The 56,240-nt window shown below is 42.3% G+C and carries 64 protein-coding genes and 2 pseudogenes (2 of these 66 only partly in view); 24 read left to right on the top strand and 42 right to left on the bottom strand.

Annotated features, from left to right (window positions below; genetic code table 11):
- Both aroA and L4C37_RS06235 read right to left on the bottom strand, forming a co-directional pair.
- Positions 1-192, bottom strand: the start of a protein-coding gene (aroA, locus tag L4C37_RS06240) for a 3-phosphoshikimate 1-carboxyvinyltransferase (RefSeq protein WP_429768138.1). 1,089 nt of this gene lie to the left of the window's left edge; 192 of the gene's 1,281 nt are visible here — the first part of the coding sequence; it begins with the start codon at positions 190-192; the stop codon falls past the left edge of the window.
- A gap of 163 nt (positions 193-355) precedes the next feature.
- Positions 356-811: an outer membrane lipoprotein gene (locus L4C37_RS06235; RefSeq protein WP_429768137.1), complete on the bottom strand. Its 456-nt coding sequence runs from the start codon at positions 809-811 to the stop codon at positions 356-358.
- A gap of 56 nt (positions 812-867) precedes the next feature.
- Between L4C37_RS06235 and aat the strand changes: the two genes are divergently transcribed.
- The 3 genes from aat (at position 868) to infA (ending at position 2,576) form a co-directional block, all read left to right on the top strand.
- Positions 868-1,581, top strand: coding sequence for a leucyl/phenylalanyl-tRNA--protein transferase (gene aat / locus L4C37_RS06230; RefSeq protein ID WP_137372468.1), 714 nt, complete (start codon positions 868-870; stop codon positions 1,579-1,581).
- Positions 1,578-2,276, top strand: a complete 699-nt coding sequence (locus L4C37_RS06225) for an arginyltransferase (protein WP_137372467.1) — start codon at positions 1,578-1,580, stop codon at positions 2,274-2,276. The genes aat and L4C37_RS06225 overlap by 4 nt, the downstream gene beginning before the upstream one ends.
- 81 nt (positions 2,277-2,357) lie before the next feature.
- Positions 2,358-2,576: a translation initiation factor IF-1 gene (gene infA, locus L4C37_RS06220; protein WP_001040192.1), complete on the top strand. Its 219-nt coding sequence runs from the start codon at positions 2,358-2,360 to the stop codon at positions 2,574-2,576.
- 231 nt (positions 2,577-2,807) lie between these two features.
- On the opposite strand, the gene clpA is transcribed toward infA, so the two are convergent.
- Positions 2,808-5,078, bottom strand: coding sequence for an ATP-dependent Clp protease ATP-binding subunit ClpA (gene clpA, locus L4C37_RS06215; RefSeq protein ID WP_137372466.1), 2,271 nt, complete (start codon positions 5,076-5,078; stop codon positions 2,808-2,810).
- Positions 5,079-5,120: 42 nt separating this feature from the next.
- Positions 5,121-5,441 carry an ATP-dependent Clp protease adapter ClpS gene (gene clpS / locus L4C37_RS06210; protein ID WP_137372465.1) on the bottom strand — a complete coding sequence of 107 codons (321 nt, stop codon included), beginning with the start codon at positions 5,439-5,441 and terminating at the stop codon, positions 5,121-5,123.
- A 511-nt stretch (positions 5,442-5,952) separates the two neighbouring features.
- Here clpS and cspD point away from each other — a divergent pair.
- Positions 5,953-6,174: a cold shock domain-containing protein CspD gene (gene cspD, locus L4C37_RS06205; RefSeq protein ID WP_167493998.1), complete on the top strand. Its 222-nt coding sequence runs from the start codon at positions 5,953-5,955 to the stop codon at positions 6,172-6,174.
- Between the two features lie 128 nt (positions 6,175-6,302).
- Here the strand turns inward: cspD and L4C37_RS06200 are convergent, their stop codons facing one another.
- Positions 6,303-8,528 carry an NADP-dependent isocitrate dehydrogenase gene (locus tag L4C37_RS06200; RefSeq protein ID WP_429768136.1) on the bottom strand — a complete coding sequence of 742 codons (2,226 nt, stop codon included), beginning with the start codon at positions 8,526-8,528 and terminating at the stop codon, positions 6,303-6,305.
- 339 nt (positions 8,529-8,867) lie between these two features.
- Between L4C37_RS06200 and L4C37_RS06195 the strand changes: the two genes are divergently transcribed.
- The gene (locus L4C37_RS06195) at positions 8,868-9,554 is read left to right on the top strand and encodes a pseudouridine synthase (RefSeq protein ID WP_429768135.1); all 687 of its coding nucleotides are present in this window, start codon (positions 8,868-8,870) and stop codon (positions 9,552-9,554) included.
- A 3-nt stretch (positions 9,555-9,557) separates the two neighbouring features.
- Here L4C37_RS06195 and L4C37_RS06190 read toward each other — a convergent pair whose 3' ends face one another.
- The gene (locus L4C37_RS06190) at positions 9,558-10,220 is read right to left on the bottom strand and encodes a DUF2057 family protein (RefSeq protein WP_429768134.1); all 663 of its coding nucleotides are present in this window, start codon (positions 10,218-10,220) and stop codon (positions 9,558-9,560) included.
- 72 nt (positions 10,221-10,292) lie between these two features.
- Positions 10,293-11,312 (bottom strand): porin, encoded by a 1,020-nt coding sequence (locus L4C37_RS06185; protein ID WP_429768133.1) that lies wholly within the window; start codon positions 11,310-11,312, stop codon positions 10,293-10,295.
- Between the two features lie 506 nt (positions 11,313-11,818).
- Here L4C37_RS06185 and dinG point away from each other — a divergent pair.
- The 5 genes from dinG to L4C37_RS06160 all read left to right on the top strand — a co-directional run bounded on the left by dinG (position 11,819) and on the right by L4C37_RS06160 (position 16,630).
- A complete protein-coding gene (gene dinG, locus L4C37_RS06180) occupies positions 11,819-13,894 on the top strand; it encodes an ATP-dependent DNA helicase DinG (RefSeq protein ID WP_429768132.1) in 2,076 nt (691 codons plus the stop codon).
- Between the two features lie 65 nt (positions 13,895-13,959).
- Entirely contained in the window at positions 13,960-14,739 is a 780-nt protein-coding gene (locus L4C37_RS06175) for a TSUP family transporter (RefSeq protein WP_273296690.1), read from the top strand.
- A gap of 12 nt (positions 14,740-14,751) precedes the next feature.
- Complete coding sequence (locus tag L4C37_RS06170; RefSeq protein WP_429768131.1) at positions 14,752-15,300, top strand: primosomal replication protein; 549 nt, start codon at positions 14,752-14,754, stop codon at positions 15,298-15,300.
- Positions 15,290-15,460: a pleiotropic regulatory protein RsmS gene (gene rsmS / locus L4C37_RS06165; RefSeq protein ID WP_137372456.1), complete on the top strand. Its 171-nt coding sequence runs from the start codon at positions 15,290-15,292 to the stop codon at positions 15,458-15,460. The genes L4C37_RS06170 and rsmS overlap by 11 nt, the downstream gene beginning before the upstream one ends.
- A gap of 36 nt (positions 15,461-15,496) precedes the next feature.
- A complete protein-coding gene (locus tag L4C37_RS06160; protein WP_273296692.1) occupies positions 15,497-16,630 on the top strand; it encodes a ribosomal protein uL16 3-hydroxylase in 1,134 nt (377 codons plus the stop codon).
- A 179-nt stretch (positions 16,631-16,809) separates the two neighbouring features.
- On the opposite strand, the gene L4C37_RS06155 is transcribed toward L4C37_RS06160, so the two are convergent.
- The 25 genes from L4C37_RS06155 to L4C37_RS06035 form a co-directional block, all read right to left on the bottom strand.
- Positions 16,810-18,927 carry a methyl-accepting chemotaxis protein gene (locus tag L4C37_RS06155; protein WP_429768130.1) on the bottom strand — a complete coding sequence of 706 codons (2,118 nt, stop codon included), beginning with the start codon at positions 18,925-18,927 and terminating at the stop codon, positions 16,810-16,812.
- A 955-nt stretch (positions 18,928-19,882) separates the two neighbouring features.
- Positions 19,883-20,080, bottom strand: coding sequence for a hypothetical protein (locus L4C37_RS06150; protein WP_171733821.1), 198 nt, complete (start codon positions 20,078-20,080; stop codon positions 19,883-19,885).
- A 1-nt stretch (position 20,081) separates the two neighbouring features.
- Positions 20,082-20,777 (bottom strand): hypothetical protein, encoded by a 696-nt coding sequence (locus L4C37_RS06145; protein WP_171733822.1) that lies wholly within the window; start codon positions 20,775-20,777, stop codon positions 20,082-20,084.
- Complete coding sequence (locus L4C37_RS06140; protein WP_171733823.1) at positions 20,768-21,457, bottom strand: hypothetical protein; 690 nt, start codon at positions 21,455-21,457, stop codon at positions 20,768-20,770. The genes L4C37_RS06145 and L4C37_RS06140 overlap by 10 nt, the downstream gene beginning before the upstream one ends.
- 13 nt (positions 21,458-21,470) lie before the next feature.
- Entirely contained in the window at positions 21,471-22,001 is a 531-nt protein-coding gene (locus L4C37_RS06135; RefSeq protein WP_171733824.1) for a baseplate complex protein, read from the bottom strand.
- Between the two features lie 15 nt (positions 22,002-22,016).
- Positions 22,017-24,404, bottom strand: a complete 2,388-nt coding sequence (locus L4C37_RS06130; RefSeq protein ID WP_429768129.1) for an SGNH/GDSL hydrolase family protein — start codon at positions 24,402-24,404, stop codon at positions 22,017-22,019.
- 12 nt (positions 24,405-24,416) lie between these two features.
- A complete protein-coding gene (locus L4C37_RS06125; RefSeq protein ID WP_171733826.1) occupies positions 24,417-25,016 on the bottom strand; it encodes a phage tail protein in 600 nt (199 codons plus the stop codon).
- Positions 25,003-26,190 (bottom strand): baseplate J/gp47 family protein, encoded by a 1,188-nt coding sequence (locus L4C37_RS06120; protein WP_429768128.1) that lies wholly within the window; start codon positions 26,188-26,190, stop codon positions 25,003-25,005. Before L4C37_RS06120 ends, L4C37_RS06125 begins: the two co-directional genes overlap by 14 nt.
- On the bottom strand, positions 26,183-26,530 hold the full coding sequence (locus tag L4C37_RS06115) for a DUF2590 family protein (protein WP_171733828.1): 348 nt from the start codon (positions 26,528-26,530) through the stop codon (positions 26,183-26,185). The genes L4C37_RS06120 and L4C37_RS06115 overlap by 8 nt, the downstream gene beginning before the upstream one ends.
- Positions 26,530-28,419 (bottom strand): phage tail tape measure protein, encoded by a 1,890-nt coding sequence (locus tag L4C37_RS06110; protein ID WP_429768127.1) that lies wholly within the window; start codon positions 28,417-28,419, stop codon positions 26,530-26,532. The genes L4C37_RS06115 and L4C37_RS06110 overlap by 1 nt, the downstream gene beginning before the upstream one ends.
- Before the next feature lie 40 nt (positions 28,420-28,459).
- Positions 28,460-28,603, bottom strand: a complete 144-nt coding sequence (locus L4C37_RS06105; RefSeq protein ID WP_429768126.1) for a DUF6890 family protein — start codon at positions 28,601-28,603, stop codon at positions 28,460-28,462.
- Between the two features lie 41 nt (positions 28,604-28,644).
- Positions 28,645-28,908 carry a putative phage tail assembly chaperone gene (locus L4C37_RS06100; RefSeq protein ID WP_429768125.1) on the bottom strand — a complete coding sequence of 88 codons (264 nt, stop codon included), beginning with the start codon at positions 28,906-28,908 and terminating at the stop codon, positions 28,645-28,647.
- Positions 28,905-29,141, bottom strand: coding sequence for a hypothetical protein (locus tag L4C37_RS06095; RefSeq protein WP_062859693.1), 237 nt, complete (start codon positions 29,139-29,141; stop codon positions 28,905-28,907). Before L4C37_RS06095 ends, L4C37_RS06100 begins: the two co-directional genes overlap by 4 nt.
- Before the next feature lie 2 nt (positions 29,142-29,143).
- Positions 29,144-29,374 (bottom strand): hypothetical protein, encoded by a 231-nt coding sequence (locus tag L4C37_RS06090; RefSeq protein WP_429768124.1) that lies wholly within the window; start codon positions 29,372-29,374, stop codon positions 29,144-29,146.
- 4 nt (positions 29,375-29,378) lie between these two features.
- On the bottom strand, positions 29,379-29,801 hold the full coding sequence (locus L4C37_RS06085; protein ID WP_429768123.1) for a DUF5675 family protein: 423 nt from the start codon (positions 29,799-29,801) through the stop codon (positions 29,379-29,381).
- Complete coding sequence (locus tag L4C37_RS06080; RefSeq protein WP_429768149.1) at positions 29,798-30,016, bottom strand: TraR/DksA C4-type zinc finger protein; 219 nt, start codon at positions 30,014-30,016, stop codon at positions 29,798-29,800. The genes L4C37_RS06085 and L4C37_RS06080 overlap by 4 nt, the downstream gene beginning before the upstream one ends.
- A 27-nt stretch (positions 30,017-30,043) precedes the next feature.
- Positions 30,044-30,499, bottom strand: coding sequence for a phage protein (locus tag L4C37_RS06075; RefSeq protein ID WP_429768122.1), 456 nt, complete (start codon positions 30,497-30,499; stop codon positions 30,044-30,046).
- 3 nt (positions 30,500-30,502) lie between these two features.
- Positions 30,503-31,639 carry a DUF2586 domain-containing protein gene (locus L4C37_RS06070; protein WP_429768121.1) on the bottom strand — a complete coding sequence of 379 codons (1,137 nt, stop codon included), beginning with the start codon at positions 31,637-31,639 and terminating at the stop codon, positions 30,503-30,505.
- Positions 31,640-31,654: 15 nt separating this feature from the next.
- Entirely contained in the window at positions 31,655-32,311 is a 657-nt protein-coding gene (locus tag L4C37_RS06065) for a virion morphogenesis protein (RefSeq protein WP_429768120.1), read from the bottom strand.
- Positions 32,295-32,789: a phage tail protein gene (locus L4C37_RS06060; protein ID WP_102418081.1), complete on the bottom strand. Its 495-nt coding sequence runs from the start codon at positions 32,787-32,789 to the stop codon at positions 32,295-32,297. The genes L4C37_RS06065 and L4C37_RS06060 overlap by 17 nt, the downstream gene beginning before the upstream one ends.
- Positions 32,786-33,205 carry a head completion/stabilization protein gene (locus L4C37_RS06055; RefSeq protein WP_371706805.1) on the bottom strand — a complete coding sequence of 140 codons (420 nt, stop codon included), beginning with the start codon at positions 33,203-33,205 and terminating at the stop codon, positions 32,786-32,788. Before L4C37_RS06055 ends, L4C37_RS06060 begins: the two co-directional genes overlap by 4 nt.
- On the bottom strand, positions 33,205-33,579 hold the full coding sequence (locus tag L4C37_RS06050; RefSeq protein ID WP_429768119.1) for a hypothetical protein: 375 nt from the start codon (positions 33,577-33,579) through the stop codon (positions 33,205-33,207). Before L4C37_RS06050 ends, L4C37_RS06055 begins: the two co-directional genes overlap by 1 nt.
- A 124-nt stretch (positions 33,580-33,703) precedes the next feature.
- Positions 33,704-34,420 (bottom strand): phage terminase small subunit, encoded by a 717-nt coding sequence (gpM, locus tag L4C37_RS06045; protein WP_429768118.1) that lies wholly within the window; start codon positions 34,418-34,420, stop codon positions 33,704-33,706.
- A gap of 30 nt (positions 34,421-34,450) precedes the next feature.
- Positions 34,451-35,443, bottom strand: coding sequence for a phage major capsid protein, P2 family (locus tag L4C37_RS06040; RefSeq protein WP_429768117.1), 993 nt, complete (start codon positions 35,441-35,443; stop codon positions 34,451-34,453).
- A complete protein-coding gene (locus tag L4C37_RS06035) occupies positions 35,443-36,306 on the bottom strand; it encodes a GPO family capsid scaffolding protein (RefSeq protein ID WP_171733839.1) in 864 nt (287 codons plus the stop codon). Before L4C37_RS06035 ends, L4C37_RS06040 begins: the two co-directional genes overlap by 1 nt.
- A 176-nt stretch (positions 36,307-36,482) precedes the next feature.
- On the opposite strand from L4C37_RS06035, the gene L4C37_RS06030 reads away from it, so the two are divergent.
- From L4C37_RS06030 to L4C37_RS06005, 6 genes and pseudogenes are all read left to right on the top strand, one after another.
- Positions 36,483-38,273: a terminase large subunit domain-containing protein gene (locus L4C37_RS06030; RefSeq protein ID WP_429768116.1), complete on the top strand. Its 1,791-nt coding sequence runs from the start codon at positions 36,483-36,485 to the stop codon at positions 38,271-38,273.
- On the top strand, positions 38,270-39,301 hold the full coding sequence (locus L4C37_RS06025; RefSeq protein WP_429768115.1) for a phage portal protein: 1,032 nt from the start codon (positions 38,270-38,272) through the stop codon (positions 39,299-39,301). Before L4C37_RS06030 ends, L4C37_RS06025 begins: the two co-directional genes overlap by 4 nt.
- 77 nt (positions 39,302-39,378) lie before the next feature.
- Positions 39,379-39,942 (top strand): hypothetical protein, encoded by a 564-nt coding sequence (locus L4C37_RS06020; RefSeq protein WP_171733842.1) that lies wholly within the window; start codon positions 39,379-39,381, stop codon positions 39,940-39,942.
- Positions 39,943-39,964: 22 nt separating this feature from the next.
- Complete coding sequence (locus L4C37_RS06015; protein ID WP_429768114.1) at positions 39,965-40,909, top strand: hypothetical protein; 945 nt, start codon at positions 39,965-39,967, stop codon at positions 40,907-40,909.
- Between the two features lie 214 nt (positions 40,910-41,123).
- Positions 41,124-41,240: pseudogene (locus L4C37_RS06010) on the top strand (ogr/Delta-like zinc finger family protein); the annotation flags it as partial.
- A gap of 54 nt (positions 41,241-41,294) precedes the next feature.
- Positions 41,295-41,576, top strand: a complete 282-nt coding sequence (locus L4C37_RS06005) for an Ogr/Delta-like zinc finger protein (RefSeq protein WP_253820719.1) — start codon at positions 41,295-41,297, stop codon at positions 41,574-41,576.
- Here the strand turns inward: L4C37_RS06005 and L4C37_RS06000 are convergent.
- The 9 genes and pseudogenes from L4C37_RS06000 to L4C37_RS05960 form a co-directional block, all read right to left on the bottom strand.
- Entirely contained in the window at positions 41,571-41,789 is a 219-nt protein-coding gene (locus tag L4C37_RS06000) for a hypothetical protein (protein WP_253820711.1), read from the bottom strand. The genes L4C37_RS06005 and L4C37_RS06000 overlap by 6 nt on opposite strands.
- 164 nt (positions 41,790-41,953) lie before the next feature.
- Entirely contained in the window at positions 41,954-42,124 is a 171-nt protein-coding gene (locus L4C37_RS05995; protein WP_171733845.1) for a hypothetical protein, read from the bottom strand.
- Positions 42,125-42,566: 442 nt separating this feature from the next.
- Complete coding sequence (locus tag L4C37_RS05990; RefSeq protein ID WP_429768113.1) at positions 42,567-45,188, bottom strand: replication endonuclease; 2,622 nt, start codon at positions 45,186-45,188, stop codon at positions 42,567-42,569.
- A complete protein-coding gene (locus L4C37_RS05985) occupies positions 45,185-45,415 on the bottom strand; it encodes a hypothetical protein (protein ID WP_429768112.1) in 231 nt (76 codons plus the stop codon). Before L4C37_RS05985 ends, L4C37_RS05990 begins: the two co-directional genes overlap by 4 nt.
- The gene (locus L4C37_RS05980) at positions 45,415-45,816 is read right to left on the bottom strand and encodes a hypothetical protein (RefSeq protein ID WP_171733850.1); all 402 of its coding nucleotides are present in this window, start codon (positions 45,814-45,816) and stop codon (positions 45,415-45,417) included. Before L4C37_RS05980 ends, L4C37_RS05985 begins: the two co-directional genes overlap by 1 nt.
- Positions 45,813-46,109 (bottom strand): annotated as a pseudogene (locus tag L4C37_RS05975) (hypothetical protein); the annotation flags it as partial. The pseudogene L4C37_RS05975 and the gene L4C37_RS05980, both read right to left, overlap by 4 nt.
- Before the next feature lie 130 nt (positions 46,110-46,239).
- On the bottom strand, positions 46,240-46,530 hold the full coding sequence (locus L4C37_RS05970) for a hypothetical protein (RefSeq protein WP_429768111.1): 291 nt from the start codon (positions 46,528-46,530) through the stop codon (positions 46,240-46,242).
- 11 nt (positions 46,531-46,541) lie between these two features.
- Positions 46,542-47,081, bottom strand: coding sequence for a phage regulatory CII family protein (locus L4C37_RS05965; protein ID WP_429768110.1), 540 nt, complete (start codon positions 47,079-47,081; stop codon positions 46,542-46,544).
- 110 nt (positions 47,082-47,191) lie between these two features.
- Positions 47,192-47,404, bottom strand: a complete 213-nt coding sequence (locus tag L4C37_RS05960; protein WP_429768109.1) for a hypothetical protein — start codon at positions 47,402-47,404, stop codon at positions 47,192-47,194.
- Positions 47,405-47,572: 168 nt separating this feature from the next.
- On the opposite strand from L4C37_RS05960, the gene L4C37_RS05955 reads away from it, so the two are divergent.
- The 8 genes from L4C37_RS05955 to xthA all read left to right on the top strand — a co-directional run bounded on the left by L4C37_RS05955 (position 47,573) and on the right by xthA (position 55,454).
- The gene (locus tag L4C37_RS05955) at positions 47,573-48,232 is read left to right on the top strand and encodes a phage repressor protein CI (protein ID WP_429768108.1); all 660 of its coding nucleotides are present in this window, start codon (positions 47,573-47,575) and stop codon (positions 48,230-48,232) included.
- A complete protein-coding gene (locus L4C37_RS05950; protein WP_429768107.1) occupies positions 48,232-48,678 on the top strand; it encodes a hypothetical protein in 447 nt (148 codons plus the stop codon). The genes L4C37_RS05955 and L4C37_RS05950 overlap by 1 nt, the downstream gene beginning before the upstream one ends.
- Positions 48,672-48,863, top strand: coding sequence for a hypothetical protein (locus tag L4C37_RS05945; protein ID WP_429768106.1), 192 nt, complete (start codon positions 48,672-48,674; stop codon positions 48,861-48,863). The genes L4C37_RS05950 and L4C37_RS05945 overlap by 7 nt, the downstream gene beginning before the upstream one ends.
- Positions 48,856-49,770 (top strand): DUF6414 family protein, encoded by a 915-nt coding sequence (locus L4C37_RS05940; protein ID WP_429768105.1) that lies wholly within the window; start codon positions 48,856-48,858, stop codon positions 49,768-49,770. The genes L4C37_RS05945 and L4C37_RS05940 overlap by 8 nt, the downstream gene beginning before the upstream one ends.
- A 529-nt stretch (positions 49,771-50,299) precedes the next feature.
- Positions 50,300-51,643: an SNIPE associated domain-containing protein gene (locus L4C37_RS05935; protein ID WP_429768148.1), complete on the top strand. Its 1,344-nt coding sequence runs from the start codon at positions 50,300-50,302 to the stop codon at positions 51,641-51,643.
- Between the two features lie 105 nt (positions 51,644-51,748).
- Positions 51,749-53,497 carry a hypothetical protein gene (locus L4C37_RS05930; protein WP_429768104.1) on the top strand — a complete coding sequence of 583 codons (1,749 nt, stop codon included), beginning with the start codon at positions 51,749-51,751 and terminating at the stop codon, positions 53,495-53,497.
- Between the two features lie 4 nt (positions 53,498-53,501).
- Positions 53,502-54,521 (top strand): phage integrase, encoded by a 1,020-nt coding sequence (locus tag L4C37_RS05925; protein WP_429768103.1) that lies wholly within the window; start codon positions 53,502-53,504, stop codon positions 54,519-54,521.
- Positions 54,522-54,647: 126 nt separating this feature from the next.
- Positions 54,648-55,454, top strand: a complete 807-nt coding sequence (gene xthA, locus L4C37_RS05920) for an exodeoxyribonuclease III (RefSeq protein ID WP_137372453.1) — start codon at positions 54,648-54,650, stop codon at positions 55,452-55,454.
- A gap of 92 nt (positions 55,455-55,546) precedes the next feature.
- Here xthA and L4C37_RS05915 read toward each other — a convergent pair whose 3' ends face one another.
- Positions 55,547-56,240: the 3' end of an ImpA family metalloprotease gene (locus L4C37_RS05915; protein WP_429768102.1), read on the bottom strand. Its footprint extends 2,027 nt past the window's final position; only the last 694 of its 2,721 coding nucleotides appear in the window; the start codon falls outside the window, past its right edge — the gene reads right to left on this strand; it ends in the stop codon at positions 55,547-55,549.

Genomic DNA, 56,240 nt, shown 5'->3' with positions numbered 1-56,240 from the left:
GTAGTTAACACCTAACTGAGTGAGTGCATTCAGCATATGACGAATATCATCACTATCAAGTAAGTTAGTTAGTCTTGTTTTACCTGAAGATAATGCAGCTAGCAGCAATGCACGATTCGAAACACTTTTTGAACCAGGTAAATTTACTTCACCGTTCACTTTCTGAATTGGTTGTAACGTTAGGCTTTCCATTAAATTTATTAGTCCTTGTATCACTTGAACATGCGACTAGGCGCTGGGTTATCAAGCAATGAATAATTCTTCGTACTAGCAGACTATCGAAATTCAAGACCGAACTCCAGAGCTAATCTCACCTTTAAAGGTGAATATTTAGTCAACCAATCCTACTTTAAATTTAGTACACCAAATCAACCCTGACTCCATCTGTAAAATACAAAATTCTAACTTCATCTTCTCGCTCAAATAACATTGTTCGGTCAACATCTTGAATAATATTGATTAGCTTCCCTTTGTCAGTCTCAACCAAGAGCTCTACCAATTTATATTCAACTTTATATTGTGTGTTACCACGATTATGAGCCACACCTGCGCCAGCAATAGCACCAACCGCAGTAGCAACTTCTTTCCCTGTGCCTCCACCAAATTGGTTACCAATTAGCCCCCCCACAGCTGCACCAAGTAGTGTTTCCCAACCGCTACTTTTCGATTGTATGACCTCTTCCTGAGTTATATATCGAACTGAATCAACCTTGCCGTAAACGACTTCTTTTACTTGCTTGGCTTGGTTACGGCTATAACCAGCATTTGCCAACATGGGTAAAACAAGTAAAATCCACAAAAAATTCTTCATTGTTATTCTCCTAAACGCCATTTGAAGATTCGGTAATAATTCTTAACGCGACTATTATGACTATATATTTAACTGAGCTTGATACCAACAATCTAGAATTTCCATCACCTTTTGACGCATTAGACGACCCAAATGGTCTGTTAGCTTTTGGTGGTGACCTATCCCCCCAAAGAATTTTAAAAGCGTACAGCCAAGGCATATTTCCTTGGTATGGTCCTGGAGAACCCATTTTGTGGTGGAGCCCCGCACCACGGGCTCTCTTTTATCCTAAGACCTTCAAACCAGCTAAAAGTCTTAAAAAGTTTCAAAAAAAACACAAATATAAAGTCAGCATAAATCAAGCCACAGACAAAGTGATACATCTTTGCTCGGCATTACGCCCAGCAGAAGAAACATGGCTGAACAAAGATATGCAAAGATCTTACATCGAGCTCGCTCAGCAAAAACAGTGTCACTCCGTTGAGGTATGGCAAAACGACCAGCTTATTGGCGGGCTCTATGGACTAATTCAAGGTCATGTTTTTTGTGGTGAGTCGATGTTTAGCACTCAAACTAACGCCTCAAAAGTTGCATTGTGGTATTTTTGCCAACATTTTTCTGAGTTTGGTGGGCAAATTATTGATTGCCAGGTCATGAACCCTCATTTGGAGTCTTTAGGTGCAATTGAAGTGGACCGTGAAGAATTTCTCGATTCCTTACTACAATTACAAAGAAATAAATTAAAAGACGGCTGTTTTACTCCTCAATGGTTAGAGGTTTCACCTGCATGAGTTCAGATTTACAACAAATAAAAATAGGGTTAACAGACAATCACGCGTGCAGTTACTTACCTGATCATGAAGAAAGAGTCGCAGTAGCGCTTGATGAACATATGCATACTCCTGAGAACTATGAAGTACTCTTAGCTAATGGGTTTCGTCGAAGTGGGTCTACTATGTATAAACCCCATTGTGATAAGTGTAATTCTTGTAACGCGATTCGCCTGGCGATTCCTAACTTTTCGTTTTCCAAAAGCCAGAGGCGACTTCTCAACAAGGCAAAATCGTTTCGCTGGGTTTTAAAAGATACGATGGATGAACAATGGTTTGACTTATATAGCCGTTATATAACGATTCGTCACCGTACTGGTAGTATGTACCCGCCGAAGCAAAATGAATTTTTGCAGTTTTCTAAAAATCACTGGCTCACGACTCAGTTCTTGCATATTTATGACGAGAACAAGCTTATTGCTATCGCTGTTACCGATATTATGAGTAACTGCACCAGTGCTTTTTATACTTTTTTCGACCCCGACATTGAGCTCTCTTTAGGCACTTTAGGGGTGCTTTATCAAATCCAACACGCCCAACAACACCAAAAACAATGGTTATATTTGGGGTATCAGATAGATGAATGCCCAGCGATGAACTACAAAGTACGATTTCAAGGGCATCAAAGGCTAGTAAATCAGTTGTGGCAAGGGTAGAATACGCGACAACTTTACATATTTTGATTTTAGCGGCTAATCGAGTCCGTTAAAAACAGCCAAGTTTCGAAAGAGGATTAGATGGCTAAAGAAGACGTAATCGAGATGCAAGGCACAGTCCTTGATACTCTACCAAACACAATGTTCCGTGTTGAGCTTGAAAATGGACACGTAGTGACAGCTCACATCTCTGGCAAAATGCGTAAGAACTACATCCGTATTCTTACGGGTGACAAAGTAACTGTTGAGATGACTCCATACGACCTTTCTAAAGGTCGCATCGTCTTCCGTGCTCGTTAATTTTTAATTAGCGAATACAATAAAAAACGGAGCTTAGTTGCTCCGTTTTTTATTGCAGTTAATGTAATACAGCCACAACTACGATTATGACTGCAAGGCAAAGAACAATTGCACGTATTACACTTATCTCTTCCCTTACATGCTCCTTGTATACTAGAACATAAAAAAACGCCCATATGCTCAAAGCACACGGACGTCTTCATATCAAAAGTAACCTTACATTAAGTGTAATTAATGCATGACTTCTTCTTTTGCACCTAAGTAATCAAAATGCAATTTATCTTTCTTCAGTGATACTTTTACGGTACCACCATCAATCAAGCTTCCAAACAACAGTTCATTAGCGAGTGGCTTCTTCAGCTTATCTTGGATAACACGTCCCATTGGACGCGCCCCCATGGTTTTATCGTAGCCCTTATCAGCTAACCAATGACGAGCATCCTCAGCAACCTCTAAAGATACACCACGAGCATCTAATTGAACCTGAAGCTCTACAATGAATTTATCTACGACTTGGTGAATTACCGTTTGGTCTAAATTATTGAACCAGATGATGTTATCAAGGCGATTTCTAAACTCAGGGGTAAAGAGCTTTTTAATTTCACCCATCGCATCTGGAGCATGATCTTGTTGAATAAGACCGATAGATTTCTTCTCAGTTTCTGCTACACCCGCATTGGTCGTCATCACTAGAATCACATTACGGAAATCAGCTTTACGCCCATTGTTATCAGTCAAAGTACCGTTATCCATCACTTGCAATAGCAAGTTAAAGATATCTGGGTGAGCTTTCTCAATTTCATCAAGAAGTACTACAGAGTGAGGGTGTTTAATAACTGCATCAGTCAATAAACCACCTTGGTCATAACCTACATAACCAGGAGGAGCACCGATTAAACGACTTACCGAATGTCTTTCACCATATTCAGACATATCAAAACGCAGTAGCTCTATACCAAGTAGTTTTGAAAGCTGAACAGTGACTTCTGTCTTACCAACACCAGTAGGACCAGCAAATAAGAAAGAGCCAACAGGTTTATTTTCTGCACCTAAACCAGCACGAGTGAGTTTAATGGCTTCGCTTAAGACATCAATCGCAGGATCTTGCCCGAACACCAACATCTTCATCTTGTTATCAAGCTTTTGAAGGATGTCTTTATCAGATGAAGACACAGATTTCTCTGGAATTCGAGCCATTTTTGCAACCATGGCTTCAATATCTGCCACTCCAACTGTTTTCTTTCTACGGCTGGCAGGTGCTAAGCGGCTACGTGCCCCAGCTTCATCTATAACATCGATGGCTTTATCTGGAAGGTGACGTTCATTGATGTATTTAGCCGAAAGCTCTACAGCTGCACGAAGTGCTTTATTTGTATAACGAACTTCATGATGCGCTTCATATTTAGGCTTCAATCCAATCAGAATTTTAGTTGTGTCATCCAACGATGGCTCAACAATGTCAATTTTTTGGAATCGGCGAGAAAGTGCACGTTCTTTTTCAAAGATAGAATTGTATTCTTGGTAAGTTGTCGAACCAATACAACGCAGCTTGCCGCTACTTAGTAATGGCTTAATAAGATTAGCCGCATCTACTTGACCACCAGAAGCCGCTCCCGCACCAATAATAGTGTGGATTTCATCAATGAATAGAATCGCTTCTTCTTCTTTCTCAAGTTGCTTGAGAATCGCTTTAAAACGTTTCTCAAAGTCACCACGGTATTTAGTACCAGCTAATAAAGAACCAATATCTAACGAATAGATAACGCTATCTTTGATTACATCTGGAACTTGCCCTTCAACAATACGCCAAGCTAAACCTTCAGCAATCGCAGTTTTACCTACACCAGCTTCCCCAACGAGTAGCGGGTTGTTTTTACGGCGGCGACAAAGTACTTGAATAGTACGCTCAAGCTCTTTATCACGACCGATTAACGGGTCAATATTACCTTGCTTAGCCACTTCGTTCAGGTTCGTAGCAAAACTTTCAAGACGGTCTTCTGAACTGACCTCTTCGGTACTTTCTGAGCCAAAAGAATCTGATGACGAAAGATCTTCACTATCGTTTCCTGATTTGGTAATACCATGTGAAATGAAATTAACAATGTCTAAACGGCTAATATCATTCTTTTTAAGTAGATATGCAGCGTGAGATTCTTGTTCACTAAAGATAGCAACAAGTACATTTGCCCCAGTAACCTCACTTCGACCGGAAGATTGCACATGAAAAACAGCACGTTGTAGAACACGTTGAAAGCTCAATGTCGGCTGAGTTTCACGTGTCTCATCATTTTCTGGGATAAGGGGAGTTGTTTGGTCGATAAAAATATCGAGTTCATGACGCAAAGCGTCTAAATCAGCCTGGCAGGCTTGAAGAGTTTCCTTCGCTGCATCATTTTCTAATAATGCGAGTAGGAGGTGTTCGACAGTCATAAACTCATGACGCTTGTCACGCGCACGAGCAAATGCGCCATTTAAGCTCGATTCTAGTTCTTTATTTAGCATAAGTACCTCCTAAGGGAACAACTTTGTTGTCCAAGCAATTCTTTACGCTTGCTCCATTGTACATAGTAGCGGATGTTCATTTTCCTTTGAGTACATCGTTACCTGCGCTACCTTTGTTTCTGCAATTTCTGCACTATATGTGCCACAAATTGCTTTACCTTCATAATGAACCTTAAGCATTACATCCGTTGCTTTCTCGATGTCTAGAGAGAAAAAGCGCTCAAGTATCTCAATTACGAAATCCATCGGCGTGTAGTCATCGTTATTCAGTACAACATTGTACAGAGCCGGCGGCTTAACTTTAGTTGTTTCTTTCTCCAGTAAATCTGAGCCTGGAGATGCCCATTCAAAATTTTTACTCATGTCAGTTTTGCTAAGGTTCTGTCTCGGGAAATTACGAAGAGTGTTCAAACTAATTTATCACATCCCTGCAATGCGGTGTACTAAGAAAGGTGCTCAAAAATGCATTCCCTACTAATGAGCCTAATCCACCATTTGCATCGCTGCAAATAAAACCTGTCTATTAACAAGATTAACATATGTGATTGATTAAAAAGACACCATCAGTATTCACTAAAGACATCATTCAACACCTCAGTTCCCTTTAAGTTGATGAAAAGTTGTCTTTCTCAAGGTTGATTTGTTAGCAAATTTGTTAATTTTTATACCATTTAACTATTGACTGTGCTCGCTCATTAGCTACATTGGTGCTAAGTGGTTTTTTATTCACCACATTGCTCACTTAAAATAAAATATGTATATCGACAGGAAAGTCGCTAACTGAGAAGCAATTGGCAAAGAAATTCATATCACTAACCAAGAGTTAGTAGAGTAAACACAACATCAGTAACAAAATGCATGAGGGATGTATAGCATGGCTACAGGTACAGTAAAATGGTTTAATAACGCCAAAGGGTTTGGTTTCATTTGCCCTGAAGGTGAAGACGGTGACATCTTCGCACATTACTCAACAATTCAAATGGACGGTTACCGTACTTTGAAAGCAGGTCAACAAGTTGACTATGAGATTGAGAAAGGTCCAAAAGGCTCTCATGCAAGCTCTGTGGTGCCCGTTGAAGCAAGCGCCGCCAAATAGAAATACAGTTAAATAGAAGAACTAAGCACTTTCATCTATTTGCTATCAAAACGCTTATAAATAAAAACCCGCCAACTGGCGGGTTTTTTATATTCAATCGTTAGCGTAAGAATGACGCTTGATTAAAATTACGCATTGATAAGCGCATTCAGAGTCGTACTTGGGCGCATAAGAGCAGACGTCAAATTATCATCTAACGAGTAGTAACCGCCCAAATCACCAGCAGGACCTTGTGCATCATTTAGCTCCGCAACAATCACTTCTTCATTTTCAGCAAGTTTAGAAGCAATTTCTTCAAACTCAGCTGAAAGCTCGCTATCTACAGATTGTTCAGCCAGAGCTTTTGCCCAGTAAGCAGCTAAGAAATAATGGCTACCGCGGTTATCAAGTTCACCTACACGACGAGAAGGTGATTTGTTATTGTCTAAAAACTCCCCTGTCGCTTTATCAAGTGCGTCAGCAAGTACTTTAGCTTTAGCGTTACCAGTTACAACACTTAAGTGCTCTAAAGATGCAGCTAACGCAAGAAACTCGCCTAAAGAATCCCAACGTAAATGGTTTTCTTTTTCAACTTGTTGTACGTGTTTTGGAGCAGAACCACCTGCGCCAGTTTCAAACAAACCACCACCATTCATAAGCGGTACAATTGATAGCATTTTAGCTGAAGTACCAAGCTCTAAAATAGGGAATAAATCTGTTAGGTAATCACGTAAAACGTTACCTGTAACAGAGATCGTATCTAGACCGTCTTTGATACGAACTAAAGAGAATTGCGTCGCTTCTAATGGAGCAAGAATTTTAATCTCAAGACCATCAGTATCGTAGTTTGGCAAATAAGCTTCTACTTTCTTAATCAGTTCAGCATCATGTGCACGAGCACTATCTAGCCAGAATACAGCTGGAACGCCTGAAGCACGCGCACGAGTAACGGCTAATTTAACCCAATCTTGAATTGGCGCGTCTTTAACCTGACACATACGGAAGATGTCACCTTCTTCAACCGCTTGCTCAAGTAGCACTGAGCCAGAAGCATCGACAACTTGTACTTTACCAGCAGCGTCTAAAACAAATGTTTTGTCATGAGAACCATACTCTTCTGCTTTTTGAGCCATCAAGCCAACATTAGGTACACTACCCATTGTTGTTGGATCAAATGCACCATTTTCTTTACAGAAATCAATAACAGCTTGGTATACGCTTGCATAGCTACGATCAGGGATCATTGCTTTCGTATCTTTCTGCTTGCCGTCAGGTCCCCACATCTGACCTGAAGAACGCAGCATTGCTGGCATAGATGCATCAACAATGATGTCACTAGGGACATGTAAGTTTGTAATACCGCGATCTGAATCAACCATAGCGAGCGCTGGTTGAGTGTCATACACAGCTAATAGAGCTGCTTCGATCTCTTCTTTCTTATCTTGCGGTAAAGAGGCGATCTTCGCGTATACATCACCAAGACCATTGTTCACGTCAACACCAAGCTCTTCAAACAGTTCGCCATATTTAGCAAACACATCTTTATAGTACACTTTAACTGCGTGACCAAAGATAATTGGGTCTGAAACTTTCATCATTGTTGCTTTCATATGTAGAGAAAGCAAAACACCTTGCTCTTTAGCTGAAGCAATTTCTTTTTCAAAGAACTCAACTAAACCGGCTTTGTTCATAACAGATGTATCGATGATCTCTTTGTCTAGCAAGCCGAAAGCAGGCTTAAGAGTTTTAGAGCTACCATCTGCACCAACGAATTCAATGCTTACTTCTGTAGCACCTTCAATCGTCGTTGATTTTTCACTACCAAAGAAGTCTTTATCTTCCATGCTTGCAACATGAGATTTCGAATCAGCCGCCCATGCACCCATTGAGTGTGGATTTTTCTTTGCGTAGTTCTTAACTGAAAGAGGAGCACGACGATCAGAGTTACCTTCACGTAACACTGGGTTTACCGCACTACCTTTAATTTTATCGTATGTCGCTTTAATTGCTTTTTCTTCGTATGTATTCGCTTCTTCTGGGTAATTAGGTAATGCATACCCTTTTGCTTGTAATTCTTTAATTACAGCCTGAAGCTGTGGTACAGATGCAGAGATGTTAGGAAGCTTAATAATATTTGCTTCAGGCGTTTTCGCCAATTCTCCAAGCTCAGCAAGAGCATCACCAATTCGTTGTTCTTCTTTTAAGTGCTCTGGGAAGTTTGCAATAATACGCCCAGCAAGTGAGATATCACGAGTATCAACATTGATACCAGAAGAAGCAGTAAAAGACTGAATAATTGGCAGCAAAGAATAAGTGGCTAATGCTGGAGCTTCATCTGTAATGGTATAGATGATGGTTGGTTTTTCAGTAGGCATGAAATTTCCCTATAGTTCTAACAAGCTCACTCCAAATAGTGAGACCGTGTAAATTGACCGGTAAGTGACGATAACGCCAATAGTATTGTGATATTCGCCAGAAAGTACTTACGCGATTATCGCACTCTATCTTATTTTCCATGCTGCCTGTTAAAGCCACATGAACTAAATCCGTGAGTGCGTTGTTATAATGAAACACGTTATACTTAAACAAATTTGGCTCGATAGTCCATTAACTTGTTATGTTTTGTGTCTTTTAGGCGCGCAAATGATAGCTCAATTCAGTTTCCGTTAAAACTTTTCGGTACACTTCATTTACATTTTTGCAAGGTAGTTAACATGTCTACTCGCTCACGCAGCGTAAATAACTCTGACAAACCATCACGTACTCGTTCAACTTTCAAACAGGGTGATTCGAAAAGAAAAGCCTCATCTAGTAAGCACAGAGTAAAGAAGACAAGCACCAAACCAAAAGTGTCCTTAGAAGATAGAAAAGTTATCCTTTTTAATAAACCTTTCGACACATTGAGCCAATTCACCGACGGTGAAGGTAGAAAAACACTGGCTGACTTTATTCCTGTTAAAGATGTTTATGCTGCAGGTCGATTAGACCGCGATAGCGAAGGGTTAATGGTTTTAACTAACGATGGTATTTTCCAAGCAAAATTAACTGACCCTAAATCAAGATCACCTAAAACTTACTGGGCTCAAGTTGAAGGTAGCCCTTCTGAGGAAGATTTAGAAAAATTGAGAAAAGGTGTCGAGCTAAAAGATGGAAAAACACTACCAGCTGAAATAGAAATAATAGCAGAACCAACAGTTTGGGAAAGAACGCCACCTGTTCGCTTTAGAGCAACGATTCCGACAACTTGGTTATCTATTACTATTATTGAAGGCCGTAACCGTCAAGTTCGCCGCATGACAGCGAATATAGGTTTCCCAACACTTAGGCTCATTCGCTACTCCATGGGCACAATGGAGCTAAAATCTTTACAGCCTGGAGAATGGCGACAGATCGAAAATTAACCACTATTTTTGTCTGTTTATCCATTCTTTTAGTTCATTTTTTTCTTCTAGAGACAATTCCTTATACATTTCCTTGAATTGCTCAATCGACGGTTGATTATCCCATTTTACTGAAGTTTGAGTTAATTCAGAGGCTGCGATGGTTTTTTCAAATTGATTCGCCACCACATACGTTACTGGAACACTAGCTAAGCCTCCCGCAATGTTATAATTTCTCGCCTCCTGAGGGTAGTTCCGCCCAAGTTGAACCCCACTTGATAAAAGCGTGTCTTGAGTCAATATGATACTTTCGCCGTTCTTATCTAGCAGTTTCCATTTTAATGGGAACATACCTTTCTCTGCTTGCCTGTAAGACGAAAATGATGGTAATTCAAACACAAGCTCTTCATTTGATGAGTTAAATTTTACAATTACAGCATCGCTATAGACTGTTTTAATAACATCGCCAATTTCAAATTCAGTCTGGTATTTAAAAACGATCTGATTCATACCGTTAGGTAACTCTAAAGTTGTGTTCTCAGAAAAAAAGCCACCTTTGGTCTCAGGCTTCTCCATATTGACAGCTAACAAAGAGACGGTATCAGGAATATATAGTATAGATGCAGAAATAGATTGAAAACTGGTGCACATAGCCAATGTTAATGTAATTGTTAATAATAAGCGCATGGTGGACTGTCCTATGTTAGATGTAAAAAAACCCAGCATATAGCTGGGTTCGAATGTTTTTTGTTCTACTTATTACCAGTAGAAACGGGCACCTAGACCAAAATCTGTCTTACTATCAACTTTTGTGTCTGCTGTTGTTGTTTCTTCAAACACATATCCGCCTTCTGCAAAAACACGAGCCCATTTAGAGAACTTGTATTCAACACCAGCGTAGAAACGAGAAGCATCACCGTCTACAGTACCAGCAGCATCAGAAGAAGATAATACTAGCTCATAACCAGAGTATAAAGTTGTTTTGTTAGCAACTGCGAACATACCAGCTAAAGAGATACCGTGAGAGTCAACAGTTGTGTTAGCTGATTTATCTTCATTTGAATTGTTGTAGTATGTCGCACCTAGCGTGTGTTCACCTAGAGCATATTCACCCGTAAATTCAAATGATAGATTTTCAGTATCGTGCGCTACACCAGTAACAGCAATTTTATTTGTTGAAGAAAGAACACCAGCGTGTACAGATAGGTCACCGAAAGCTTTACCTACAAATACTTCACGAATTTCTTCATTAGTATTATCTTCGCCGAAAGAGTAACCAGCTTTTAGCCAAAATTGCTCTGTATCTAATGCATATTTAACTTGTGAGTCATTATTCCAAGCGTGTCCATATAGAAGAGCAGAACCACCAAAGAAGTATGAGTAATCAGCACCGTAAACATCATCGGCGTAAGTACCTTCTTTACCGATACGGATAGTACCCATGTCACCCATATCAAAACCAATGATATGACGACGTACAAAAACTGTATCATCAGTACGCTCGCTTGAATCCGAACCAGCACCGTAGTTATCACCAAGTGCAACGCCGATTTCAACTTCGCCCAATACTTTCAAACTATCGCTAGCAACGTAAACACCGTTTACGCCAGTACGAGAAGAGCTAGTGTTTAGCTCAGCTTCTTTATCTTCTAAAAATAATAGTGTTGGACGTAGCTGACCGTAAAAATCGACTGAACCTTCATCAGATTTAAATACTTCTGCCGCGTTTACTGTTCCTGCAGTTGCCATTACAGCAAGTGCTAATAGAGTTTTTTTCATAATAAATCCACTGCCTTTTCTAAGAATGGGAGATCCTTGCCCGGTTCCCTTTTTATGACCGTGCCTATCAATCTTTGTTGATTAGTCACTGCCACTAAATTTCGAGGTCTAGATTGCAAAAGATTATTCTGACTGTCAAATAAGATAAAAAATAAACCTAAAAATATGAAAATAAATATAAATCATATACTTACACCACATTGCAGCAATTTACGGCTAATATCCCAACAACAAAACATTAACATTTGATCGAATAAAAAATGAGATAATCAGAATGTATAACCAATATATAAATAAAAAGCAGCCCTTAACACTGAATAACATGACTAATTAAAGGTTAATTCAGCAACTTACTCCAAAGTGGAAAAATATTTTTTTATTTTCCAATAGTTCACTTTTTTTTTGTGAACAAGATCTAGATTTACTCCAAAAGCAATCAATTTTGCAGAAAATGAACAGCTTAGAGTTATGTGCTACTATCTCAGCTCAGTTACGTAGGTCACAGTATGCTAAGCACTAAAATCCAGAATTCCATTCGCACCAGTTATCAAAACCTTCAATCACAGTTGGACAACTTTGTACCTCGACGAGCCCAAAACTACCTAGTAGCCGAAATTGCAAAGACACTTTGTGGGCAATACCATAAAAGTAGCCGCATAATTGTCGCAGAAGCTGGCACTGGTATTGGTAAGTCCTTAGCTTATTTAATGGCGACCATCCCTGTTGCTGTGCTTAACAATAGAAAAATTGTTATTTCAACAGCCACAGTAGCCTTACAAGAACAGCTTGTGAATAAAGACCTTCCTTTATATAGAAGGATTACCGACCGAGAATTTTCATTTATTTTGGCGAAAGGTCGCCAACGCTATTGTTGTGCAGAGAAACTTGCAGCCGCGAGTGGGACTGATGGCGGTCAAATGGCCATATTTGAGTCCAAGCCAAAGAAGAAAGACATTGAGCAATTGCAGACCATGTATACCAGCCTTGCACAAGGTAAATGGGATGGTGATAGAGACTCATGGCCAAAACCAATAGATAATTCGATTTGGCAAATGATTGTTAGTGATAAGCATAGTTGCAATAACAGTATGCCGACTCATCGTGATTGCCCTTTTCAAAAAGCTCGCTCTGAGCTAGATAAAGCCGATGTTATTATTGCAAACCACAGCTTAGTTATGGCTGATGCAGATCTTGGTGGAGGTGTTATTCTTCCTGAACCAGAAAATTGTATTTATATTTTCGATGAAGCTCATCACCTCCCTCACGTTGCAAGAGACCATTCATCTGCAGCCGCCAGTTTAAAAGGTGCAGCTTCCTGGCTCGAAAAGTTGAATCATTCCATCAGTAAACTTTCTGGTCTAGCTGATGAGAAACGAGTATCTCGGTTTAGAAACGAACTTCAAGATTCTGTTCAGCAACTCATTCCGACATTAAGCCAACTAAGCAAACGCTTTGATGCTTCTCAATTTGAAGACGGTATCTATCGTTTTGAATATGGAGACCTGCCAGAGTGGTTGGAAAGTGAATCCAAAGATCTCAAGCAACTCACACAAAAAGCGAGCCAAGCCGTCGCAAAAATCGCAGACCTTATTGCTGAACGAGTCAAAGATGGTGAACTTTCAGCAAAACTCGCAGAGCCAGCATTGGCTGAAATCGGCTTTTATATACAAAGAACTGAAAACCTAGCTCAAGTTTGGAAACTAATGGCAGAGCCTAAACGGGATAAAGGTGCGCCTTTAGCACGATGGCTTGAGATAAACAAAGAACGTGAAGGTGATTTTGTCGTCAATGTGTCGCCTTTGGAAGTCGGCTGGAAACTTGATCAACAAATTTGGAGCCGGTGTGTTGGTGCTGTCCTTGTTTCGGCTACTATGAGGGCACTGAACTCTTTTAGTTTCTTCTGTCACCAGGCTGGAATCAGCCAAAAGTCGGAAGACGGCGTACAATTTTTAGCTCTAGCTTCACCTTTTGATTATCAAAACCAAGCTGAGCTGATCGTACCTGCAATGAAATATGAACCTCAAGCGCCTCAGTTTACAGAATATCTTATTGAAATATTGCCTAAGGTAATTGAAGACAAACAAGCGAACCTCGTTTTATTCTCTTCTTACTGGCAAATGAACCAAGTTGCAGAATCATTAGCAACAGATTTCGTTAAACGCAGCTGGGCTCTACAAGTACAAGGCGACACATCAAGAACTGAAATTCTAAAAAAACATAAAAAGCTTATTGAGCAAGGCAAAACCAGTATTCTTTTTGGTACAGGAAGCTTCTCTGAAGGCTTAGATTTACCCGGAGAATTATTAGAAAATTTAGTGATCACTAAGATTCCATTTGGTGTACCATCCTCGCCTGTTGAACGAGCGCATTCAGAATATATTGAATCTCGCGGTGGAAACCCTTTTATGCAAATCACGGTACCTGAAGCAAGTAAAAAACTTATTCAGTCCGTAGGTCGATTACTGCGCAAAGAGAGAGATTCTGGTAAAGTCACGATCCTCGACAGACGCATTGTCACCAAACGCTACGGTCAGTCTTTATTAGACTCATTACCACCATTTAAAAGAACAATAAAATATTAAATTTGACCTTAATATCGCAGGGTCTAGAAACTACAACACTATAATAATGAGAATTTAAGAAATTTATGGAAATGATTGAACCAACAATGCTGGTAGTGCTTGCGCTCGTTGCATTTGCTGCTGGTTTCATTGACGCTGTCGCTGGTGGCGGTGGAATGTTAACGGTTCCTGCTCTTCTTTCTATAGGATTACCGCCTCATATTGCATTAGGTACTAATAAATTAGCGGCTACCTTTGCATCATCTACCGCGGCTTTTACTTACTACCGGAAAAAGCTTTTCAAGCCAGAGTGTTGGATCAACGCCTTTATAAGCACTTTAATTGGAGCCACTATCGGCACACTTGCGGTTAATGCGATCAGTACTGAATGGTTAGAGAAAGTATTACCTCTCATTATCTTAGCAGCGGCAGCTTATACTATTTTCCATAAGACGCCTGACGCTAATCAAAATGTATCTCCAAAGCCCTGCCCTACCCTAAAGAAAAAACAGATTATCCAAGGTTCTATTCTTGGATTTTATGATGGTGTTGCAGGACCTGGAACAGGCGCATTTTGGACCGTAAGTTCAATGGCTTTATATAAGCTAAATATTTTGCTGGCGTCTGGTTTAGCGAAAGCTATGAACTTCACCAGTAACTTTACCTCTTTAGTCACTTTTGCTGTTCTTGGGCATATTGATTGGGTGCTTGGTTTAACAATGGGTGTATGTCTTATGGTTGGTGCGTTTGTTGGCGCTCATTCCGCGATTCGCTTTGGCGCAAAATTCATTCGCCCTGTATTCGTTACCGTTGTGAGTATTTTAGCCATTAAGCTCGCCTATGAAGCATGGTTCGTCACACTTTAAGGTAAGAAATCTATGAGTCAGCTTTCTGAACTGAAAACCTTATTAGATACGTTAATTGGACATTGCTCGCAGGTCGATAAGGCAAGAGGTAGGTATCATCAACCTCTTTTCGATCGTACTTTATTTAAAAGCGGTGCTCATTTACTTCTTCCATGTGCGTTAGAAACTCAATCAACTTACCAGACTATTTTACGTGAGCAAGCTAGCTCACAACTCACTCCGACGAGAGCGACTTATTTATCTGAAAAGTTAATGAACCAAATAGCAGCAATTCAACGTGAACTAGCAAACCACGATTTAAGACAAGATAGTCCGTTAAAATCGGCGAAAAGCCCTAATCAGCTATATAATGATCTCGCTCAGCATCAAGATTGGCATAGACGCTTAACTCAATTAGTGAGCCAACGACAGAAAGCATGGGAAAATGCTCATAAAAGCCAAAAATCCAGTGCTGAGAAAGCGCTTATTACGGCTAAAGAACGATTAGAAAGGTGTTCAGATTCGATGAAGGATATTGAGCGTTTGATTAACTTAGACAAACCTAGGCGACATGATGACTGACAAAACTCCTTCTCCGCTAGATGACGCACCTGAAGAGGTCAAACTCGCAGTTGACCTTATCTACCTCTTGGAAAGTAATGACATCGACCCACAAGTTGCTGTTGCTGCTCTTGAAATTGTCCAACAAGATTTACAATCTAAACTAGCACCTAGCACCTAGCACCTAGCACCTAGCACTCGACTATATAGGATACACATGTACCAACTAAGCTTTTCTATGCCTGAATTCCTTGAAAACTACTGGCATAAAAAACCCACCATTCTAAAAGGTGGCTTCCAAAACTTTATTGACCCGATTTCTCCAGAAGAGCTAGCGGGTTTATCGATGGAAGAGGAAATAGATTCTCGATTCGTTTCTAACTTCAATGATGAATGGACGGCTGAGCACGGTCCATTTGGCGAAGAAAAGTTTAGTCAGTTAAGTGAAAGTCATTGGCAGCTTATTGTGCAAGCGGCTAACCACTGGCATGAAGGTGCAAACCAACTTACAGAAGCTTTTACATCACTTCCTAACTGGTTATTCGATGATCTCATGATCTGCTACTCGGCTATCGGCGGTGGCGTTGGTCCCCATATCGACCAATACGATGTATTCATCATTCAAGGGCAAGGAAAACGCCAATGGCGCGTTGGTGCAAAAGATGTAGGTCAGTACAAAGAGACTTGCCGAGCTTCTGCATTGAGACAGATTGAAGGCTTTGATGCCATCATCGACGAAACTTTAGAGCCCGGTGATATTTTATACATCCCGCCAGGTTTTCCACATGAAGGTAATACTCTAGAGCCTTCAATGAGCTACTCGATTGGCTACCGCTCTCCTAAAGAACAAGAGCTTATCAGTAACTTTGCTGATTTCGTTCTAGCTCATGATATGGGTGATGTACATCTTCATGATCCTGAATTCAAAACTCAAGACACTTACGGAAAAATCCGTACGTCTGATCTAGCGAATTTAACTACTATGTTGAAGTCGGCATTAGAGCAACCAGATACCGTTAATGATTTCATGGGCTGTTTGCTAAGCCAATCTCGCCACCAACTCAATATTGTTGCTCCAGAGCCATTATGGAAACCTGAAGAAGTAGCACAGCACTTAGAGTCTGAAGGAGAAATCTACAGAGTATCCGGTCTAAAAGCGCTTTATCATGAGCATGAAGATAAGATGGCCTACATTAATGGTGAGGTAATTAAGGTGGCAGACGAAGACACTGCATTCCTTAATACTCTCTGTAACCAGCCTGTTATTCATTCTGGGATCACGATGAGCCAAGCTTCAATATCACTTCTAACGGACCTAGTTAACAAAGGTTACTGGTTTATTGAAGACTAATTTTGATTTCAGCACCTGACTTTACGTCTCTAAGTTGCTATTACTATTAATCTGAATTGTAAATAAACAAAAAATGCGAACTTCATAATGAAGTTCGCCTTTTAATTTATAGAATAATATTTAAAGTTTCACAGTGCTTAAGCTGACATGACATCGTGTCATTAAACTATGCTTTAAGCTTAAACTTTAAACTGATTCACTAAATCTTTTTGCTGATTCACTAGCTGGTCGATCTCTTGACCAACCTGCTCTGAAGAACCTGCATTTTCCAAAATCTGAGCACTCAAATCTCGGATATTTGAAACGCTTTGATTCACTTCACCTGATACTGACTGCTGTTCTTCAGCCGCTCGTACAATCTGGTTATTCATATCACTGATTGCCGCTATAGATTCAAAAATTGCACTTAAATCTTGAACGGCTTTTTGAACATGTTCAGCGGTATCATTGGCGAGCACATTGCCTTCTTGGATGGCTTCTACCACATCTTGTGTACCAGCATGTACTTTACCAATTACTTCTCGAATTTCACCCACTGAAGACTGTGTTCGGCTTGCTAAATTTCGAACTTCGTCAGCAACAACCGCAAAGCCGCGCCCTTGCTCACCGGCCCTTGCTGCTTCAATCGCAGCATTAAGTGCCAGCAAGTTAGTCTGCTCAGAGATCCCCTCAATAACGGTCAAAATTTCGGTGATATTGCTGTTATTTTTTGCGAGATCTTCAACAATAGGAACTGCACTCGACATTCTGTCCACCAGCTTAATCATTTCTTCTGCTGAAAGCTCAATTACTTGCTGACCTTGTTTCGCTGACTGGTTTGCTTGTGTGGCGGCTTTAACTGCAACTTCTGCATTTTGTACCACTAACCCTGAAGTCTGTGTCATTTCTTCAGAAGCTGTAGCCACCAAGTCTACTTCTTTAAACTGAGATTCGCTGCTGTACCTAGTTTCTGAAGCAGTTGATTTCGCTCTAGTGGTAGTTTCAGCGACTTGTTCCGTCGTTTGAATAACTTGTTTAATCGTATGTTGGAGCTTATCTAAGAATAAGTTAAAACCTTGAGCAAGCTGACCAATTTCATCTTGGGATTTAACATCTAATCGTTGAGTTAAATCACCTTCACCTGAAGCAATATCATTTAACCTCGCCACCACTTCTCGAATCGGCTTAACAATAGAAAGAGAAGCAATAAAGATGACGGCTAAACCAATCACCACAAATAATGAACCTGCTAGTATCTCCGTTTTAATCCCATCTTCAACTTTATTGCTAATAATGCCATCAAGCCTTTCCGCATCTGCGATCACACTTGAACGAGGCATTTCAAATAGCACGCCCCAAATTTGGTTTGCCGAACGTACAGGTGCGAATGAAATCAACCATTGGTTATCTTCACTCCACTGGGTTGTCACTTCTTCGCCGAAAAGGAGATCCGTCATTGCATCACTTGAAATTTGTTCGCTGGAGAAAGCACTTCCCGCTGGTATTGACGCATTATCAGTTGCGATAACTGAACCATCTAAACTCACAACATACACTGCGCCACTGCCGTTAAATAAACTTTCATCAGTTTCACGGATGATCCCAGTGAGTCCATCAAGTCGTAAATCAATCCCTAAAAATCCAATAGACACACCATCAACAACGATAGGAACAGATATTGATGTCGCAAGAATACGACCCAGTTCAGTTTCAATTAGCTTCGGCGTACTAACACAAGTTTCCCCACTTGAAATAGGACAAAAGAAGCGCTCGCTATTAGCACTATCATTAAACGTTTTTTCAGATATTACATTAGCTAAAACGTTCTTTCCGTTATCTGAAACTTTCCAGTAGGGAGCAAAACGACCAATTTCATTAGATCCAACATAACCAGCATCAACATAGTTATCATCTTCGCCATCAAGCATATTCGGCTCAAACACCAAATATGCTCCTTGAATGGAGTCAAAATTAATAACCGATTGTCGAACCATCTCATCAAGTGCAGTCCGTAGTTCTTCACTAGGTGTGAAGTTTTCTTCCGCATTATTTTTTAAAAATAACGCTGTAGCAGACAGCATTTCAGCTCGATGCAAAGCTTCATCTATATATTGTTGAACTTCTTTTGAATTAAGCTGTGATACGGAAGCCAATAATTGTTGGGACTTGTCGATAACCGACTCAGAACTCAGCGTTTTTATGACTTTTTGATTAGAAGTGGCGTTGTATATGGAAAAGCCAATGAGGGATAAAGAGGTAATCAGCAGGCAACAGCCCGCCAGTAAGGTAATTTTCCACTGTACCGAGAGAGATCGCATTGTTGTACATCCTTATAATAAGCCAAATGACTTCCATAACCTTATGAATAGCTTAGACCTTGATTACACCATATTCATTTGATAGATCATACTAAAGTTTACGGAAATGTTAATAAGAGTAACTAACTACGTTGACTATCAATATATATTCGCTCCTTTATTGTCGCTCTACACCACTATAAGATGCTAGTATTTCTCTAATTCTCACTGTTTCCATTTAAGGATCTTCATGAAAGTCATCAGCTTTAATATATCTAACGTTAATTAATACTATAAAAACAATAACTTAAATTTATACAACCATCTTAGTGGCGATGAAATGGCGACAGATTGTTATTTTCTCTATTTCTTACACACGAATAAACACTAGCATTTTTCCACGTAAATCCCCTATTTTCTGCCATTGCTCTGCCTTCTTTCCCGTCCACTTTTACCGCTGAATCCCTTGAACAATTTTGAAAAAATATAATTACTATCAGATTGGCGTCAAAGCCTTGCCCTGTCTGGCTTCACCTCCTGAAAAAGAGATCTTTAATTTTATACATTAGATCGTTAAAAACCTGACAGAAAACACCTAGTAACGTTTAAAATCAACAACTTAAATTAGCAACTAAGATCCTTACAGATCGTCATTATTGCAATTTATCGAAAAAAAGCGCAATTATTGAAATTCTATTAGGCGCAATATAAGCCCTATTCAATGGCTTTTCGTATCACTCGAAGCCTTTATAGCAAAAGGCTTTAGCGCATGTTCTGTGCCTCCCATAACCCCGTAGTTTTTCACTAAATCAAAATTGCGAAAAAACCAGATCGAAAACGTCGCAGGTGGGGAGGATGAGTGCGGATTCCGTCACGTGGTTGCTCCTTTCCGTGGCGCTAGCCTGCAGCTATGTCATTGGCTTTAGATATAAGAAAAGCGCCCGTTGTGGGCGCTTGTTGGTGAGATGGTTGGTGTTTACGTTACTTTATAGGTCCCGTTAGAGCTGCCAGTGTTTATGATGACTTCTGCATCCCGCTTAATCACTGTAACCATTGCTGCTGCTATTGCTTCCATCAACGGTGAGTTCTGTGAAAACTCTCCTTCTGTCACAAAGCCTCTTGCTTGCAGCTCTTGAATCAATTCTTGCTTGGTTGCATCGACTTCTAATGCCATGTTACTTACCTGCTTTGACGGTCGCTGAAACGTCTACATGCGGTTTTCCAGTGAACGGACAAATGGATGCACCTGTACATACACCTGTCCCGCCATTCATTGTAATGAGATCTGCTACTTCAATGATTTTCTTTGCCGTAGATGATTTGTTGCCTTTGACGGTTTCACTGTGGTTACCATCAATTTCAGCAATTCGATTTTCCAGTACTTTGATTTGTTGAGTGAGGCATTCAAGCTTGTCGGCTTGGTCTGTCTTACGTTCAAAGTTCCCGTCTTTGTCTACCAATTGGTAAACACCTTTGCGTTGTTGGTATCGGCTTTCACCTTCTTTGATGCCTGGTAACTTGAACCCAAGCGGAAGAACGCAACGAATAAAAGGTTTGTCTGGTTGCCCGAACATAAACCCTAACTCAACAATACTGCCAATAGCCGGTGGTTCTAACCGACCAGCGTGATCACCAAGACCTGGCACTGGAAGTGGTACCGCCTGCAATGGTGGTTTGTCTTCGTATTCCATGCCCTTTTCATCAAGTAGCTGAACATCTACCGCGTAGTGAGGATAAAAGCGATCAGACAAGTCCCCTTCTTCTGGGAGTTCTGGCAAGGCGACCACTTTTCCCCATCTTGGCAAATGCCACTGCCCTGTGAATTCAGGGAACAAACGGAAGATGATGCGCTTGATAGTATTTACATCCATGTGAGCTTTGCCTCCGTTCCTTCAAACTCGACACCGACTAATCGAAGCCCATTCACCACAACACCTGGCTTGAGCCTTGGAATAGCCGGTATCTTTACTGATTTGTTTGCCGTGTGGTTGGTCATGAGTTCGTTAGGTATGGTGATAGGCTTATCAGCCCAATGGGAATCTTGCCAACTGCCTACGTAAATTTGCCCGTTGCCTTGTTGCTGCCAGAACAAGTCTTCAATGCTGAACGCTTGGGCGAGCTCGTCTATGACTCGATAGCCATTGCCATCACTGTAAAAGCAAGGGATGGCAGTTTTACTGTAAGCCTTTTCTGGTAACACAAATTGAAGCCCTGTTTTATTGGTGACTTCGCTTAGCAGCTGCATGAGTGTTGGGTGACGCATGATGATGTTCAGTGGCTTGTAAAGTATTGCTGATAGCTCTCGGCAAAATACGGCAGACCAACCTTTTTCAGCAGGCTGCACCCGTTCGATGTAACCCAAAAAGACTCGGGTAATATCATCGCCCCAACCTAAGTCTACGGCGATGATGGTATTGGGCTCTGGATTACCTTCAACAGTCAGCTCGCAGCGACCTGGCGTATTTTTATCAAAGACGACTCTATGGCTTTTCATCTTGGCTTTATCTTTACCAAGGTAAACGCGGCTAATGAATCGATTGTTTGCACTCATAAATCACCACTAGTTAGAGCTTTTTGCTGTCGTTGAGTACTTTCTGAAATCCTGTTAACTCAACTTCGGTCCCTGGCGGCACATCGTCACTTTGCCCAGCTTCAACCGGTGTATTCACACCTTGTACTTTTTGCTGCGCGGCGGGTTTGTCCGCTTGGCGCTGCTCTACTCGTTCTGGTACCGAAAGATGCTCGATAAGTTCAAATGAAACACTCCATTGCCTGTGAGACTCTTGCTCATCGGCGCGAACTGAGCCTTGAAATTTGGCTTGGCGTATTTTTAAGGCTTCTGCCGTTTTGTTACTGATTCGATAGATTTGGCGGGCATCGTTTTCTTGCGCTTCCGCCAAACTGAACAAGTTGGTTAATAGCTGTTTCTTGGTAAATGGGATCACGCCTTTCACGGTCAGAATTTTACCTTTGCTGCCTGTTTCCGCTTGGTCGGTAGCCGAGGTTTGACCGGACATGTCTTGTCCGGCCAATTGCTGACGAACGCTAATGCGTAAGTTCTTTAATGGGAGTTGGGTGCCGTTTAGGGTTAGCATACTAGTATTACTCTATTAGTTTGCTGTAATACTGATGTAAGTATTAACAATAGACTCTGCATTAACTGACAAGCCGTTTTCATCTTTCAAATGGATACGCCATCGCAGAGGATCACCGGCAACAAAAGCTCCTACAGCGACTATCGTTTCTTCAACTCCTATCGTTGCAACTGATATTGACTGACAAGGAGCACTAAATCGCAATAATAATGCTCCCTCTTCAATAACCATATTCTCTATCCCATAAGGTTTACCATGGTCAAAAACTTTCCACCCATTTCCGTCATTCACAATGATTCCAGATGCCATCGCTCCTATGACATCGGGTAACTCTTGTCGCTTAGAAACTTGGCCACTTTTTAGCTTAGAAAAGCACCATACTGCGCCACTCAAGCCACTCCAGTTATTACCGGTTACAGCTTCAGCTTTAGTAATGAACACCGATAACTCTTTTTCATTGCTAACAGAGAAATTTAAGGGTATGGATTGCGTTTCTTGTTCCGAATTAGCATCAACATTAATCCGTTGAGAGCCTACTTGAACTTTATATTCTGACGGTCTCGCATACTTTGTTGGCATCATTTGCGGATCAAGTGAAGTATCGACGACCAAAGAATCTAAACACCAAGGAATTTCCGTACTTTCAACAATGGCCCTAGCCATCGATTTATATCCAACCTTAGAAGGATGAACGCTGTCTTTGATAAGTCTGGGATTCGGTTGAACTAAATCAGGCAAACGACTCCAATCCCACGCATCAAACACCCACACCCCAAACCTAATTAATTCAGTTTGCATCCATGAACGTAGTTCTTGTATTTGCGACTGCTTAACTTCATCTGAAGTGCGATAAGCTGGCGGTGTATTGAATACAGCTAATATCCCGTTCTCACAACAAGACTTCGCCATCGAGATTAAATCGGTTTTCGCCCCCTCAATGCCATGACCATAGCTGATGTTATTTATTCCTACATTAACAACAACAAACGCAGGCTTGCCAGGTAAAGTTCTAGTTCCTTTCCCATCACCAGGGTCATAATCTAACCCGAGAACGTCGCGCTTCCATCTAGCCAGTATTTGAGCCGTTTGTTGTCCGCCAATACCATGGTTATACCAATACAATCCTGTTATTGCGCCAAATTCATAACTTAATTGGCCACTTTCATTCTCATGTGCTAAGTCGACTTGCCCAAGTTCGTTATGAAGCCTCCCATGAAGTTCAGGATGCCCTTCAGCAATAGAATCTCCTATAACAACCCCAAAAGGTAAAGATAGGGTGATGCCTTCGTTACCTGTAAGCTCTGAGATCCAAGCGCCATTATTGTTAACATCTGAACTCGCCACCCAAAGTTCATTATTGAAATGTGGATATGAATAAAAGCTACTCAATGAGGACGTTTCACCAACGGCAAACGCCTTCACTTTTTTAACACTACCCATCGCGTGTGAACGAGTAGTGTCAATGACATCATCCGTGTTTTGGTCACCTGTTTGTAGATATTTACTTTCAATGGCTTCGTCAACACCTCGGAAGTTTTCCCCCACCCACTTTCTATCTGCACTTTCTCGGGCAGGCCTTAAATCAGAAACAGTTCCATCAGCGTGAACCTTTGCTATTTTGCAAACAAAGTGCTGCTTACCTTGCTCATCGTTGTAATCATCTTTCTCTTCTGAAGTCACAACAAACTCGAACTGTGTTTGATATTCACCAGTTGGTGAACCATCTTTATAGAGGTCAACATATATGAATGAAGGCTTTTCAAGAACTTGTAACGTTCGTTCAAAATCTAGGGCCACACGTCGACCAGAAACATAGCCAGAACCTGACTTAACATTGAATGCTGTAGATTTAGGCGTGACCAAAAAAGCATCTTCAATAAACCAATCATTGCCATTTTGGTCAACCATCGCTTGAGCAGTATCCGCATCCATTTGGTTCATCCGCGGTGTAGCATTATATTGCCAACTTTTAGGATCAACGGTGATGTTCGTTATTCCCGAAATATTGTCATACTTAATCACTTGTGACCGGACTAATGTATTTCCCGCGACACCTGGTTCATCCTTCGTTTTTGGTGTTCGAACTGGATGATGGATCGCAATAACAGTGTTGTGTTCACTGCAGTAAAGACCGCGCCAGTTAAAATAAAATGGACCTACGTTACTCGCGAGCGTGGTGGAATAGATGACCATATCCGTAGAAATTCGACCTCGTTCATGTACATCTGACTCGTGAACCACATATTGGGAAGGGGTGGCATCAGTTTCCAAAGGAAAATCTGCTCGGTCTGGAACATCGGCAAAGATAAATTTGTCTATTCTTAATTCTTTTTCTTCAGCCGCAAGTTTAGCCATCAATTCTTTGCCAGCTTTTGTTAATATTTGTGTCGTCGCATTGGTCATTTATTTCCACCTTTACTGTGCTGTCGCGCACTCTAAATCCATATCTAAATTGAATACTGTCGTAAATGAATTCGCTTCCAATGGCGAATCTGCAACAGCCGTCTCATACGCGCCGTCTAAAATTTGGGTTTTCAACGGCATATCAATTTCTACATAAGTCGTATATTGATATCGTCTGCACGTCCGCCCGTATTGACGAACTACGGTATCCAATAAATGTGGGACTTCTGATAAGTCACCGTCTCGAATTTTTAGGCTGACCACATCCCAATCGACATTCACTAGCCTTTCATCTTGGGCAATGTGCGGATAGCCGAGCTTTTCAAACATCTCTTCCCACCCAGACACCGAACCCGCATCACGAGAAAACCCGTAAGCATGCGCCACACGGATTCGAAACAAGTCTTCGGGCTCTTGTCCGAGCTTTTCTACTCCACGTTGCCAAGCCAGAATATTGACCAAAGCAATAGGCGCGGTCAGCGGATCATGCTGTTGCAGCGGCATTTCAAATGCGGCTTTTACATGTTCCCAATAATTACGCATGGCTCGGGCAAACTTGGCGAGTTCACCTCTACCCATCCAATAACGAAGGTTTATCTCAGGTATTTTCAATGGATACCTCCAACGTCTGAATGCGAGGCACCGTTAGGTTGTTAATGATGTCGGCATTCTCAAATTCGAGTGATTCAATTTGTGAAAACTGCCCATGTAGCTCTTGCCCTAATTTGGAGAAGCTAAAGCGCAACACTGGATTGATCACGGTTGGCGAATAATCGGTATTCTCACGAAATGCCGCGCCAATGAACTTCTCTACTGCGGCTTTAAGCTCTGTTCTTTCATCCATCGTTAATGAGCGTTGCGGCCACACATGACAAACAATATTGCTCTGTGTTTCTGGCATCGCCATCACCTGCAGATCATCACCATGACCGTGTTGCCCTTGATTACGAATGTAGGTGTTCAAGTCGCTGAGCATTTCAGGTGAAGGCTCACCCGTATCAAGCAGAATGTACGCGTTCGCAGTACCAGGCCCACGTGGCGCGTTATGCTCGAAATACACGTTATCGTCGTTAATGCCTGCGCGACTGGTCAGCAATGAACGGTAAGCCGCATCAATGTGCCATTTCGCCACCGCGCTCCATTGGTTACGGATACGTAAGCGAAGTTCATCGTTGCTTTCTTTGTCTGCGCCTGCAGCGGTTAGCCATTCGGCTGGGTTGGTTGCGGCTGCAATGCCTGGTATCGCAGTCGGCAAAATATGGTAGTAACCTTCGCCAAGGTTATAGGCTGCACCTTCACTTTCAGCTTCAACATCGACCATAACCGTGGTTTCGTTTTCTGGCAGCGTGGTATCAGCCCGCACACGAACGCGGTAAATATTGCCGTTAATGACTTCAGTCTGAATCCATGTATTTTGGGGAATGACTAACGCGGGTCCTTTCACGGCAGCACGTTGAAACGCGATAAGCCCAGCGGCTTTGGTGGCTTCTTTACGAGTCAGCTTGCATTGCCAAGCCAGTAGGTCTAACCATTGGTCGACAGCGGTTGCCACAAACATGTTGGGCAGAACGTAACCCACCAATAGAGTCGTGATGAGCCACAAGGTGACATTGACCACTGCCGATTCAATCAAGCGCCAGAACGGAGAGAAAAGCGAATCGTTAGAGATAATGCAGTCTTCCTTTTCCATTTCTTCTTTCAGCACTTTTTTCCAACTGACGGCATCGGTAGGAATACCGGATTGCTTAACCAGCTCGGTATAATCTGGCTTTGGAATATCAGACATTGTTTATCTCCATGGTGACATCACCCTTTGCTAAATCACCAAACTCTGCTGTCGTGGCGAGCACGTAAATCGTGCCTTCTGTTGGCTCTTCTAATTGCACTGTGCCTGGTACTAGGCGAACGTCTTCTTCCACCAATAATTCCAGCTTGGTTCGAATGTCCGCTTTCTTTGATGGGCTGCGCTCTGCAATAAGTTCAACCGCTAAATTGCTTTCAATGATGGCGTGTTTAATGTCTTGGGCGATCACGGCTCGGTCTTGAATCAACACAGGGTTACGACCGGCATCGAGCACTACATCGCCGTTTTCAATCAGTAAGTCTTGGTATTTGAAATTACCCATTAGCCTGCCGCCATTTCTAGTTCACTCGCCATGTCTTGCGGGTTATTCATTTGCTGCACATACATACTTACGCCACCATAATTGGTTGAACTGGTTTGATGATTCGCAATACTTTTCGCGGCGCCACCTGGCTGAATTTGTGCGTAAGGTGTGGCACTTTTCACAGCCTTTGAACTCACTGGTGCGGTTTCCTCTTCACTGCCAAAACCGGGTAGCCAATCCACTAGCCCTTTCATGGTTTCCCAAATACCCGCTAACTTATCGGTGAACCAACTGAATACACTGCCAAAGATGTTGCGCATCGAGTCCGCCATTTGCCCAATGAAGGCAAAGCCACTGGTATCGGTAAAGCCACTCATCACCCATTGCCAACCTGCTTTGATGAACTCAAACATGGCTCTAAATGGCATGGTGATTAATGTGATGGCGCCTTCTAAGACTTGGAACCAGGTTGTGTCGCCAAACGAAGCTTTCAGATCATCCCAGTAATAAATCAGTGCACCGACAGCGGCGACGGCGGCAATCACTGCGCCCACAATCAAAATGATTGGGTTGGCGGCTATCGCAATATTGGCAGCAAGCATTGCCACACGCAGTGCGCCCATGCCTTTGGTGAGTAAGAAGTTCACCCCTGCAAACAGCTTCATGGTGATCATATAAGTCGCCATGACTTGTTTGCTTATGCCCATCATGAGAGTAAAGGCACCACCTGCCGCGACTGCGCCTAAAATGGCGACGGCAGCAAAACCAATGTATTTAGTGACCTCAGGAAAAAGTTGAGTCCATTCAATCAGAGTGGTCACGCCATCCGCCATACCGCCCACCACTGGCAAGATGGCAGGTAAAAGAACCGCACCAAATGCCGCGCTTATGGCAAATATGCCTTGTTCTAGCCGTTCCCATTGGTCGGTCATTGCACCAGCCATTTTTTCAGCTACATCGAGCCCTTGAACTTTTCCTAGTTCATTAATTGAGCTAGCAAGCCCATCCGTGTTTTGCATCAACAGTTGGATCATGGCGGTGGCTTCTTGTGTGCCAAACGCCTTGCTCAATTCTGCCGCTTCCGCCACGGATATGGTTTCACCGTAACGCCCTTTAATTTGGTTCAAGATATCGACCATTGGCAGCATTTGACCTTGGGCATCAGTAAACTGCATATTCAAGGCTTCTTGTGCTTTGGCGGTACCCGCTAAGAACGCGCGATATTTGGTACCGGCTTCACTGCCACTCATGGTGGATTGCAAGGTACCCAGAATCGCCATTTGTTCCGTCATACCCACACCCACAGAGGTAGCCGCAGCCCCTACAGAAGTGAATGCCGAAGACATCCCATCACCTGTGGTCTTAAACATTTGCACTGCTCTTGCAGTTTGACCACCCAACATATTCACCCAATCCGCCTTACCCATTTGGTTGGCTGAACTTTGGAAAATGCCGTACATGGTGCCAACATAATTGGTAATGGTTGACGTATCCGCTTTAGTGGCGGCAGCAAGCACACCCGACGCGCGGGTAAACTCAGAAAGCTCATTACCGCCTAAGCCTGAAATAGCCGATTGGATATCATAAGAAGCCGCTACAAAATCTGAGGCTGACTTCCCGTAATCCACTGCAAATTCAAGTGCTGTATCGCTTAGATGTTGCAACTGTTCATCTGCAACGCCAAGAGATCTCACTTCGCCTAATGCTCTGTCCATTTCAATGGCTGGCATCAAGGCTTGTTGCAGAGCAAAACCCGCACCCACCATGCCTGCCGCACCTGTCACCATGGTCTGTGTTCCTTGGCGATAAGTGTTGGTGACATCGGTCATTTGTCGTTGAATATTGCCCAGAGGTTTTGAAATCTGGTCAATCAATCCAACTTGAAACTTGAGTGAGTCTGGTAGCATCAAGCATTCTCTATTTAGGGTGTTGAATCATACTTAGCGGCTAACCACCAAAGCCTTTGGCGACACCGTTAGCCGTAACGGCTTGCAGGTTTTCCCAATGGTTCTTCTCTAACCAAATGGCATAAGCCAAGTTTTGGTCAGTATCTGGTTCATGGGGTAACCACTTTCGTCGCCATGCATACATCTTTTGCCTGTCGCTGCTGTCTACTGCCGCGACAAGCGCATCTATTTTTTTACTGAGATAGACAGCTTCGGTGTGTACTCTTTTAGTACAGCGCCATAAATCTGCGTGGCGGCACCTGCGTTCTGCTTGGTAATGTCACGCAGTGCGTCTTTTGAACCTTCGCTCACACAGCTCATTAAGAAATTATGAGCGGCGCTACTGACATCACCTTGCATGGTGGTGTTTTGCGCATCGTCGTATTCGGCTGGCGTTGGGTTGAATTCAAGATCAACTGCGCCAACGGTTAAGATAATTGCTTTTGTCATGCTGCTTCTCGCTTCAATGATTCGTAAATTCGGGTGAGTCCGGTTTCTAATTGACGCTCTAATCGTTCGAAACCATCTTTCACTTCTTCTTTGGTTGCGTAGCTTTCTGCTACATGGGTTTTATAGTCGGCAAGCTCTTTCGAGAGAGAAAACAGCTTGCCGATCAGTGCTCCGGTTAACATCACCAACAAGGTGGCAAGGGCAACCAGTGCAGATAACCAAGTCGGGTCCATCGCTATTCCTTCTGAGGAATTTCCTTCAAGCGTTTGCCTTGAAGTGATGCAATAACATCATCAACAGTTGCTTGCATAACATCGTTGGTACTTAGGTCACGAAGCTTTTCAAGTCCCCAAACCACCAAGCGAGTAGCAAAGCGTTCAAGAATGATTTTCCAGCCGATTTGAAAGAACAGACCTTTCAGTACTTCCAGTAAGGTTTTGCCAATAATTCCAGTGAGGAATCCCATAGTATTAATCCTTTAAAATAGTGAGTTTTACCGTTTCGCCATTAAGCTCTGCCATCAACGCATTGAAAGCGTGACCAGAATTCATAACAGCCCATTCATTACCTACGAAACCAAAGTCAACACCTGGCGCTAGACACCCTTGCAGATCACTCGGCTTATTTGCCTTATGAATCAGCACATGTGTTCGAAGACTTGGTCCGTGACGGGTTACGCCTAACATTGGCTCTTCTACTGCGTAACAGTTGCCAAAACGGGGTGATTCATGTGGTAAAAGGTCGTAAGTGCCTTCAACAATGCAAGATTCACTTGGCTTGTTGTTGAGCATTGGACGTTCAACCATGCAACATACTTTTGAACCATCAGGGCGATAGAGATACGAATAAGTGCCATGTTCAAAGTAACGGCGTTTCATCAAGTAATGTTTCATCGCTTCATTTTCTCCAAGTCGCTTTGGCATTGGGTGCAGTATTGGCACCCTGTTACTTGCTGGCGGCGTTCTTCAGGAATTGGTTCACCACACTCGCCGCATTCTTGTGCGCTTTCCCGTTGTTCATTTTGCTTAGCCCTTGCCAGGTGGTTGGCAAGCGCCACTTCTGTGAATTGGGTTTCAAGGCCACTGGCATGGTCGATAACATCAGACATCATGTCCCCTATCTATTGAGCGAAAAGCTACTGAACCAAGTCTTCGGTTTCATCTGGGCGCAGGTATGGAACGCCGTTGATATTCACAAAGTCAGGGCTTGTCACTTCGAACGGCAGCTTATGAACTAATGCGCTACCACCATTTGAATCGGCATCGAGCAAATCAGAGATTTTGATACGACAACCGAAGGCTTCAATTTTCAGTTCATCTTTATCAATCTTGCCGTAGAACAACGCGTCGAAAGCTGGCATTCCTCGCCAAGAACCGGCTTGTTTTGCTGCCTTGCTGAGAATGTTGAAGTACTGTGTGGTGAGTTCCATTTCACCGCTTGCTTCTACATCGCCATCGACATAACCATCGGGCACACCAGAGGTTTTATTAATGGCGGAATTATCCGTAATAGACAGGCTGACTTTTTGCGCTTTTAGCTTGTAGTCGCCCATTGCAAAGTGCATGTTCTTGCCAGAAATACGCGTACTCATTGGTTACGCCTCCGCATCTGCAGGGTTAGAGAGATCAAGCCCAATGTTCACAACAATGTGTTTCGGGCAGTTATGAGGGCGAACCATTAAGCCAATGTTGACTTTGGTCTTGGTTATCCACTGAATCGATACGTCTTCATCGCGTGGTGCCATGATTTCACCAGGGAACGGAATGCCGCCAATCTCAGTAGTTTTCGACATGTCGCGCATGTCTTTGCTGAAATAAGTACGGTTGAGTTCAATGCTTGGCGGTGTCGAGTTTAGGATTCGGTCTGCAACGCGGCGAATCGCTTTAATACGTACGCGGCGGTTAAGCTTGTGAATAGGTCGAACATATTCGAGGTATTGATAATCTCCGCCTTTCGCTTCAAGCGTGGTCGCGTCTGTCCAGTAAATGCCTTCCATATCCGCATACCATTGCGGAAGTGAATAACGTGCATCGGCTAACGCAGAAATAGTGCTCATTTCCAGTGGATTGCCTACGCTATCCACTGGCATTTCACCAAGCCCTAATAGGCTACCCGTCGCGACTCGCATTGGGCTATCGGCTACTGTCACGGCGCGGTCACATAAGCGACCACCAAGTACACCCACGTTATTGCCGTTAAGCTGTGGCACTGGTGTCACCATGTTTGCAGACACATCTTTCACTAGAGCTAGCATGGCGGTTTCATAATCCGCCCACGTTTGACCACTCTCTCCATCAACACCGGCATCAATGCCAGCACAAGCAACAAGGAAAAATACCCAGCGGCCAAGTTTGCTCGTAAGCTCTGTTGCTTTATCTTGCATCGCAGTGAATTCGGCTTTGTCTGTCACTGCATCAACAATACAAACGCCTTCAAACGAGTCGGTACGGTTGGCAATGTCTACGGCTTCTTGCCAAGTGGCATCCGCCGCTAAACCGAAAATGGCAGCCGTCCAGTTTTGTTTGCCATTAAGCTGCGCCGCTTTGACGTTTGCGCCTAGCGCATCATCTGCCACCACTTCATCAAGGTTGGTCATGTTGTTTACACGTGTAACCTTGCCTTGCAGTTCGGCTTTATCGGTGCGCCCGATATAGATCAGGTGGCGTTCAATTTCTGGGATCCCACCTTGCCCTAAATTGAGGTTGTTGACCTCTACCTTTCCGGTTGCCATTGGTTGTTTCCTCGCTTATGTTCGCTTCTTAGCCTTCTCAAGTATTTGTATGAGCTGGCGGGTGACTTCGCGTTCTTTACTGCCTAATATCTGGCGTTCTGCTAATGGGATGTCCCAAGTAGACATACTGGGCTGATTACTCAGTTCTCGGATAATTTGCCCCGCTTGACCATGGGTTACGGTTTCCATTAATAAGCGCAGGCTTGGCTTTTTCCGCCCTTTACCGCTTTTTCTCGCGACTGTGTAACCGAGTTCCCTTAGCTTTCTCGCTTGCCCTTTTGAACAAGGCGCAGAATAGTTAGGTGTTCCCCACCGCTTTTGCATTTGACGCTTGGTCATTTTTTGCTTTTGACCAAGGTGATGCCTTGCGGCAATTTTTGCGGTGAGCTTGTTGTTCCAAGTTAGGTCGAGCATATTGGCGTTTCTTACATAAGGGGTTAACCCTTTCGCCATACGGCGCATCACTTTGCCGCGCTTCTTCCCTTTTCTGGGTGCTAATGCTTGCCCACTAACATCCTTTTGTTGCCTGATTCGCTTGCGAGTATTAGCGGTTTCCCAACGACCTAATGTTTTAAGAATCCAAATTCGCTTTTTGGATGGAAGGGCTAACATGGCAAGCTTTTCTTGCATGTTGAGCACATCCCTTTTATTAACGCTAACCGTCGGTTTCATTCACCAACTCCGCTTCTTCTGCGGTGTAAATCTCTACGGCTTGAACTCGGTATTTGATGCCACGCCAAGTAATCATTCCCGCTTCTGGGTCTGGCACTAGCTCAATGGGTTCCATCAGCTCAAGCTCTATTCCAACATCAGCCACTTCACTGCTGATCACATCAACTGAAAGCGTTGGGTCTTCAAGTTCTTGTTCGTTTCGGTCTTCTTCATGGTCACTTAACCAACAGGCAACCAGTGCCAATAAACAGCGTGGGTCTAATAACTGGTGAGGAAATTCCTCAACCGAGATCACCGCGTTGTACTTCCAGTAACAAGCGATATAGCCATTGTTTCCACGGTCTTCACCACTTGGCACAATTGAGCCGTTCTCTTGCCAAGCATCAATTTTGTTATCCAATACATTGCTATTGAGGTGGCTAACGATGTAATCCGTTAAGTGCTCAAGCTTGGTTTTGTTGTAAACCGTTTCGCTCATATCGAACTAATCCCATTGGCGCTACGACCAAGTAACAAACGCACATCTTTATTACTTTGGGTGGTGAAACGTGCCTCTTGTTCTGGTTCATCTGTCGCGACACTTTCGCCTTCTTTTCGGCGGTCTTGCGTGGCGAATTCTTTTAATAGGTCAGCATGAGCCAAACCATAAACCGCGCGTTTATAAACGGCTGCTTTTGCTGCGCCTAGCACTGGCGGGTTGCCATCGACCAACAGGCTTTCAAGTCGCTGCTGAATATTCAAAGCAGCAATGCTCACGGCTGCAGCCATAGAATCGTTATCAAAGGTGTGGGGAATACGGCGCAATTGACGAAATTCATCGGTTGATAAATCCGGCCAACCTTCACCTGGTAAGGCGGTATTTGATGCGCTGTTAACTTTTCCACCAAAGCTCATTAGAAATCCTCTCTCTGAGCTCGTTCATGTATAACAAGCATCACTACGCCACCGACGAGTGTTGCAATCATCCACGCGATACCTGTTATCCAATACCCCCAGAAAATGAAAGTGCACCCTATGCACGACCACAAAGTGATTCGAGCTTTGCTTTGCCAAACCTTAGTGCCTTTTTCTTTCATCCTTTTAGCTAACTTGTTCAACTGTTCATCGTTAAGCAAGGCGAGAGAACCGAGCGTGATGAGGACTAACTTTGCCCAAGCCGCGACTAGCAACAAGTTGACAACGCCATCACTCAGCATCCCCAGATTATTGGTTGTTAAAGCCGCTACGGTCATTACCAGCATAAATAGCCACATCACTAAATTTTTCATCTCAGTTCCCTTTAATAGGTGCGCCTCTAGCCACTGGGTCAACGAGTCACAATGAGCGTTTGCTATTGCACTCTTGCCAGCCGAGGCGCGGTGGCGTAGGAGTCTTTGTTTTAGTCGTTACTGACTAAAGATTCTTGCCATCTTTAATGGCACGAATGCGTTGTTCGATTTTCTTCACTTGGGTACCCACACCCACTTTCGGGTGCTTATTGTGGGCGTGTTGAAGCAGAGCCAAAGCCTTTTCCAACGTTTCCAAATTGCCAATGGCTGTCGCTTGCGGTTGACCTTCTTCATTTCGAATCAGGTATAAACCCGCGAACTTGTACCATTTAGCGTGAACCTTCTCGTGTAAGCGCCAGTCTTTTTCGACCTTTTCAAACACTTTGGTGAAGTAAGGTTCAATTGAGTTGCCACGTTCCGATTCGCTTTCAGCCCATGCCAATACTTCATCGGCACAGAATGTCGGCCAATCACGGCGGAAGTTCTCTGGTGTTGGCAAGTCGCGTTCAATTGCCTTTAAGCACCACTCAATTGCAGTATCGAGTTCTTTAATATCGAATAACCAGATCACCAAGTTGGTGAAAATTGGGTTTTCGAATTGCTCACCACTTTCTAAGTAGTTTTGAACATACGGTTTGTATTTCGGGACTAAGACATTGCGCTTATGCTCGACACGATCAGCAATCGCATTGAAAGAGCGTAAATGCTTGCGGTCTTCTTCGAAGTCAATCAGCTTGATGTGCAAGCTATTGGTGTCCACACCAGAAGTAACTTCTGGCGCAGATTGGTTAGCTTGCATTTCAAGTAATTGCTTCCGCTGTTTTGCTAATGGGCTAACCATTATTCACTCCATAAATCTACTGGTGCAGGATCAAACAACAGTGACAGATTCAATAGCAGCAAACTTTTTAAGGTTGCCCACTGCGTAACCTTCCATACGAATATGGTTAGATTCGAATCGTAGTTCGTCATCGTTGTTTTTCTGGCGGCGTTGCTGGGTATTGGCTTGCGTTAGAACTTGAAGGTTCTTAGTGTTCGTAATCCAAATCTGATCAGCAGGGAAAAATGGCGGTGTATAAGCCTTTTTACCTGCGATGGTTTTCGCTAGTGCTTGAGCTGCTTTGTGCTCTGTTGGAGAATTAGCCGCTTCAAGCAATCGGTGTTGCTCTGCTGCCACCAAATCCGAACCAACCAACACAACAAGATCAGGGTCTTGGCGATGCTCTGGCGCAATAGTTGTATTGATGAGGTCTTGCGCCAACGAATCTAAGTTCTTATATGAATCAGCCGTAGCGCCTGTTGAATCAAGCTTCGCAGATGCTAATACCTGGCTTGCTTTCTTCTCTTTAACAATGGTCAACCAACCTTTGTTAACGTCTTGACCTAGTGGGTTTGCATCTGGGTCAGTGGGTGTAGCGATTGAACTACCGTTAAAACCAACACGTAAAATATCTAAAGCAAAGATGCGAGAAATCGCATTAAGCATTAGTTTTAGCCACTCGCCTTTTTTGCCTGAGTTAGCCCATTGCGTCATGGTTTCCCACAAAAGGTGTGCACCAGAATCGGTTTTCGTCAGCTCGTAAGTGTTACCACTTTGTCCCATTTCTCGGCTAAAGCGACCTGATGACGTGCGACCAGTGGAAAGACCATCATTACCAACATCAACTACTTGACCTTTAATTTGCTGTACTGGCAGCAATGAGATCATGCCAAGGAATTCGTGAGACTCTAAAATCGCTTGGCGCAGTGCCGTTTCCATTGGCGGTGTAATATTGAAAGTACCGTAAGGAACTTCTAGCCCTGCAGCTTGTGCTACTGAAAGGCTAAATTCAGCCAGATACTTAGTTGAAACAGCATTTAGCATTAAAATACTCCTTCCATTTTGTCACTTGCACCCGCGTCACCTGGCTCTTGACCTGGTACTTCTTGCGAAAGCTCGTTAAATTTCTGTTCTAAGCCAGTCACTTGATCAACAAGTGGTTGAAGCTTTTCTTCCAGCGTTGCAGAGAACTGCTCTACTGTTGCACCTTCGGGTTTAACTTCCGGTGCTGGCGTTGGTTTTTGCAAACCAAACTCTTCTACGAGTTCGCCTTTAAGTGCGCCAAATTTTTTATCAAATAGCGCTTCTAGTTGCTCTGGAGTCACGTCAATGTCCTCTGGTTCAGGCTCTACAGGTGTAATTGCTGGCAGTTCCCCACCAGTTTGGAAATGCTTTGCCAAGTCCGAGAAAAACTTAGAAATAGGATTTGTCGTGAAGCACTCAGACACATCTAATTCTTCAAGGTCACTACACTCAATCTTGGTGACTTCACCTTGTTTACGAGAGAATTCAAGACGATCTGTTCCTGTAGAAGCTGGGGAGTCAGTCACAGCTAGGCCCATTAGGTAACAGCGTCCTTCGCCCTTGTAATCGGGGTTCGGTTCAACAGATGTAAATAGCTTCTGCCCATCTTGGTTGGCATCTAACAAATATTGGTTTGGCGTAATCTTGGCGAACAAACGTAATTTGCCGTCTTTTTTCTCAGCTTTGAGTTTCTCGACAACACCCCAGTTTTTACCTTCAAACACGTTCCAATGAGAACGGGCATGTTCAGGCCAAATCATTGCTGTGTATTCAGAAGCCGAATACAGCGATGCCATGTCTTTAATCCATGCTGCTGTAATCTGGCGACCGTCTACGGTTGCGCCTTCTGTAGCAACAATCTTCCAATCACTGGTTTTACTCATGCTTGTCGTTTGCCCAATTAAATTACGTCAAATGAATCTTGTGTACGGCAAACAATACGCCTTTGACTGACTGCTTTCAGCCACTTCAATTCCTAGAAATTCGGATTTTGGCTATATCCGAATTCATCCGAATTTTGGTTAGCCATTTACGAGTTTTCAGGGCGTATGATGCAGCTATGGCACATTCAAATGAAATAAAAGAGGCCGCGAAAAAGCTTTATTTACGCGGAGTACCTCCAAAGGAAATTGCGGCGCAACTTAACTTGAATAGCGACCGCATTATTTATACCTGGGCGGAGAAATTCGGCTGGGCTTTGTTGTTGAACGAACTTTCAGTTGAGGAAATGGTTAACCGCCGTTTGGCTGTGTTAATAGATAAAGACGAGAAAAGCGATCAGCAACTTAAAGAAATGGACAAGCTTATTGACCATCACGTTAAGTTGCTAAAAGCACATGCTGATGCAAAAGCCAAAGCTGAACGAATGCTTTCGCAAGGCAGCTCAAAGGGGAACAACTCCGAATCATCCAATCAAAACCGTGGTGGTAATGGCAGTAATAAAAAGAGACGTAAAGGTAAAAACAATGTTGATGATCTAACCGCAGAGGATTTCCAAGAGTGGATTAGCAGCCTTTATGATTATCAGCGATTAATGCGTGATGTTAAAAACGACACTAACATGCCACGTATTCGCAATGCATTGAAATCTCGCCAAATTGGTTTTACTTACGGTTGTTCTGGTGAGGCATTTGAAGATGCCGTTCTTACAGGGCGCAATCAAATATTTATCTCGGCTAGCCGAGCTCAATCAGAAGTTTTCCGCCAGTACATAATTAAAATTGCCATGCAATTCTTTGGTATTGAACTCAAAGGCAACCCGATAATTTTAAGCAACAATGCGGGTTTACACTTTGCATCAACTAATGCGAGTACGGCGCAATCTAAATCAGGCAATGTTTATATTGATGAGTATTTTTGGATACGCGATTTTAATAAAATCTCGTCCGTAGTTGAGGGCTGTGCGACTCAGTCCCAATACCACATCACCTACTTTTCAACTCCGTCAGCAAAGAACCATCCGGCTTACCCATTTTGGACGGGTGATGAATGGAAAAAAGGCAAAGAGTCTCGCGCTAACATTGATTTCCCAACCATTGCCGAACTGAAAGATGGTGGGAATGTGTGCCCAGATAAGCAATGGCGTTATGTCATTGATGTTAAATCCGCGGTGAAAGGTGGATGCAATCTTATTGATGTTGAAGAACTAGAAGATGAGAAAAGCCCATCTGTATTTAAAAACCTCTATATGTGTGAGTTTGTTGATGACTCATCCAGTGTCTTCAATTTCAACAACATCGAAAAGCTAATGGTTGACCCAGAAATCTGGCAAGACTTTAAGCCCAAGAATAAACGACCATTTGAACATCGTGAAGTTTGGCTAGGTTATGACCCAAGCCGAACCCGTGATAATGCTTGTCTCGTTGTTATTGCCCCACCTGCAACAACTGGGGAAAAGTTTCGAGTGTTAGAGAAATACTACTGGAGAGGTTTGAACTTTCAGCATCACGTATCTGAAATAGCAAAAATATTTGAGCGCTACCATGTCACTTATCTTGGTATGGATATCACTGGTATTGGCTCTGGTGTTTTCGATTTACTTCAAGAGAAATACCCTCGTGAGGTTCATCCAATCCACTACAGCAATGAAAGTAAAAACCGCTTAGTACTCAAGATGATCGATGTTGTGGAAGCCAAACGAATCCAATTTTCAAAAGAAGAAAAAGATATCGCCAGCGCATTTATGGCTATTAAAAGAGGTGCAACCAAATCAGGTCAAATGATGTCATTTAGAGCCGACCGTTCTGAATTAGTAGGTCATGCCGATGCTTTCTGGGCAATCTCTCACGCACTTATCAATGAGCCGCTGAACCAAAATAAACGCAAATCAACTTGGGCAACCACACAATGACCGAGCAAACAGAAACGTTAGTCACACAAGAAGAACAAGCACCAGAGTCGGTTTATCACATCGACTCGGCACCGGAAGCCATCGACTCGAATAGTTGGATGACTTCTTACTCAGATTTGTTTTACAACGACACCGACAACTATTGGGAACCGCCCATTTCACCATCTGGATTAGCCGATGTTGCCAGAGCAAATTCATACCATGGTTCTTTGCTAATCGCTCGGGCCAACTACGTTGCAGGGAGATTTAAGCAAGGTGGCGCAATTCGCCGTCGACATGTTCAAGCATTTTGTCGAGATTACTTCACGTTTGGTCATGCGGGGTTCTTAAAAATCCGAGATGGCTTTAAACGTGTTGTCCGTTTACACCCGTTACCTGGAATGTATCTGCGCAAGCGGAAAAATGGCAACTTCATCATTCTAGAACGCGATAACCAACAACGGGAATACCGCAAAGAAGATGTAATCTTTCTACCTCAATACGACCCACAGCAACAAGTTTATGGGTTACCCGATTACTTAGGCAGTATTCAGAGCAGCTTACTGAACAAAGATGCCACTCTATTTCGTCGCCGTTACTACAAGAACGGTGCACACATGGGCTTTATCTTTTACGCATCAGACCCGAACCTAAGTGAAGATGACGAAAAGAAAATGAAGGAAACTATTGCCAGCTCGAAAGGCGTGGGCAATTTCCGCAGCATGTTTGTGAACATCCCGAATGGCAAAGAGAAAGGAATTCAATTAATCCCAGTGGGTGACATTGCCACTAAGGATGAATTTGAGCGAATCAAGAATATTACCGCCCAAGACATTCTTGTAGGGCATCGATTCCCTGCAGGTAAAGGTGGCATGATGCCTCAACCTGGTGCCACGTTTCCCGACCCTGAAAAGGTGGGCAGAGAATACGCCAAAGATGAAATAATCCCAGTTTGTGAACTGATAATGGATGAAGTAAACAATGACCCTGACATATCAAAAAGTCTTCACTTACAGTTTGATCTCCTTACAAAAGTCAGCGCCGAATGAGACCGTGTAATAGGGTGTAATAATAAAATTCACGCTTTGAAATACTATTAATTCATCTCAAAAATGGTGAATTAATAATGAAAAAAGCAAAACTTCAATTGGTTGCAGCGTTACTTTTATTTCCCCTATTTAGCGCTGCAGACACTTTAGATTCCCCCAATAGAGTAGATGCCGCAATTTACATCATGCATTTGCAGATAAATAACAATCCCGTAATGAATGCCCCTTTCTATGTAGGACAAGCGAGACAACAAAATAAAACTATAGATCAAATGGTTATCAGCCGGGTTAATGCTCATTTATCTGAAGCTAAATTTATTGCAGCACAAACCAATGCTGGTCCAAACGCGATATGGGTCTACAACATCGAAGTTAGTAATAATGCAAATGGTTGGACAGCGCTTGAAACTGATCTAAATGAACAGGCTTACATTACCAATTACTGCAACGCTGGCGCGCTGTTGGCTAATCCCAAACTTTTAAACTCCAGAAACCAAATAACACAAGCAAAAGCCACCAATAACTGGGTCATATCGAATTCAAGTACTAACAATCTTGTCCAGTCCGCATATAACCCTAATACATTCACACCAATAGCAATTAACAACCTGTCAAATTGCTTTACTCCACCTAAAAACTAATATCGTACATAAGGAAATGAACATGAAAAATTCACTACAAGCTTTAGGGCTTCTATCTGAAAACACTCTCAACCGTTATGCAGCAAACCACCCTAGCTACATTCACCACGCAGCGTTTTTGGCGGCTACTGAAAGTTTAAGTGCTTTCCTCAACCAAGATCACAAACAATTTATTCCTGGCGGAAGTACACAACCGAATACCTCAACTGACTCTTCAAAAAATGTACAAGCAGGCTCCGATGCTGTGAAAAAATTTCAGGCTATTTCTGCTCCTTCCGAGGCTGAAATAGACGAACTCGCGGACGCATTTTTAGCACACCCAAGTGCTGCGGTATCAACATTACTCAATGCAGCCCGCTCAGAAGCTGGATGGAACCCATTAAGTGGGGACACCAAAGAAAGTGCCGAGGGTTTCTCTCGTTATACTGAAATCCTCGCAAGCATTAAACTGTTTGAAATAGTCGATACCCAAACTAAAACTCTACATTACGAATCAAAAGATTATTCTAGTTTAATTAAGAAAGCATCTTCCGCCCTCAGAAGTATATTCGATGGTGAACTCGATAAAGTTCAAGATTCACTTACTGATTTAGCTATTGCCTGCACTAGCCAATCAAATACTGAAAATACGGCTACAGTGTTTTCTCAAGGCGAAGTTACAACCGAATCAGCAGGAAAAGATGTATTTTATTCTATTGCTTATTCGTGGATGAAAATGGTCTACAGCGTAAATTCTGGTAAAAGTGCACCAGCTGATGTATTCCAACAAGAAACTCAAACAATGGGTGCCAAGTTCAAGTTCACCACTGTTACGTTCACAAGAACAGTTGCTCGTCAGCTTGCAAACTTGCAACTAGGTGTAAGTACACTAGAGCAATTCATTGCGGACACAACAACACCAAAGGCTCCGGCTGCAACTAGATCATGCCTTAGAAACAAAAAAGCCGAAGAGAAAGCTTTGGCGTAAGTACTAATCAAACTTCATCAATTTGAGCGCGGTATATTTACCGCGCTTTTTGAATCTCATCCAACGCCAATAAACTTCCCTAGCATTACATAAAAATCACAATATTTACCTTCCGCTCTTTGGACTTCCACCCTGATACCACCAGCATTACAACTGTACAAAAGCACAGTGTTTGACCTACTATATCAAGGTCAGTCAGCAAGTTAGGTTAAGTATGCGAGTTTATTGCAAATGCGGTGAACGCGCGATTATTAGCAGAAGCAAAGCAGCGGATGCAAATTGCGCGGAATTATCTTGTTCATGTTCAAACCCAGATTGTGGTCACACGTTTGTAAGTGTAATTGGGTATAAACATTCTTTAAAACATTCAAAAATTCATTTAGGAATGGGAGCAGCCAGTAAACCAAGCTTATCTGGCCGTCGTATTTTTTGCGGATGCGGCGAACGCTCAATAATTACCAAGACTAACCGCCTAAGCAATGATTGCGCGGATTTATATTGTTCATGTAGCGACCCAGAGTGCGGTCATACTTTCGTAATGAATTTATCATACAGCCATACACTTAGCCCTAGTGCTAAAACAGCAACTCAGCTTGCGTTTAATATGGTGAAAGCTTTAACACCAGAGCACAGAAAAGACTTACACCAACAACTTTCAATGTTATAGCTCAAACGCAGGGCTTTCTGTTTCATCAGCCATCCCAATAATAGAGTGGATGGCTTTTTCTTTTTCGGCGTCTATCAAATGCCCGTATTTGATCAGCAACCCTTCAAGTAACACCCTCCCCGCTTCCTGACTACCCTCTTCAGCAGTGCTAACTGCCACACCATCAATAATAACTTCCAGTGCTAATTGAAATAACTGTTTTTCTTTAGACATATCAATATCCTTACAAATCACACAATGGAATATACTGTATATATATACAGCATTCCAGTGTGCATTTTTAGCTGTGAGAGCTATTTAAGGTTTTTGTAATTCGCAATGCTGTCAGCTCTCACTGAACAGCATACGACTACCACCATTACCAGAAAATAAATCAATTACGCTGCCGTATAAAATGACTCAAATTCTCGTTGGTAAACTGCATCACGCATAGTCCTAAAGTGATTGGTAATTGCGAGCATCTCCTCTAGAGATTGGGCTTTATCCAATTCCTCTAATTCAAGATCTGCAATGTATTGGTAAGTTGTTTTACTGTATGGATTTGACATGGTGCTCTCCTGCTTCTTCGTTTCGTATCAGCATGCTTTGGTCTCCAAAGTTTCCTAAATCAAGGTAATTACCTTTGATATCTAATAACCTACGACAGGTTAGAAATCCCGCAAGCCCTAGAAAAGGTGATTTAAATCACAAATTCATTAGCTTTAAAAACTTGCTGAATTAGGAAGCAGTGATAGAACGTAGCTCTGCTTAATTAAAAAGTAAGAAGGGAGACAGAGGGTGAAGAAATAGTGCCAAAGTTTAGATTTGAGTCAACCATTGAATTTGAGCCTATTTTTTAGAAAAACGTTCGTTATGGTTGAAACTATGTTCTGACTGGGTTGTTAATTTCACAAGCCGGACAACTAAAAAATGTTGCATTCGTTTCATCTAAAAATCGTACAACACTCTCAAAAACTTAGTCATTCATAATCATCGAAACTTAATAAGCCACTACACTAACGGCCAATCATCCACTTCGGTGAAGTGAGACAAATCTGGCTGTTGGTATTTGTGGTCTTCATCTTCTCCGGTTAAAGGTTCTGGCGGTTTAGCCTCAAATTCTTCTAACCAACTTAAATCTTCTTTCGGTTTGTATTCTTCAACAAGTTGAGCTGGGCGAACGGTGCCGCATGCAAGATGCTCCGCAGGTCGGATTCTTATACTCGTTTCATCATCTATTCGTATTGAACTGCCTTTTTGCAGCGCGATTAATGCCGAATCATCAATATTTGGCGGTAAACCACCTCTCATTGAATAAGGTTCTAATAATCGCTTAAGCTGATCGCTAACCTGTACCTTCTGAGGTTGCGTACAGTTATTGACAGAACTCCGAGAGGAATCAGAGATTCCAGACAAATCAAGATCAAGAGCAGGAGCAAGAGCCCCCGCTTTAGCTTCATCGCCATTTTCTGTTTTAGTCACTACCTGCCAAGTCTTAAGGCGAGTCTTAACCACCTCACCAGCCGCCACAAAACCCTCTATCTTACGAACGTCTTCACCATGCGGAGAAGCAAACGGCAGCACTTCATAAGAATTAGTGATCAACAAATCCACCCGCTTAACAAAAGGACCACCCTGCCCCATGATGTAACCTTGCCAATTACCATGGTCAGCCGCTTTCATTGTGCCTGCCACATTCGCCTGGTCTGTATCAATCCGAGCTTCATAGCGATCAGCAATTGCCGCCACTAGCTCTGCATTAGTCATGGCATAAGCAGGCTTAAACGGACCAACTAAACGGTACATAGACATTAGATAAATAGAAGCCAGCTCTTCACGCTCTTGCTTGAAGACGTATTCCATAAAGGCTTTTTTGTTTTGACTGGCTAAGCGGCGCAGCTCACGGTAAGTCGTGACCGGTGCGCCACCAAAGAATTGAAACTGACGAATACCCCATCGGCTTTTCCATGCATTAACATTCTTCGCCATCGCTTGCACAGATTGCCCAGTCTCTTTCGAAACCTCGTCACCCATGGCATAGCCATCAATATTCTTAGAAATGTATTTCGCGATATAACCTGTTGCCGTGCCTTTTTCAGGGTCGATATACCCAAAGTCACAACGAGGTCGATAATTGAAAGGACCTTGAATAGATTGCTTTTTGGCTGCTCGTTTTTCATTTCGGTCAAAGAATGGGTAAAGCTCTTCTTTGTCAGATTGAACAGCATAAAGAATGAAAACTTCACGAACCTTAGCCACATGCTCAGGGTTAACCCAAATCAGCAAATGCCAGTGTGGTGTTCCATCATGATGTGGCTCTGCAACTCGAATACCAAACCAACGAATTTCATCACGCCCAAGCTTGGCACGAATGCGCTGCCAAACCTTATTCAAATAGGTTTGCGCTTCACGTGGGCTTGCCCCACTCCAATGTGGAATAAAGCCGCCTTTCTTATAGCTATTATGATATTTAGAGGGAGCAGTAAGCGTTAAAAACAGCCCTTGAAGACCAAGCTCATTACCAATGTCTTCACAACCACGGCAACGAGCCATTAATTCATGGCGACGAATCGCAGGGTTAGAGGTACTTTTAAGCACCATTTCTGCCATTTCGACTTCTTCACCTGTGGTTTCTTCCTGCAGTAGATTGCCTTGAATGAAATCCCAGTTTTTCTTTTGCTGAATTTGGTGTTCTTGAATGCAGTCCCATGATGAATAGGGTGAAGCCTTAGCCGACACCTGCCCCATAGCAATAGCTAAGTGCTCACGCATAATTTTGCGAATGCGCTTTAAGCGGTTAAACCACCACTTCTCACAGCTCAACTTTGAGATAAACGACATGATGTTTTCAGGCGTTATCTTTTTGTCATCACTTGGCGTTTTCACCCCAAAACTACGAACCAAAGAAACGCACTGCTTGTACACCATTAAAGCCGCAATGTTCTCACCATTTGCAGTTTCACATTCAATTGTCTGAGTCAGAACCGTTTGGTAACGAATCAAGATAGATACGATTTTAAATGCCATCTCTCGCAGTTCATCTTCCACCAGTTCAGCAATAATTTTGCTTCTAATGGGTTTGCGGTTTTTCTCTACTTGCTCGAAATCAAAAGAGGCTTGCTGGTTAGCGTGTTCAAAGTTGTTTTGCTGAGTGCTGCTCTCTTCATCGACAGCATCACTCAACAAAGCAACCTTAGATGTAGTAGGAAGTTGTTTGTATTGTTCAAGCACCAACAAAACTCGCTTATGTGCCGGTACCATTTTTTCACGAATGAAAGTGTTAGCTGGAAAGCGACCTTGTTTATTGAAAATAGACACGTATCGGTTAGCGAAATATTTGGTTAGATAATGTGGAAGTGGTGCAAAGTATTCAGCAAGCCATTCTCTATCTGCAGGGTTTACTTCGTATAGCTTACGTTCAACAACGGAAAGGTTTTCAGGCTCACGCTTTGTAATTTGGCGTGGAGATAAAACGAGATCATTAGCAATAGGTGTAATGGGTTGTTCACCACCCACCCATTCAAGGCTGTTGATATCAACATCTTGATACCACGAAATAAGGCGCTCACCAGAAGTTTGAACCTTCTGCTGTGAGCGCCTATTTTTCTTGGATGCGTAGTTGGATGAACTCAAAGCTCGCTCATCTCCTGTGTATCCATAACCATGTGCCCACCGGTGTGGTTACCTTTGATAATCACGCCGTTCATCACGTGCTGGCAGTTAAACAACTCACAAGCCGTATCAATTGCTGGCTCTGGTGATTCAAATTCACCAAGCCCAATATTCATTACCTCATTCGTTTCAGAATGACGCACAACACCACCGCCACTATTCAGTGCTACCGCTACATAATTCAGCATTAGCCTGCCTCCACTGTTGGGTAACCATGGACTGGTTCGCAATCACGCCACCACATCTGCATGGTTGCGTTTTGGCTTGTACTTTTAGTGCAAGCAGAAACAAAGAAGAGTGCGCGAATTGCGCCTAGGGCTTGGTGATGCGTTGCGTTGTCGGTTGATTGGTTGAACACCACAACCCAGAAAACCCACCACGCTGTAATGAAGTCTTCAAGGCAAAGCCCTTGCTCGGTGCCATTCACGTTCACCAACATTGCGCGAGTTGAATCAAGTTGAAGCATTGCGCCTTGGCTTGAATCAACGCCGTTGAATACACGAATGAACTGCTCAATTTTACGAGTAGTAAAGCCTTCACCGCGAAGACCATGCTCTAAGTCTTTACGGAATACGGTGATGATGCTCATGCTTCCACCTCTGCTTTTGCTTCGGATTCAGCTTCTTCACGGGCAGTGATGATCAACTCTGTCAGTTGGCTTTCTATTGATAGGAGTTTTTCTAGCGCGTTTGGATGATCAAAATAAACATACTCCCTCATCAATCGGTCTGGTCTGACTCCTTTTTCGTAGACAGTACCCTTTGGATCTGCGTCAACTTCGAAGCTGTTAACATGACCAGAAAATCTCGCGAATATTAAAATCACATCTGTGTTTGCCATTGCGAGAACATTGATGGCGTGAACAATATCGAACACTGCACGCTCAGTATTAAGACCACTCATATTTAATTCCTCAAATTTTGGATATAAAAAACCCTCCCTCTTTAAATCAAAGAGGGATAAGGGTTGTAGGCAAAACGCCTAGGCTAGGTTGGCTTGGAGTAAATCGGGATTAGGACCAGCGAGATTGAATGTCCATCGCACTGGCATCGATACTTTTAATTTGGCGCGCAAGGTGCAACTGCTGTATGCGGCAATCACTTGAATCATACTTTTCTTGCAACTCTTTACGTTCAAGGCGAAGTGGCTGTAACTGGCGTTCGCTTAACTCTTTCTTTGTGCGTTGTAAAAGAGTGAGCCCACGTTCCTTTTGCTCTTGGTTCAAAGACCAACAAGGCAAATCAGGACACGGATTTTCTAGCGGTGGTACTGCGGTTGAATGTTCTACTGTTGCAACTGACATACAAAATTCCTCTAACTTAAGCCGGGGATTGGTGCACCGTTGGCAATAAACTCGAAACCCATACTGATTAAAGGGGTTGTGCCACTTGTGCGGTTTTCTAAATCAGACATAAGCAAAACCAAATTGCCGATAGCGGCTTGAGCTTTTGCAATCGTCTTACGTTTATCGCTTCTGAATAAGCGGTCTGCATTGCACATATTCAATGCATCGCTAGACAGCTCACCAGACAGAACCGAATTATCTAGAATGCGTTCAACGAACGTCTTTGATTCCTCTTCACTGGGAACCTTGGCTACCACTACGCCTAAATCGGCTAACACGGTATTAATGATGGTGTAGTCACCCGTTTCTTTACTGATTAGCGCCATATCAACCGGCGTTAATTTGTATTGCTGCTCTGGGTTTAACTTGCTGCGTAACACAGTTCCGCTTAACCCAACACGTTTAGCGACCTTTTCGACATTGTGATTAATCACAAAATCACGGCAAACGGCGTCGAATGCTCGCTGTTTGGGCTCACGTAATTCGCACATGGCATCAATTTCGTCCATGAATAACACTCTCTATAGGAAAGGAGGAACGAGAATGACAACCCAAGCAAACAAATGAAGCCAGCTTGGGCAATAATTCTCAGTTGGAATAAGGGAAGAAACAGCCATGGCTAACCCAACTTTTCTAATGCTTCACGGGATGCAATTTCCATCATGGCGATAACGTTAACCATTGGGATTTCATTCTTCGCAGCTTTAGGGCGGATGATTAGCTTGTTGTTTTCCATATCTTTACGGAGTGTTGAAAGGGATACGCCTGAATATTGAGAGTACTGTTCAATACGCATATATGGGACAGGAGGCGATAGTGCAAATGACAACATAATGATATCCTTACAAGTTACTTTATTGAGAGTCAGGCTTAATTGGTTAGCTGCCGTTGTTAAGCTTGAGTACGAAAAGATTATTGATCCATTTTTAGCTACTTACAATAGTTATTTTCGGTTTATTTGATAATCAAGGGCAATATAAACTATTCGAGCGACACTTAAATGGATAAAAAAAGTAAAATTCCACCATTCGACTATTTGTCTGGTCCAGAGTTTACAGAAAACCTTAAACACCTAACTAGAAGTAAAACCATTCTAGAAATGGCGGATAGGTTTGATGTCAAAAAAACCACTTTCAGTACTTGGAATACGCATAACCGTACTTCGCACGAGTTAATTGTCCGCTTACATCTCGCTTTAGGTATTCCTGTAGAAGAGCTTGCGCTATCCGATGAAGAACGCACCAAGCTACCAAATCGACCGCACAAATTTATCTCGCATTCAGAAAAAGACACTCCAATGGTTGAAGCTGCAGTGTCACAGCACAGCACCGTTATTCTGAAGAGCTATTGCCTATCAAATGGCAAGCTGCTTCCTACAGGTGATATGCCTTACGCAAAGCGCATTTTTAATGGGTGGGATTTAAACGAGCTGGCAACGATTGAAGTTGAAACTAATCAAGCGCGTTACTTGGTGGATCAGTCTCAGAACGATGCTGTGAGTGGTGAATACTTAATAGATATGAACGGCAGAATGTCGATAAATCACATTCAACGTTTACCAAACAAACTTGCGGTTGTCTTTGGCACTTCAACGGTAGAAGTTGCAGACGAAGACATCAAAGTATTAGGTCGTGTGGCTGTTGTGTTGGAGAAGGTGTGATGGGCGAGAACAAAAAACGCTCGGTTTCCAAGTTAACCAAGTGGCTTTGTTACACCGTGATCATAGGGTTAATCCCAATTGGGCTTCGATTCGCTTTCAGTATCTTAATAGACGGTTTTGCGCCAATTTCAGCTAGTGAATACATAGCGCTTGGTTTTGTTTTACATATCTCCATATTGAATGAATTGGAGCACATGACTGGTGATGAAACGTGGAAGTCCGTTAGCAACGTTTTTTCAATATGCGCCATTGTGATGTACACAAGCTTAATGGCAATTCTTCTGGCAGTTGAAGCAGGATTTGATAAGATAAAATTTGAACAGTTAATCCAATTATCTACAACCTTAGCTGGTTGTTCGTTCTTTTTTTGTTTCGTCATATTTTGGAGGCTGACAACCAAAGCCAAAATTGAAGCGCCAGCACTCAATGGAGAAGTCCCATGTTAGCAGACATTTTGATCAGCAGTATTACGTTCATAGTAGTAGTTGCGACTCTAATTTTTGCAGCTTGGACTTACATCGATACTAAGCGCAAGTATTCTCACCAAGAGTTTATAACTGATACAAAACAAAAAAAGCAAGAAGCTCACAAACGCTTCAAAGAACGAACAAGGCTAGGAAAACGTGATTAAGAACTTCATTTATTTAGACGAACAAAAACTCTATTCATTCTCATCTCAACTTTTCGAAGGCGTAACAGAGTATTACTTAGATCAACAGGTTGTAGAAGAGAGTGAAGAAGACACCCAAAAAGGAAAACTTACTTCTGGTCGCGCAATCGCCAACGCTATAAAAGAAGCCTCTAGCTCCACATCAAAAAAGTTCCTACATGATTATGCTTTTAACCTACTAGAAGCTGAATTAATTAATAGTGAACTCCTTATTGATGTAGATTCAAACACTTATACACACTCAGATATATGTAACTCCAATAAGTCTTTCATCCGTATACGCGCGAAAGGGAAATTTGTTGACCTAAAAGAAATCCAAGAGCTATTCAAGAAATTCAATGAAATCGGCGACGCTATCGCCAAAGGTCAGTTAACTAAAGATTATCAAAACTTAGAAATACTGAAGGCTGAAAACAAAAATAGCCCTAGCGCTAAAAAGCTCCAGTCTGAGATAGATAAAGAAATTAGGCAAATGAAAGTCAACTCGGAACTGATTTTACCAACTCCCGTACTAAACAGTATAGATACCATGCTTGACCAATTTGGTGATGATATTGTTCGATTCAAACAATTTGTTGGTGAAGTCGAGTATTCAACATGCTTGTCTCCTGATTACTTTAGAGACTCTATTAAAGCCATCTGTCGAAAATACTCTAGGAAAACCGCTAAAGAGTTTGTTGTTTTAGGCACTATTAGTCATTCTCATGACACTCAAGATGTTGAAATAAAAGAACTCCCAGACGGTGCTACAATGCTGTCTCACATGGTTGGTCTTGCGGAAAACATGTACGACTTGGAACAAATGTTTGGTTCAAAGGGGGAAAATGAAATCATCATTGAACCCATAGCTGTATATACCGAACTGTAGTTTCTGCTAGCTCTGAAGACAATGGCACACTAGGTAACATGTGTTATCTAGTGTGTGTAAACGTACCTAATTCACCCAAGATATGAAAGAAGCAGTAGGCATAGCCAAGTCACTCAACGGGCGTTTCACAACGTTTTGGGCGAAAGCCTAAGCAATAAAAACCAACAGTGAAACAACTCAACTCAGCTAGGTAAACGTAATGGATAAAAATGCATTAGTAGCTCTCGCTATACTTTTTCTACCTCTAATTTTGCTTATTATTTCTCGTTCAAAAAGCAAAAAAACGCAACAGGAACTTAACTCAAAGTTAGAGTTAACTGAAGAAGCCCTAAAAAGAGCAGAGGCAGATGTAAAAAGGCAAGCTTTTGAAAATGAAGATCTAAAAGCACAGTACTCTCCAATCATAGATATGGAAGCACACACAAAAGAACTGTTAAGTAATGCCGAAGAAAAAATCACACGCTCTAAAGCTGAAGTAGAAAAAACCATCGAAAAAGCCGAAAAGCTTGAAGAGTCAGCGATTCTAAAAGTGTCGGAAGCTAAGCGTGAAGCTCAAAAAATTGAAATGACAGCTAATGATGAACGAATCAAAATTTTAGATGAAGCTAAGGTTGAGTCAAAAAGCATTACTGCTGAAGCCCGTGTAAAGCTAGCCAATTCAAAAGAGAAAGCTGAAGAGATCAAGTTAGAAGCTCGTGAAGAGGCAAGCAAAGTCATTAGTTATGCAGAAGCCCAAGCAAAAGAAATTGCTGGTGATGCGTACGAGGCAAAAGCAAAAGCTGACTCTTATGAAACAGCGATTAAGGCAATGAAAAACACCATCGAAGGTTACAAAGACGATTACATTGTCCCTAACCAATCCGTTCTCGATGACCTTGCTGAAGAGTTCAGCTTCAAAGAAGCAGGCGAAGAGCTAAAAGCTGCACGTAAACGTGTAAAAGACATGGTCAAAGATAACTATGCCGGTGCATGTGATTACGTTGAAGCTCACCGTAAGACTTATGCTATTCACTTTGCTGTTGATGCTTTTAACGGAAAAGTTGATAGTGCCCTTTCTAAAACAAAGCACGACAACTTTGGGAAAATCCAGCAAGAAATTATCGATGCTTTTGCTCTGGTAAACCACAATGGAGCGCCCTTCCGAAATGCTCGTATTAACCAAGAATTTTTAGATGCTCGCTTAACTGAATTGAAGTGGGCAGTAGCAGCGTTCGAGCTGAGAAAAATTGAAAAAGAAGAGCAAGCTGCAATTAAAGCTCAGATTAGAGAAGAAGAACGCGCTATCCGTGAAATGGAAAAAGCACGTAAAGAAGCAGAAAAAGAAGAAAAGATGCTGCAAAAAGCGCTAGATAAAGCACGAGCTGAATTAGGGCAAGCAAGCGAAGAACAGAAAGCTGAATTCGAAGCTCAGCTAGCGGAACTTGAAGGCAAACTACAAGAAGCAGAAGAAAGAGGCCAACGTGCCCTTTCAATGGCACAACAGACACGCCGTGGTCACGTTTACGTAATCAGTAACGTAGGTAGCTTCGGTGAAGAAGTATTTAAGATTGGTATGACCCGTCGTTTAGAGCCAATGGATCGAGTGAAAGAACTAGGTGATGCATCAGTTCCATTCTCATTTGATGTACACGCAATGATTTACAGCGATGACGCCCCAACTCTTGAGAAAGAGCTTCATAGACAATTCAACGAGCGTTCAGTTAACAAGATTAACCCACGTAAAGAGTTCTTCAGAACTACAGTAGCGGAAGTGAAGCAAGCCGTAGAGCAACAAGGTTTAAATGAAGTTCACTGGACCATGAAAGCTGAAGCAGCTGAATATCGTGAAAGTATTGCTATTGAGAAAGAGCAACAAGCTGAAGCAGTGGCTTAACACGCTTATCAATAAGTTAATCGCAAACATTGTGCAATAACTAACCGCACCCTTAAGGCTCTAACTCAGAGCCTTATTAATTTCTGACTAAAATAGTAATTGAATATGAAAAAACTTCTACGGACATTTTTCTCACTATCGATGATTTACTGCCTCTTGCTCCCCTTCACTGCAAGCACAAAAGAAACTGGCACATCGATGAAAACAACTGCCAATGCTACAGCTCATGAAATTGCAAAGATTGATGCAAAAGAACTGTTAGTACTTTTGCAGGCTAGCAACGAAGAAAAAGTGATTCTTAAAGCTGAAAACACCTCGCTACAGCAAAAAGTTCAAGATCTCACCAATACGAACTCAACATCTGATAAGCACCTCCAAGATTTAATCATTCAACTCAACAACAGAATTGACAGATTAGAGAGCCGTTCGAATAACTACAGCACATCAAAACAACTAGAAATTCTAACCACTTCGTTCTATGAACGTCTTCGCTCTACGGATGATAGTGTGGGCCAATGGGCTACCTCTGCGTCAATTTTAGGCGTCTTAATTACTGTAACCCTTGGTGCACTTGCGTTATTTCATGTAGGTCGAATTCGAGCGGCAGAAGGCACACTGAACGATAGATTGGAAGAAGCTAGAAGAGAAAATCGAATGGCGGTTAACGAAGCTATCCGAAATGCAAAAAAAGCTGCAACTGAAATTACCCACAAATGGGTTCAAGAAGAAGGTGCGAAAGAAATAAAGATTTTTGTGAAAAACTTACACCGAGAACTCGACTCTGTAAGTGAATCGATTGAGACCCTAAAGAACAATGAAAAAATAGCGATAGAGACCACAAGTAACATCCAGAAGAAAGAGAAAGATTTAGCACTTCAAGCACAAAAGACAACAATCAGCGAGAATAACAGCATTGCTAAGCACCTCGATATAGCCCCTAAAAACTTAAACAATGATTTCAACAAGCTATATACACTAGCTCAAGATACATTCTCTCAATGCTCGTCACTCGAAACTCTTCGAGCTATTAAAGAGATCCAAAATTTAAATCTTACAGATACAGAAAAAAAGCAAATATCAATATTTCAGCTTCTTGTCCATAGAAACAACAAAGAATACAAAAAGGTCATTTCATTCTACGACTCACACCAACACAGTTTTTTTGTAGATAAGCCTCTGACATATTTTAACAAGAGTGTGGCACTGCTAGTTATCGTGAAATCCTATTTTGATTTACAGCAATACAGCGCAGCATACCAAATTGCAGATCAAGCTTTAAAAAGTGTTACCGACTCAAAAGATTTGATTTTTAATGTCTATGAGCTCACTTTTTTTCACTTCGAATCCTCATTAATACTAGGAGCCAATTTAGAGAATAGTATTAGTTTTATTGACCAGCACCTTGAAATTGCATTAGCACAGACTGAAATCAGTGAAGCAACTGTTGAAAATTTCAATAACTTAAAGTTCAGAGCGAAAGGACACCATTTAGGTCTTGATAAAGTAGATATATTCGGTTTTATCAATGATAGTGATAAAACAATTAGTTACATAAACCGCGCAGCCAACGCTTCTCATATGCTTCTGACAATGAAGGAGTGGGACAAGTGTATCGAACTGTGTAGAGCTGTAAGCAAATCACTTCTATACAAACAAAAAAGGCACGCTTTCAATCATTATTGTCATATTTTTTCAAACCATGCTTACGCCCTATATAACTCAGGACAAACAACTACAGCATACAGAATGGCCAAATTCATAGATAAAAAGATAAACGATGGCAAAATAACAAGTATCATGCAATCTGGTATCATCGAGTTAGAAGAAATGCTAGCTCACAATATCGATAGTTAATATTGTGTCCATTCGTAATCTTAAAGATAGCAGCAAGAAACCATGGCTTTGCGAGTGTTACCCGCAAGGTCGTGATGGTAAGCGCGTTCGTAAACGCTTCGCCACCAAAGGCGAGGCGAACAGCTATGAATTTTACTTAATGAAAGAAGTGGATGACAAACCATGGCTAGGTGACAAAGCTGATCACCGTCGCCTTTCTGACCTTATTGAATTATGGTTTAATCTTCACGGTCAAAACCTGAAGTCTGGCGAACACGCCAAAAACCGCATGCTGCACATTAGCAACGCACTGAACAACCCTATTGCCTCTCATCTTACATCCAGCGATTTAGCGCACTATAGAGCAAGCCGAACCAATCAAGGGCAAGGGCGAGAAGGTCAGCTTGCTGTTAGCTCAAACAATGGCGATATTGCGTGGTTAAAATCGATTTTCAATAAGTTGATAAAGCTAAAAGAATGGAGTTTGCCAAACCCTGTTAATGGTGTGGAATCGATAAAACAATCCGAGCCTGAACTTACTTTTTTAAATGAAATACAAATCAGGCACTTATTTAAAGAGATTACTCGCAGCCAAGTATGCAAAGAGCTAACTACCATTTTCAAAACCTGCCTAGCTACTGGGGCTCGTATTAATGAAGTTGTAGAGCTAAAAGGTAGCCAACTCTTTCAGCACAAAATCACCTTTACAAACACTAAAGGTAAGCGAAACCGCACCGTTCCAATATCAAAAGAGCTTTACGCGGAACTCTATAAGCCAACCAATGATAAATTGTTTAGCTGCGGTTATGGCGTTGCACATAAGTGGCTAACTAAAGCCCTACCCGACTTACCGAAAGGTCAAGCAACCCACGTACTACGCCACACGTTCGCTTCGCATTTTATGATGAATGGTGGCAATATCTTGGTACTTCAACATATTCTAGGTCACCAGAAGATTGAACAAACTATGGTTTATTCTCACTTTTCGCCGAACCATTTAAGTGATGCGATTGCCTTTAATCCTATCACTCAATACAACATTTAACATGGCGGCAAAATGGCGACAAAGCTTATTAAGCATGGTTAAATACGATTAACTATGACATTCACCAAATCTACAAACCCTTTATAAACAAGCAATAGCAAGGGTTTACAAGAGGTATAAAAACAAATGAAAGTTATCAGCTTTAATATCAACGGTCTACGAGCTCGCCTTCATCAACTTCAAGCAGTCATCGACAAACATCAGCCCGACGTAATTGGCCTTCAAGAAATCAAAGTTCATGACGAAGCTTTTCCTATCGAAGACGTAGAAGCAATGGGCTACAAAGTTTACTTTCATGGTCAAAAGGCGCATTACGGCGTAGCCATGCTATGTAAGCAAGAACCTATTTCCGTTCAAAAGGGCTTTCCAACAGATAATGATGAACACCAAAAGCGCATGATAATGGCGACATTTGAAGACGAAAATGGTGAGAAAGTAACGGTATTAAATGGGTACTTCCCGCAAGGGGACAATGTTAAACACGAAACCAAGTACCCGTATAAACGCCAGTTCTACACCGACTTAATGACCTATCTAACAGAGCATCACACTAAGGAAGAACAAGTCATCGTAATGGGCGATATCAACATTAGTCCTATAGATGCGGATATTGGTATTGGTGAACCAAACGCGAAACGTTGGCTAAAAACAGGGAAATGTTCATTCCAGCCAGAAGAACGTGAATGGTTGAAAACGCTCATGGATTGGGGATTTGAAGACACTTTCAGAAAATTGTACCCAAGCGTAAACGACCAATACTCTTGGTTTGATTACCGCTCTAAAGGCTTCCCTGATAACCGCGGTTTACGAATTGATGTGGTTCTTGCGACTCCAAAGCTCGCAGCTAAATGTATTGAAGCAGGCATTGATTATGAATTAAGAGGAATTGAAAAACCTTCTGACCACGCTCCAATTTGGTCCACATTCAAATAATAAAGCCTCTATAGATACCAGAAAGTAAAATCCGGCATATAATCAAAAAAGGGAAGCACATCTGCTTCCCTTTTTATTTCGTTTTTTAAAACTCAGTTTAATGGCCAGCTATTCGTACCATTTATACTGACAGGTTTTACCGCAAACTCATCAAGGCAATAACCTTGGTTAGAAGATGCGAAGTAGTTAAGCGGCATTTCATTCAAATTTAAACCCGCCACTTGCTCTTTTGCCTTATCACTAAAGCTAAAACCCCACATATCCAAATAATTACGCATATCATGCTCAGAAACATAACTTAATGCGACAAGTTGCCAATCGTCATTATTCAAGTCATTCGCCTCTTCACGGGTGTAGCTCGCGAAACCTATTGTTCCTTTGCGAGTATTCCAAAGCTCATCACTCGATTTCAATCGATTGAACTCACGCTCGATTAAATGTAAACGACCCAGTAAGTGCCAACCATTGTTTAATACATTTTGATTCTGAGTAGACATCATCATTTGAATATAAACTCTGGCTCCCCAACTCCAACTTGTTTGGTTTTGAGCTGCCATGAAAGCATTAGGATCAGCTTCTAGGCGGCTTTGTTGTAATAACTCAAATTGTCCTTTGAAATCTAAACCCTGACATGCTGATACCGCACCTTCATCCGCATAGTATCGAGACTTACTGTAGTAGGAATAGTAGTTAGTCGTTGAATGACCGTCCCACCCAGAAAATCTAAATCTGCTTTTTTCTAGACCATGCCCTAACTCATGCAAGTCACCATGACCTAAAGGATTG

Source organism: Vibrio kagoshimensis, assembly GCF_050337535.1.
Lineage (GTDB): Bacteria > Pseudomonadota > Gammaproteobacteria > Enterobacterales > Vibrionaceae > Vibrio > Vibrio gallaecicus.
Note: the sequence above shows the minus strand (reverse complement) of the source record. Positions and strands in the feature narration are given on the sequence as shown.

Excerpts from the sequence above, each read along its gene's own strand:
- L4C37_RS06120 (WP_429768128.1), bottom strand. The coding sequence starts at position 26,190 with ATGTCTGATATTCCAAAGCCAGATTATACCGAGCTGGTTAAGCAATCC.
- L4C37_RS06075 (WP_429768122.1), bottom strand. The coding sequence starts at position 30,499 with ATGAGTACGCGTATTTCTGGCAAGAACATGCACTTTGCAATGGGCGAC.
- clpS (WP_137372465.1), bottom strand. The coding sequence starts at position 5,441 with ATGAGTAAAAATTTTGAATGGGCATCTCCAGGCTCAGATTTACTGGAG.
- cspD (WP_167493998.1), top strand. The coding sequence starts at position 5,953 with ATGGCTACAGGTACAGTAAAATGGTTTAATAACGCCAAAGGGTTTGGT.
- L4C37_RS06030 (WP_429768116.1), top strand. The coding sequence starts at position 36,483 with ATGGCACATTCAAATGAAATAAAAGAGGCCGCGAAAAAGCTTTATTTA.
- L4C37_RS06000 (WP_253820711.1), bottom strand. The coding sequence starts at position 41,789 with ATGTCTAAAGAAAAACAGTTATTTCAATTAGCACTGGAAGTTATTATT.
- L4C37_RS06195 (WP_429768135.1), top strand. The coding sequence starts at position 8,868 with ATGTCTACTCGCTCACGCAGCGTAAATAACTCTGACAAACCATCACGT.
- L4C37_RS06105 (WP_429768126.1), bottom strand. The coding sequence starts at position 28,603 with ATGTATGCATGGCGACGAAAGTGGTTACCCCATGAACCAGATACTGAC.
- L4C37_RS06160 (WP_273296692.1), top strand. The coding sequence starts at position 15,497 with ATGTACCAACTAAGCTTTTCTATGCCTGAATTCCTTGAAAACTACTGG.
- L4C37_RS06100 (WP_429768125.1), bottom strand. The coding sequence starts at position 28,908 with ATGACAAAAGCAATTATCTTAACCGTTGGCGCAGTTGATCTTGAATTC.
- L4C37_RS06095 (WP_062859693.1), bottom strand. The coding sequence starts at position 29,141 with ATGGACCCGACTTGGTTATCTGCACTGGTTGCCCTTGCCACCTTGTTG.
- xthA (WP_137372453.1), top strand. The coding sequence starts at position 54,648 with ATGAAAGTTATCAGCTTTAATATCAACGGTCTACGAGCTCGCCTTCAT.
- aat (WP_137372468.1), top strand. The coding sequence starts at position 868 with ATGACTATATATTTAACTGAGCTTGATACCAACAATCTAGAATTTCCA.
- L4C37_RS05955 (WP_429768108.1), top strand. The coding sequence starts at position 47,573 with ATGGATAAAAAAAGTAAAATTCCACCATTCGACTATTTGTCTGGTCCA.
- L4C37_RS06200 (WP_429768136.1), bottom strand. The coding sequence starts at position 8,528 with ATGCCTACTGAAAAACCAACCATCATCTATACCATTACAGATGAAGCT.
- L4C37_RS05960 (WP_429768109.1), bottom strand. The coding sequence starts at position 47,404 with ATGTTGTCATTTGCACTATCGCCTCCTGTCCCATATATGCGTATTGAA.
- L4C37_RS06065 (WP_429768120.1), bottom strand. The coding sequence starts at position 32,311 with ATGAAACCGACGGTTAGCGTTAATAAAAGGGATGTGCTCAACATGCAA.
- L4C37_RS06130 (WP_429768129.1), bottom strand. The coding sequence starts at position 24,404 with ATGACCAATGCGACGACACAAATATTAACAAAAGCTGGCAAAGAATTG.
- L4C37_RS06145 (WP_171733822.1), bottom strand. The coding sequence starts at position 20,777 with ATGGATGTAAATACTATCAAGCGCATCATCTTCCGTTTGTTCCCTGAA.
- L4C37_RS06235 (WP_429768137.1), bottom strand. The coding sequence starts at position 811 with ATGAAGAATTTTTTGTGGATTTTACTTGTTTTACCCATGTTGGCAAAT.
- clpA (WP_137372466.1), bottom strand. The coding sequence starts at position 5,078 with ATGCTAAATAAAGAACTAGAATCGAGCTTAAATGGCGCATTTGCTCGT.
- L4C37_RS06070 (WP_429768121.1), bottom strand. The coding sequence starts at position 31,639 with ATGGCAACCGGAAAGGTAGAGGTCAACAACCTCAATTTAGGGCAAGGT.
- L4C37_RS06115 (WP_171733828.1), bottom strand. The coding sequence starts at position 26,530 with ATGGGTAATTTCAAATACCAAGACTTACTGATTGAAAACGGCGATGTA.
- L4C37_RS06085 (WP_429768123.1), bottom strand. The coding sequence starts at position 29,801 with ATGAAACATTACTTGATGAAACGCCGTTACTTTGAACATGGCACTTAT.
- dinG (WP_429768132.1), top strand. The coding sequence starts at position 11,819 with ATGCTAAGCACTAAAATCCAGAATTCCATTCGCACCAGTTATCAAAAC.
- L4C37_RS06015 (WP_429768114.1), top strand. The coding sequence starts at position 39,965 with ATGAAAAATTCACTACAAGCTTTAGGGCTTCTATCTGAAAACACTCTC.
- L4C37_RS06025 (WP_429768115.1), top strand. The coding sequence starts at position 38,270 with ATGACCGAGCAAACAGAAACGTTAGTCACACAAGAAGAACAAGCACCA.
- L4C37_RS06225 (WP_137372467.1), top strand. The coding sequence starts at position 1,578 with ATGAGTTCAGATTTACAACAAATAAAAATAGGGTTAACAGACAATCAC.
- L4C37_RS06080 (WP_429768149.1), bottom strand. The coding sequence starts at position 30,016 with ATGTCTGATGTTATCGACCATGCCAGTGGCCTTGAAACCCAATTCACA.
- L4C37_RS05985 (WP_429768112.1), bottom strand. The coding sequence starts at position 45,415 with ATGCTGAATTATGTAGCGGTAGCACTGAATAGTGGCGGTGGTGTTGTG.
- L4C37_RS06135 (WP_171733824.1), bottom strand. The coding sequence starts at position 22,001 with ATGCTAACCCTAAACGGCACCCAACTCCCATTAAAGAACTTACGCATT.
- L4C37_RS06175 (WP_273296690.1), top strand. The coding sequence starts at position 13,960 with ATGGAAATGATTGAACCAACAATGCTGGTAGTGCTTGCGCTCGTTGCA.
- gpM (WP_429768118.1), bottom strand. The coding sequence starts at position 34,420 with ATGGTTAGCCCATTAGCAAAACAGCGGAAGCAATTACTTGAAATGCAA.
- L4C37_RS06020 (WP_171733842.1), top strand. The coding sequence starts at position 39,379 with ATGAAAAAAGCAAAACTTCAATTGGTTGCAGCGTTACTTTTATTTCCC.
- L4C37_RS05930 (WP_429768104.1), top strand. The coding sequence starts at position 51,749 with ATGAAAAAACTTCTACGGACATTTTTCTCACTATCGATGATTTACTGC.
- L4C37_RS05980 (WP_171733850.1), bottom strand. The coding sequence starts at position 45,816 with ATGAGCATCATCACCGTATTCCGTAAAGACTTAGAGCATGGTCTTCGC.
- L4C37_RS05995 (WP_171733845.1), bottom strand. The coding sequence starts at position 42,124 with ATGTCAAATCCATACAGTAAAACAACTTACCAATACATTGCAGATCTT.
- L4C37_RS06155 (WP_429768130.1), bottom strand. The coding sequence starts at position 18,927 with ATGCGATCTCTCTCGGTACAGTGGAAAATTACCTTACTGGCGGGCTGT.
- L4C37_RS06055 (WP_371706805.1), bottom strand. The coding sequence starts at position 33,205 with ATGAGCTTTGGTGGAAAAGTTAACAGCGCATCAAATACCGCCTTACCA.
- infA (WP_001040192.1), top strand. The coding sequence starts at position 2,358 with ATGGCTAAAGAAGACGTAATCGAGATGCAAGGCACAGTCCTTGATACT.
- L4C37_RS06190 (WP_429768134.1), bottom strand. The coding sequence starts at position 10,220 with ATGCGCTTATTATTAACAATTACATTAACATTGGCTATGTGCACCAGT.
- L4C37_RS06005 (WP_253820719.1), top strand. The coding sequence starts at position 41,295 with ATGGGAGCAGCCAGTAAACCAAGCTTATCTGGCCGTCGTATTTTTTGC.
- L4C37_RS06170 (WP_429768131.1), top strand. The coding sequence starts at position 14,752 with ATGAGTCAGCTTTCTGAACTGAAAACCTTATTAGATACGTTAATTGGA.
- L4C37_RS06035 (WP_171733839.1), bottom strand. The coding sequence starts at position 36,306 with ATGAGTAAAACCAGTGATTGGAAGATTGTTGCTACAGAAGGCGCAACC.
- L4C37_RS06040 (WP_429768117.1), bottom strand. The coding sequence starts at position 35,443 with ATGCTAAATGCTGTTTCAACTAAGTATCTGGCTGAATTTAGCCTTTCA.
- L4C37_RS06185 (WP_429768133.1), bottom strand. The coding sequence starts at position 11,312 with ATGAAAAAAACTCTATTAGCACTTGCTGTAATGGCAACTGCAGGAACA.
- rsmS (WP_137372456.1), top strand. The coding sequence starts at position 15,290 with ATGATGACTGACAAAACTCCTTCTCCGCTAGATGACGCACCTGAAGAG.
- L4C37_RS06050 (WP_429768119.1), bottom strand. The coding sequence starts at position 33,579 with ATGAAAAATTTAGTGATGTGGCTATTTATGCTGGTAATGACCGTAGCG.
- L4C37_RS05970 (WP_429768111.1), bottom strand. The coding sequence starts at position 46,530 with ATGTCAGTTGCAACAGTAGAACATTCAACCGCAGTACCACCGCTAGAA.
- L4C37_RS06060 (WP_102418081.1), bottom strand. The coding sequence starts at position 32,789 with ATGAGCGAAACGGTTTACAACAAAACCAAGCTTGAGCACTTAACGGAT.
- L4C37_RS05950 (WP_429768107.1), top strand. The coding sequence starts at position 48,232 with ATGGGCGAGAACAAAAAACGCTCGGTTTCCAAGTTAACCAAGTGGCTT.
- L4C37_RS06110 (WP_429768127.1), bottom strand. The coding sequence starts at position 28,419 with ATGCTACCAGACTCACTCAAGTTTCAAGTTGGATTGATTGACCAGATT.
- L4C37_RS06150 (WP_171733821.1), bottom strand. The coding sequence starts at position 20,080 with ATGGCATTAGAAGTCGATGCAACCAAGCAAGAATTGATTCAAGAGCTG.
- L4C37_RS05965 (WP_429768110.1), bottom strand. The coding sequence starts at position 47,081 with ATGGACGAAATTGATGCCATGTGCGAATTACGTGAGCCCAAACAGCGA.
- L4C37_RS06090 (WP_429768124.1), bottom strand. The coding sequence starts at position 29,374 with ATGGGATTCCTCACTGGAATTATTGGCAAAACCTTACTGGAAGTACTG.
- L4C37_RS05945 (WP_429768106.1), top strand. The coding sequence starts at position 48,672 with ATGTTAGCAGACATTTTGATCAGCAGTATTACGTTCATAGTAGTAGTT.
- L4C37_RS06140 (WP_171733823.1), bottom strand. The coding sequence starts at position 21,457 with ATGAGTGCAAACAATCGATTCATTAGCCGCGTTTACCTTGGTAAAGAT.